General features: G+C 39.4%; 51 protein-coding genes, 1 rRNA gene and 1 other RNA gene (1 of these 53 running past the window's edge). 42 read left to right on the top strand and 11 right to left on the bottom strand.

The genetic code is table 11. From position 1 onward, the window contains the following. The 4 genes from ACYSNO_RS03900 to ACYSNO_RS03885 form a co-directional block, all read left to right on the top strand. A protein-coding gene (locus tag ACYSNO_RS03900; protein ID WP_461729766.1) for a type 2 periplasmic-binding domain-containing protein crosses the window boundary here: on the top strand, positions 1–1,434 show its 3' portion. Its footprint begins 225 nt before the window's first position; only the last 1,434 of its 1,659 coding nucleotides appear in the window; the start codon falls outside the window, past its left edge; its stop codon occupies positions 1,432–1,434. 248 nt (positions 1,435–1,682) lie between these two features. After that, the gene (locus ACYSNO_RS03895) at positions 1,683–3,020 is read left to right on the top strand and encodes an alpha-L-fucosidase (protein WP_461729765.1); all 1,338 of its coding nucleotides are present in this window, start codon (positions 1,683–1,685) and stop codon (positions 3,018–3,020) included. A 310-nt stretch (positions 3,021–3,330) separates the two neighbouring features. Beyond that, positions 3,331–6,360: an alpha-mannosidase gene (locus ACYSNO_RS03890; RefSeq protein WP_461729764.1), complete on the top strand. Its 3,030-nt coding sequence runs from the start codon at positions 3,331–3,333 to the stop codon at positions 6,358–6,360. 17 nt (positions 6,361–6,377) lie between these two features. Then, the gene (locus tag ACYSNO_RS03885) at positions 6,378–8,606 is read left to right on the top strand and encodes a glycoside hydrolase family 3 N-terminal domain-containing protein (protein WP_461729763.1); all 2,229 of its coding nucleotides are present in this window, start codon (positions 6,378–6,380) and stop codon (positions 8,604–8,606) included. A 166-nt stretch (positions 8,607–8,772) separates the two neighbouring features. Here ACYSNO_RS03885 and ACYSNO_RS03880 read toward each other — a convergent pair whose 3' ends face one another. The 3 genes from ACYSNO_RS03880 to ACYSNO_RS03870 form a co-directional block, all read right to left on the bottom strand. Continuing rightward, a complete protein-coding gene (locus tag ACYSNO_RS03880) occupies positions 8,773–11,016 on the bottom strand; it encodes a helix-turn-helix domain-containing protein (RefSeq protein WP_461729762.1) in 2,244 nt (747 codons plus the stop codon). A gap of 495 nt (positions 11,017–11,511) precedes the next feature. Then, positions 11,512–11,637, bottom strand: a complete 126-nt coding sequence (locus tag ACYSNO_RS03875) for an ATP-binding cassette domain-containing protein (RefSeq protein ID WP_461729761.1) — start codon at positions 11,635–11,637, stop codon at positions 11,512–11,514. Between the two features lie 134 nt (positions 11,638–11,771). After that, the gene (locus tag ACYSNO_RS03870; protein WP_461729760.1) at positions 11,772–12,638 is read right to left on the bottom strand and encodes a LysR family transcriptional regulator; all 867 of its coding nucleotides are present in this window, start codon (positions 12,636–12,638) and stop codon (positions 11,772–11,774) included. A 210-nt stretch (positions 12,639–12,848) separates the two neighbouring features. Here ACYSNO_RS03870 and ACYSNO_RS03865 point away from each other — a divergent pair, with 210 nt between their 5' ends. The 11 genes from ACYSNO_RS03865 to cls all read left to right on the top strand — a co-directional run bounded on the left by ACYSNO_RS03865 (position 12,849) and on the right by cls (position 25,153). After that, positions 12,849–14,174 (top strand): YeeE/YedE family protein, encoded by a 1,326-nt coding sequence (locus ACYSNO_RS03865; protein ID WP_461729759.1) that lies wholly within the window; start codon positions 12,849–12,851, stop codon positions 14,172–14,174. 22 nt (positions 14,175–14,196) lie between these two features. Next, the gene (locus tag ACYSNO_RS03860; protein ID WP_461729758.1) at positions 14,197–15,900 is read left to right on the top strand and encodes an FAD-dependent oxidoreductase; all 1,704 of its coding nucleotides are present in this window, start codon (positions 14,197–14,199) and stop codon (positions 15,898–15,900) included. 150 nt (positions 15,901–16,050) lie between these two features. Then, positions 16,051–16,827, top strand: coding sequence for an ABC transporter permease (locus tag ACYSNO_RS03855; RefSeq protein ID WP_461729757.1), 777 nt, complete (start codon positions 16,051–16,053; stop codon positions 16,825–16,827). Position 16,828: 1 nt separating this feature from the next. Beyond that, positions 16,829–17,899 (top strand): taurine ABC transporter substrate-binding protein, encoded by a 1,071-nt coding sequence (locus ACYSNO_RS03850; protein WP_461729756.1) that lies wholly within the window; start codon positions 16,829–16,831, stop codon positions 17,897–17,899. Then, positions 17,892–18,650 (top strand): ABC transporter ATP-binding protein, encoded by a 759-nt coding sequence (locus ACYSNO_RS03845; RefSeq protein WP_461729755.1) that lies wholly within the window; start codon positions 17,892–17,894, stop codon positions 18,648–18,650. Before ACYSNO_RS03850 ends, ACYSNO_RS03845 begins: the two co-directional genes overlap by 8 nt. 71 nt (positions 18,651–18,721) lie before the next feature. Then, positions 18,722–19,228, top strand: a complete 507-nt coding sequence (locus ACYSNO_RS03840) for a P-loop NTPase family protein (protein ID WP_461729754.1) — start codon at positions 18,722–18,724, stop codon at positions 19,226–19,228. Positions 19,229–19,416: 188 nt separating this feature from the next. Next, entirely contained in the window at positions 19,417–20,541 is a 1,125-nt protein-coding gene (locus ACYSNO_RS03835) for a M20/M25/M40 family metallo-hydrolase (RefSeq protein WP_461729753.1), read from the top strand. After that, the gene (locus ACYSNO_RS03830; protein WP_461729752.1) at positions 20,534–21,382 is read left to right on the top strand and encodes a YitT family protein; all 849 of its coding nucleotides are present in this window, start codon (positions 20,534–20,536) and stop codon (positions 21,380–21,382) included. The genes ACYSNO_RS03835 and ACYSNO_RS03830 overlap by 8 nt, the downstream gene beginning before the upstream one ends. A gap of 82 nt (positions 21,383–21,464) precedes the next feature. Then, positions 21,465–22,703, top strand: coding sequence for a hypothetical protein (locus ACYSNO_RS03825; RefSeq protein ID WP_461729751.1), 1,239 nt, complete (start codon positions 21,465–21,467; stop codon positions 22,701–22,703). A 305-nt stretch (positions 22,704–23,008) separates the two neighbouring features. Further along, a complete protein-coding gene (locus ACYSNO_RS03820) occupies positions 23,009–23,530 on the top strand; it encodes an HdeD family acid-resistance protein (protein WP_461729750.1) in 522 nt (173 codons plus the stop codon). Positions 23,531–23,629: 99 nt separating this feature from the next. Continuing rightward, positions 23,630–25,153, top strand: coding sequence for a cardiolipin synthase (gene cls, locus ACYSNO_RS03815; RefSeq protein ID WP_461729749.1), 1,524 nt, complete (start codon positions 23,630–23,632; stop codon positions 25,151–25,153). A 144-nt stretch (positions 25,154–25,297) separates the two neighbouring features. Here the strand turns inward: cls and ACYSNO_RS03810 are convergent, their stop codons facing one another. Continuing rightward, positions 25,298–25,762 carry a GyrI-like domain-containing protein gene (locus ACYSNO_RS03810; protein WP_461729748.1) on the bottom strand — a complete coding sequence of 155 codons (465 nt, stop codon included), beginning with the start codon at positions 25,760–25,762 and terminating at the stop codon, positions 25,298–25,300. Between the two features lie 235 nt (positions 25,763–25,997). Here ACYSNO_RS03810 and ACYSNO_RS03805 point away from each other — a divergent pair, with 235 nt between their 5' ends. The 6 genes from ACYSNO_RS03805 to ACYSNO_RS03780 all read left to right on the top strand — a co-directional run bounded on the left by ACYSNO_RS03805 (position 25,998) and on the right by ACYSNO_RS03780 (position 32,858). Continuing rightward, positions 25,998–26,855 (top strand): YitT family protein, encoded by an 858-nt coding sequence (locus tag ACYSNO_RS03805; RefSeq protein ID WP_461729747.1) that lies wholly within the window; start codon positions 25,998–26,000, stop codon positions 26,853–26,855. Between the two features lie 18 nt (positions 26,856–26,873). Further along, positions 26,874–28,175 (top strand): Sapep family Mn(2+)-dependent dipeptidase, encoded by a 1,302-nt coding sequence (locus tag ACYSNO_RS03800; protein ID WP_461729746.1) that lies wholly within the window; start codon positions 26,874–26,876, stop codon positions 28,173–28,175. Positions 28,176–28,202: 27 nt separating this feature from the next. Further along, positions 28,203–29,159, top strand: a complete 957-nt coding sequence (locus tag ACYSNO_RS03795) for a N(4)-(beta-N-acetylglucosaminyl)-L-asparaginase (RefSeq protein ID WP_461729745.1) — start codon at positions 28,203–28,205, stop codon at positions 29,157–29,159. A gap of 32 nt (positions 29,160–29,191) precedes the next feature. Beyond that, a complete protein-coding gene (locus tag ACYSNO_RS03790) occupies positions 29,192–31,186 on the top strand; it encodes an alpha-amylase family protein (RefSeq protein ID WP_461729744.1) in 1,995 nt (664 codons plus the stop codon). Between the two features lie 12 nt (positions 31,187–31,198). Continuing rightward, complete coding sequence (locus tag ACYSNO_RS03785) at positions 31,199–32,056, top strand: ROK family protein (protein WP_461729743.1); 858 nt, start codon at positions 31,199–31,201, stop codon at positions 32,054–32,056. Between the two features lie 73 nt (positions 32,057–32,129). Then, positions 32,130–32,858 (top strand): GntR family transcriptional regulator, LSA1692 subfamily, encoded by a 729-nt coding sequence (locus ACYSNO_RS03780; protein WP_461729742.1) that lies wholly within the window; start codon positions 32,130–32,132, stop codon positions 32,856–32,858. Positions 32,859–32,958: 100 nt separating this feature from the next. Here the strand turns inward: ACYSNO_RS03780 and ACYSNO_RS03775 are convergent, their stop codons facing one another. Continuing rightward, positions 32,959–33,723, bottom strand: a complete 765-nt coding sequence (locus ACYSNO_RS03775) for a DeoR/GlpR family DNA-binding transcription regulator (RefSeq protein WP_461729741.1) — start codon at positions 33,721–33,723, stop codon at positions 32,959–32,961. A 172-nt stretch (positions 33,724–33,895) separates the two neighbouring features. Here ACYSNO_RS03775 and ACYSNO_RS03770 point away from each other — a divergent pair, with 172 nt between their 5' ends. The 6 genes from ACYSNO_RS03770 to ACYSNO_RS03745 all read left to right on the top strand — a co-directional run bounded on the left by ACYSNO_RS03770 (position 33,896) and on the right by ACYSNO_RS03745 (position 41,149). After that, positions 33,896–34,582: a class II aldolase/adducin family protein gene (locus ACYSNO_RS03770; protein WP_461729740.1), complete on the top strand. Its 687-nt coding sequence runs from the start codon at positions 33,896–33,898 to the stop codon at positions 34,580–34,582. Positions 34,583–34,606: 24 nt separating this feature from the next. Further along, complete coding sequence (locus tag ACYSNO_RS03765; RefSeq protein WP_461729739.1) at positions 34,607–36,079, top strand: rhamnulokinase; 1,473 nt, start codon at positions 34,607–34,609, stop codon at positions 36,077–36,079. Positions 36,080–36,093: 14 nt separating this feature from the next. Further along, entirely contained in the window at positions 36,094–37,878 is a 1,785-nt protein-coding gene (locus ACYSNO_RS03760) for an L-fucose isomerase (RefSeq protein WP_461729738.1), read from the top strand. 75 nt (positions 37,879–37,953) lie between these two features. After that, a complete protein-coding gene (gene fucO / locus ACYSNO_RS03755) occupies positions 37,954–39,108 on the top strand; it encodes a lactaldehyde reductase (protein WP_461729737.1) in 1,155 nt (384 codons plus the stop codon). 77 nt (positions 39,109–39,185) lie between these two features. Beyond that, the gene (rhaD, locus tag ACYSNO_RS03750) at positions 39,186–40,007 is read left to right on the top strand and encodes a rhamnulose-1-phosphate aldolase (protein ID WP_461729736.1); all 822 of its coding nucleotides are present in this window, start codon (positions 39,186–39,188) and stop codon (positions 40,005–40,007) included. 68 nt (positions 40,008–40,075) lie between these two features. Next, positions 40,076–41,149 (top strand): S66 family peptidase, encoded by a 1,074-nt coding sequence (locus ACYSNO_RS03745; RefSeq protein ID WP_461729735.1) that lies wholly within the window; start codon positions 40,076–40,078, stop codon positions 41,147–41,149. Between the two features lie 48 nt (positions 41,150–41,197). Here ACYSNO_RS03745 and ACYSNO_RS03740 read toward each other — a convergent pair whose 3' ends face one another. After that, the gene (locus ACYSNO_RS03740; RefSeq protein ID WP_461729734.1) at positions 41,198–41,779 is read right to left on the bottom strand and encodes a polymer-forming cytoskeletal protein; all 582 of its coding nucleotides are present in this window, start codon (positions 41,777–41,779) and stop codon (positions 41,198–41,200) included. A 279-nt stretch (positions 41,780–42,058) separates the two neighbouring features. Between ACYSNO_RS03740 and ACYSNO_RS03735 the strand changes: the two genes are divergently transcribed. Continuing rightward, a complete protein-coding gene (locus ACYSNO_RS03735; RefSeq protein WP_461729733.1) occupies positions 42,059–43,072 on the top strand; it encodes a Gfo/Idh/MocA family protein in 1,014 nt (337 codons plus the stop codon). 88 nt (positions 43,073–43,160) lie between these two features. On the opposite strand, the gene dapB is transcribed toward ACYSNO_RS03735, so the two are convergent. Continuing rightward, positions 43,161–43,919, bottom strand: coding sequence for a 4-hydroxy-tetrahydrodipicolinate reductase (gene dapB, locus ACYSNO_RS03730; RefSeq protein ID WP_461729732.1), 759 nt, complete (start codon positions 43,917–43,919; stop codon positions 43,161–43,163). Next, positions 43,919–44,812: a 4-hydroxy-tetrahydrodipicolinate synthase gene (dapA, locus tag ACYSNO_RS03725; protein ID WP_461729731.1), complete on the bottom strand. Its 894-nt coding sequence runs from the start codon at positions 44,810–44,812 to the stop codon at positions 43,919–43,921. Before dapA ends, dapB begins: the two co-directional genes overlap by 1 nt. 240 nt (positions 44,813–45,052) lie before the next feature. Here dapA and lysA point away from each other — a divergent pair, with 240 nt between their 5' ends. The 9 genes from lysA (at position 45,053) to ACYSNO_RS03680 (ending at position 51,964) form a co-directional block, all read left to right on the top strand. Next, entirely contained in the window at positions 45,053–46,348 is a 1,296-nt protein-coding gene (lysA, locus tag ACYSNO_RS03720; protein ID WP_461729730.1) for a diaminopimelate decarboxylase, read from the top strand. A 96-nt stretch (positions 46,349–46,444) separates the two neighbouring features. Next, on the top strand, positions 46,445–47,158 hold the full coding sequence (locus ACYSNO_RS03715; RefSeq protein ID WP_461729844.1) for a zinc metallopeptidase: 714 nt from the start codon (positions 46,445–46,447) through the stop codon (positions 47,156–47,158). A 138-nt stretch (positions 47,159–47,296) separates the two neighbouring features. Beyond that, positions 47,297–47,632: a hypothetical protein gene (locus ACYSNO_RS03710; protein ID WP_461729729.1), complete on the top strand. Its 336-nt coding sequence runs from the start codon at positions 47,297–47,299 to the stop codon at positions 47,630–47,632. Between the two features lie 76 nt (positions 47,633–47,708). Further along, a complete protein-coding gene (tadA, locus tag ACYSNO_RS03705) occupies positions 47,709–48,233 on the top strand; it encodes a tRNA adenosine(34) deaminase TadA (RefSeq protein WP_461729728.1) in 525 nt (174 codons plus the stop codon). A gap of 34 nt (positions 48,234–48,267) precedes the next feature. Continuing rightward, positions 48,268–48,366, top strand: an RNA gene (ffs, locus tag ACYSNO_RS03700) — signal recognition particle sRNA small type. 148 nt (positions 48,367–48,514) lie between these two features. Continuing rightward, complete coding sequence (locus tag ACYSNO_RS03695) at positions 48,515–49,900, top strand: bifunctional metallophosphatase/5'-nucleotidase (protein ID WP_461729727.1); 1,386 nt, start codon at positions 48,515–48,517, stop codon at positions 49,898–49,900. A 68-nt stretch (positions 49,901–49,968) separates the two neighbouring features. Beyond that, positions 49,969–50,562, top strand: coding sequence for a YutD family protein (locus ACYSNO_RS03690; RefSeq protein WP_461729726.1), 594 nt, complete (start codon positions 49,969–49,971; stop codon positions 50,560–50,562). Next, positions 50,562–51,326 (top strand): TIGR01457 family HAD-type hydrolase, encoded by a 765-nt coding sequence (locus ACYSNO_RS03685; protein WP_461729725.1) that lies wholly within the window; start codon positions 50,562–50,564, stop codon positions 51,324–51,326. Before ACYSNO_RS03690 ends, ACYSNO_RS03685 begins: the two co-directional genes overlap by 1 nt. Then, the gene (locus ACYSNO_RS03680; protein WP_461729724.1) at positions 51,314–51,964 is read left to right on the top strand and encodes a TIGR01906 family membrane protein; all 651 of its coding nucleotides are present in this window, start codon (positions 51,314–51,316) and stop codon (positions 51,962–51,964) included. Before ACYSNO_RS03685 ends, ACYSNO_RS03680 begins: the two co-directional genes overlap by 13 nt. Positions 51,965–52,051: 87 nt before the next feature. Here ACYSNO_RS03680 and ACYSNO_RS03675 read toward each other — a convergent pair whose 3' ends face one another. Further along, positions 52,052–52,549 (bottom strand): phosphatidylglycerophosphatase A family protein, encoded by a 498-nt coding sequence (locus tag ACYSNO_RS03675; RefSeq protein ID WP_461729723.1) that lies wholly within the window; start codon positions 52,547–52,549, stop codon positions 52,052–52,054. An 88-nt stretch (positions 52,550–52,637) separates the two neighbouring features. Between ACYSNO_RS03675 and ACYSNO_RS03670 the strand changes: the two genes are divergently transcribed. Continuing rightward, positions 52,638–52,880: a DUF1450 domain-containing protein gene (locus ACYSNO_RS03670; protein ID WP_461729722.1), complete on the top strand. Its 243-nt coding sequence runs from the start codon at positions 52,638–52,640 to the stop codon at positions 52,878–52,880. 120 nt (positions 52,881–53,000) lie between these two features. Here ACYSNO_RS03670 and ACYSNO_RS03665 read toward each other — a convergent pair whose 3' ends face one another. After that, entirely contained in the window at positions 53,001–53,978 is a 978-nt protein-coding gene (locus tag ACYSNO_RS03665; protein ID WP_461729721.1) for an NAD(P)/FAD-dependent oxidoreductase, read from the bottom strand. 125 nt (positions 53,979–54,103) lie between these two features. On the opposite strand from ACYSNO_RS03665, the gene ACYSNO_RS03660 reads away from it, so the two are divergent. Continuing rightward, positions 54,104–54,694 carry a peptidylprolyl isomerase gene (locus ACYSNO_RS03660; RefSeq protein WP_461729720.1) on the top strand — a complete coding sequence of 197 codons (591 nt, stop codon included), beginning with the start codon at positions 54,104–54,106 and terminating at the stop codon, positions 54,692–54,694. Positions 54,695–55,022: 328 nt separating this feature from the next. Here ACYSNO_RS03660 and ACYSNO_RS03655 read toward each other — a convergent pair whose 3' ends face one another. Continuing rightward, positions 55,023–56,204 carry a MalY/PatB family protein gene (locus ACYSNO_RS03655; RefSeq protein ID WP_461729719.1) on the bottom strand — a complete coding sequence of 394 codons (1,182 nt, stop codon included), beginning with the start codon at positions 56,202–56,204 and terminating at the stop codon, positions 55,023–55,025. An 88-nt stretch (positions 56,205–56,292) separates the two neighbouring features. Between ACYSNO_RS03655 and ACYSNO_RS03650 the strand changes: the two genes are divergently transcribed. The 3 genes from ACYSNO_RS03650 to ACYSNO_RS03640 form a co-directional block, all read left to right on the top strand. Then, the gene (locus ACYSNO_RS03650) at positions 56,293–56,679 is read left to right on the top strand and encodes a CvfD/Ygs/GSP13 family RNA-binding post-transcriptional regulator (RefSeq protein ID WP_461729718.1); all 387 of its coding nucleotides are present in this window, start codon (positions 56,293–56,295) and stop codon (positions 56,677–56,679) included. Positions 56,680–56,734: 55 nt separating this feature from the next. Continuing rightward, entirely contained in the window at positions 56,735–57,100 is a 366-nt protein-coding gene (locus ACYSNO_RS03645; RefSeq protein ID WP_461729717.1) for a hypothetical protein, read from the top strand. 480 nt (positions 57,101–57,580) lie between these two features. Then, a 16S ribosomal RNA gene (locus ACYSNO_RS03640) occupies positions 57,581–57,671 on the top strand; the annotation flags it as partial.

Below are 57,671 nucleotides of genomic sequence, written 5' to 3'. Positions count from 1 at the left end.
GATATGCAAACCTTGCAAGAGTACATGGAAATGACAGGAATCAAAACGACCTATGTCACCCCACCAAATGCCGACTTCCCAACGAAATTAAACTTAGCTTTTGCTGCAGATGACTTAACGGACATTATTTATGGTGCAGGGTCAAGCACTTTAACTTCAGCGATGGAAATTGATTATGGTGCGCAAGGAATTTTAGTTGCATTAGAAGACTATATTACACCAGAAATTATGCCAAATCTTTCAAAATTAATTGAAGAAGATCCAAATATCTTGAAATCAATTACCACACCAGATGGTCACGTGTATTCGTTACCTTTTGTACCAAGAAATGGAACGGCTATTTGGTACCAACAACCAATGTGGTATAACGGAGAATGGTTAGATAATCTAGGAGTAAAAGAGTTACCAAAAACAACCGACGAATTATACGACTTACTTGTGCGCTTCCGTGACGAAGATCCAAATGGCAACGGTCAAAAAGATGAAATTCCTTTAACGGACGTTGAAATGAATGGGACTCGTTTATGGTTAATGGGTGCTTTTGGGATCAAAGTAAAAGGCATTCAAGAAGACGACGGAGTCATTTCTTATACGCCAATGTCTGAAAACTATAAAGGATTCTTGGAATACATGAATAAACTTTATTCCGAAGGGTTATTAGATAAGGAAGTTTATAGCCAATCGAACGACCAAAAGCAAGCAAAAGGTCAAAAAAATCAACTGGGCTTATTTAACGACTACTATAGTATGTTTACGACTGGCCGAAATGAAAAAGAAGCGGTGAACGATCCATTATTCCAACCATTGACTTCAGAATACTCAAAAGAAGCCGTCATTGCAGGAAGCCCTCGTCTCTCTCGTGGTGCCTTTGCAATCACGCATAAAAACCCTTCAGTAGAAGCCTCATTACGTTGGGTAGACTATTTCTACTCTGAAGAAGGAGCAAAATTCCTAGAACAAGGTCCTGAAGGTGTCTATTGGGAAACAGCAAAAACCAAAGATGGGGAAGAAGTTCGCGTCTTTACAGCAGATGTCAATCCAGATGATACCGAATCGTTCCGTGGAAAAATCACACCAGCTTACGGTTTAGTTACACCAAATATTGTCTTGGACCATGAGCCGATTCGTAAGAGTGCCGATGAAGAACCAGATACTGCCTTTATGGACTGGGTTGTGGCAGAAACAGAAGAGAAGATGACACCAGTTGCCGAAGTGCCATATCCACTGCTTTACTTAACCAAAGAAGAAAATGATAAGGTTGCTACAAATGCAACGGACTTACAAACGTATACTGAAGAGATGGAAGCGAAATTCATTACAGGCGTTACTTCGTTTGATGAATGGGATAAATATGTGAAAACCATCGAATCCATGGGTGTGGAAGAATACATCCAAGTTTACCAAGATGCCTACGATCGCTGGGCAAATAATTAACAACGGGCTTCATTTCCAAGACCCCAAAGAAAATCAATATGGTTTTCTTTGGGGTCTCTTCCCATTTTTTTCTATGATAAAAGTAGGCTGTTTTTAACGCTATGTAAATCTAGAAACAGCTGATAGATAGCGGTAACAAAGGCTTTTTATCAATGTTTATTTGAAAAACATAGTTCAGAAAAATTACACATTGCGTTAAAGTTAGAATGCGCTTACAGTAAAGTTATTAATAGACGGAGGCGATTTGATTGAGTAAGATTCGTGGGGATATTGAAACAGCAAAAGGAACAGAAGTGGAAGATTTAACCGTTTACCCTGAAACAAAAATGTTAAAGGAACGATTAGAGTGGTTTCAAGATTTAAAACTCGGCGTGATTTTTCACTACGGGATTTATGCACAAGCAGGAATTGTCGAGTCTTGGCAATTATCAGAAGAAGATGTTTGGGCGAGAGAAGGCAGAGAGTTTCGAAAAGACTTTAAACAATTACAATTAGATTATTGGAATTTAATTTCTGAATTTAATCCAACAGAATTAGATACAAAAAAATGGGCAGAAACTTGTAAGAAAGCCGGCTTTAAATACTGTATTTTTACGACCAAGCATCACGATGGCTTTAATATGTACAATACGATGGAAACGGAATACAAAGTTGGAGGGAAATTAAGTCCCTTTAAACGTGATATTTTAGGGGAAGTCTTTGATGCTTTTCGAGCAGAGGGATTAGGCATTGGTGCTTACTATTCAAAAGCGGACTGGTACTCCCAATACTATTGGTTAGACGATGAGACAGTTAAAGGGCGTCGAGCAAGTTATGACACAGCAGAGTATCCGGAAATTTGGAATCAATACGTCCAATTCGTCCACAATCAAATCCACGAAATCACGCACAACTATGGCAACATCGACTTGCTGTGGTTAGATGGTGGTTGGGCTGGTCAAGGGAAAGAAGATTTACAAATGGACCGCATGGCGGAAATTGCACGCGAAAAAAATCCAGAGTTGATTATGGTTGACCGGATGATGGGCGGACGTCATGAAAACTATGTGACTCCAGAACGTAAAATTCCTGAATTGTCTGAAATTCCAACAAAAGTGTGGGAAAGTAACATTCCAATTGGTAATGACTGGGGTTACGTGCCAGTAGAAACCTTTAAAACGAGTCAGAATTTATTAGATACCTTTGTTGATGTTGTGAATAAAGGAGGAAACCTCATTCTAGGTGTAGGACCGACACCGCAAGGAACTTTTACTGAAGAAGAAACAAAAATAATTCTAGAAATCGGTGCCTGGTTAGATGTCTACGGTGAAGGTATTTATGAAACGCGTGCACAAGCCAAAGATCGTGTGAATGACTGGAAACTCACATTTAATAAAGATGGTCAAACTCATTATGCGTTTCGTAGTATTGAAGCAAGTCCACTGGGTGAATTTTCATTAACCGAAATTGAAGCCAACATCGGTGATGAAATTGTTGATTTAGCAACAGGGGAGCGTTTAACGGTTTCACCAAATGGTTTCATCGATGGCGCATCAATTCAACGTCCAGCCTTAGGATCAATTGGATTAAAAATCACGAAAAAATAAAATGGAACGGCTGAAAAATAGGCACGCCGATGACAGCGGAAAAGTGGAGGGCTTTGTCAAGAAGCGATTTCTTGGATGAAGGGTTTAACCTTTTCATCCAAGTAGGGTTTCAATCGTTTGAGTGTGTCCAAACCGCATACAATCACTGGACAGCAAATTCATTCTCGTTCTTCATTTCTTGAGATCCAGATTAAAGGTCGCACCGATCCTTAATTTGGGTCTCTTCCCTATTTAAGCGAGCTAGAATGAAAGCCCTCACAGCATGTTTTTGAAAAAGGAACAATTAATTGAGACAAGAGGAGCAGTGAAAATGACCTATCCAAAATTTGAATTTGAACGAATTCGGAAGATACTTTTTAAAGTCAACCGGTACAAAGTAAAAGAGCGAAGAACGATTGATCCTATTTTCTTAGATCAAGGATCAGGGTTCGAGAGATACGAGCAAGGCACGTATTTTGGTACAAAAAATACAAACTATACCATAAAAGGCACCTTTCAAATTCCAAAAGAGTGGGCAGATGTCCCCGTTGCCTTTGAAGGCTATGCCGATCCTTTGCAGTCCGATAATAGTACAAATCCACAAATGAAAGTTTATTTGAATGGAGAGTACCTCCAAGCGCTGGATGCCAACCATCGCGAAGTTGTCTTAGAAGATCGTTGGAAAGCATCTGGAGAAATTTCTTTTCGTATTCCAATTTTTTCTGGAAGAGAAGAAAAGCAGTTCCCATTATCTTTTCATTTGATTGCATACGACCAAGCGACTTATGACTTTTATTATGATTTTCTAGCGGTTTACGATGCGTGGCGTGGTGTGATGAAGTTCGGTGGGGATGCCGACGCCTATCAAAAGGTTCTGGTCGCAGCAGTCAACTGTCTAGATTTTCGTCAGCCCTATTCAGAGAAGTACAATGCGGGCATTCAAGCAGCGAAAGAAATTTTGCATTCACTTTATTTAGAAAATCACCAGCCGCTACAAAAAGTGACGGCTGTCGGACATACACACATTGATTTGGCTTGGCTTTGGACCGTCCAACAAGCAATTGAAAAGGGCGAACGTAGCTTCCAAACGGTTTTTCAATTGATGGATGAGTATCCGGATTATACGTTTATTAATAGCCAACCGCAACAATATCAATTTATGAAAGAGCATTATCCGGAACTTTACGAGAAAATCAAAGAAAAAATTAAGGCCGGACGTTGGGAAGCAGAAGGAGCCATGTGGGTTGAAGCGGACTGTAATTTAACTTCAGGAGAATCACTTGTGCGTCAAGTGTTATATGGTAAACGTTTCTTTAAACAAGAATTTGGCGTCGACAGTCAAATTCTTTGGCTACCAGATGTTTTTGGCTACTCGGCCGCGTTACCGCAAATTTTACAAAAAACCAATACACTTTATTTTATGACTACGAAATTAAACTGGAACCAATTTAATCAAATTCCTTATGATTCTTTTTATTGGCAAGGAATTGACGGCTCGAAAGTACTGACACATTTTATCACTACAATTAGCGAACATTATAATCCAACGCCTTATTATTCGACTTACAACGGCTTGCTTGATTCGTATACGGTAAAAGGAAGTTATGAACGCTATCAACAAAAATCTGTGAATGATGAAATCTTGTTGGCTTACGGCTACGGGGATGGTGGTGGTGGACCGACAAGGGAAATGTTGGAAATTCAAAAACGTTTGAAAACCCCTTTACCGGATATGCCAACACTGACCGGTGATCGGGCAGGGGACTTTTTTGAACGCTTAAGTCAAAAAGAACAACTACCGACTTGGTATGGGGAACTTTATTTTGAATATCATCGGGGAACATTAACCTCAATTGGTAAAAACAAAAAATACAATCGAAAAATGGAGTTTTTATTACAAAATCTCGAAAAACTATATACACAATATGCTTTTGAAACGTACCCACAAGCTGCTTTGGAAAGAATGTGGAAAGTCGTTTTACTGAATCAATTTCATGATATTTTGCCAGGCAGTTCCATCGAAGAAGTTTACGAACAAACCGATCGAGAATATGAGGCAATCTTAACGGAGTGTCATGCGTTGTTGGCTGCCTTGCCTTTTGAAGCCAAACCAGAAACACGAACGATTCATAATCCGCTAGGGTTTGAACGAACAAGTACCGTAAAACTGCCCCATATGGGCGAGGTCACTGATGGAGCGGGGAATTCATTGATTAGTCAAAAGACGTTTGATGGTCAACTTCTCGTTCAACTCCCTCGCATCGAATCCTTGAGTGCTACAACGATTCGCCTGATAGAAAAAGAGCCTGTCATTTCACCTCTTCCAACCGTGGCCAATAAATTTGAAACACAAGATTTCTTCGTTGAGATGAATGAAGACTATGAAATCATTTCGCTCTTTGATAAGCAAGCCAAACGTGAAATTGTTCCAGCAGGTGAGAAATTAAATCAACTCATTGCCTATGAAGACATCCCAATGGACTATGATGCCTGGGATATTGACGTCTATTATGAAGAAACATCTTGGGCCGTTAATCGTCTTTCTGAAGTATCGTGGGTGGAAAAAGGTCAGATTCGTGACACATTAAAAATCGTCCGACCATTTGAAAATTCGACAATCACCCAGTACATTCACTTTAACCATGGGAAAAGACGACTTGATTTTGAAACGGAAATCAATTGGCAATTAGATCAAGTGCTATTAAAAGCACAAATACCGATTGCCGTGAATACGTTGGAAGCAACTTATGACATTCAATTTGGAAACGTCACACGTCCGGTTCATAAAAATACTTCGTGGGACTGGGCTCGCTTTGAGAGCTGCGGTCAAAAATGGGTGGACTTATCAGAAGGTAATTACGGCGTCAGCGTTTTGTCTGATTCAAAGTATGGCTTTAGTGCCGACTTCCAAAAGATTGGCATCACGCTCATCAAATCAGCGATTGACCCTTATCCACAGGCGGATATCGGGAATCACACCTTTACCTATTCCGTCTATGCGCATGAAGGCAATTGGCAAAACGGGAAAACCATGGAAGCAGCACTGGATTTAAACGTTCCTCTACTGGTTTTAGACGGGGAGTTGCCGGCATCCGAGACGGCTTTTTTCAAAGTCAATCAAGAAAATGTGCTACTTGACACGGTGAAAAAAGCAGAAGATGAGGAAGCTGTTGTGCTCCGATTGTATGAATATATGAATCGTCAGAGTGAAGTCCAAATCACGAGCGAAAAAATGATTAAAAAAGCTGTGTTATGTAACATGCTTGAAGAAGAAGAAGCGCAGCTGCCCTTTAATGACCATCAAATACAAGTATCCTTTAAACCTTTTGAAGTACAAACAATCAAAGTTTATTTTAAATAAGAAAGTAGGAAGCGACTTTGTTACAAACACTCATTCGTCAAATGACGTTAAAAGAAAAAGTGGGACAATTGAACCAAAGACTTTACGGTTGGCAAGTCTATGAAAAAACAGCCAAGGGTATTGAGTTAACTGATTATTTTAAAGACGAGGTAAGTCGCTGGGATTCTCTAGGTATCATTTATGGGGTGTTTCGTTCAGATCCTTGGTCTGGAAAAAACTTAGAAACAGGCCTATCAAAAGAAGAAGCCAAACAAGTCAGCGAAATGATTCAAGACTACATTCAAAAGCATACACGCTTAAAAATCCCAGTTCTTTTGACTGAAGAATGTCCACATGGGCATCAAGGGTTGGACTCGCTTACCACACCAACGAATTATGCTAGTGGCGCCAGTTGGAACCCCCAATTATATGAGGCAGCTCAAGCGGTTGTCGCAGAAGAATTGCGTGAAAAAGGCGCGCATGTTGGGTTAATTTCGACCCTTGATTTATGTCGCGATCCGCGTTGGGGCAGAACGGAAGAGTGCTTTAGTGAAGACCCTTATTTATCTGGGAAATTTACGGAAGCCGCTGTGAATGGTTTGCAAGGCGAAAAATCAACTGAACCACTTGCGGCAAATAAAGTGTTAGCCACCTTGAAACATTTTGCTGCTCAAGGTGCGAGCATGGGGGGGCATAATGCCGCACCTGTTGCAATCGGTGAGCGCGAACTAAAAGAAATCCATCTGCCTATGATGCAAGCTGGAATTGATGCAGGTGCCTTGATGTGTATGGCTGCTTACAATGATATTGACGGTGTTCCTTGTCACATTCATGAAGGGCTTCTAACAACAATCTTGCGCGAAGAGATGGGCTTTGAAGGCGCGGTGATGTCCGATGGCTGCGCCTTAGATGGGATTGCTCGTGGCATGGGAAGCGCACAAGCAGCTGCACTGGCTTTAAAGAGTGGCTTAGACATTAGTTTATGGGACAATGTTTATCCGTATCTAGAAGAAGCTGTTTTAGAAGGACTTCTAGATGAAACGCTGCTCGACCAAGCGGTTTTACGTGTGTTGACGTTAAAAGAAAAGATCGGTTTATTTTCTGAGGAGTCTTCTGCTTTTGAACCGTTAACGGAGAGTGAAAAGACGGCAATTAACGTTCAGTTAGCAGAAGAATCAATGGTTTTATTAAAAAATGACGACGTGTTACCAATAAAAAAAGCGCACACCAAACAAATTGCTTTGATTGGTCCACATATTCATAATATTTATCATCAATTAGGCGATTATACTCCTTATAAAGATCTGACCAAGTGTGTTACTTTGGCTCAAGGCGTTGCTGCTGCTGCGAAAGAAAATCAAATGGCTTTTGTTGAAACAGAAGGCTCAATGATTTCATCTGCTTTGCCAGATGGGATTGAGCAAGCAGTGGCATTGGCAAAAGAAAGTGACGTGGTCATTGTGACCTTAGGAGGTTCAAGTGCACGTGATTTTTCAACAGAATTTGATGCCAACGGTGCGGCATTATCCGGTTCAAGTGAAATGACAAGTGGCGAAAATATTGATTTAGCTGATTTGGCACTTCCAGATGCTCAAATGGCGTTGCTCAAAGCCTTACACCGAACGGGGAAACTGATTGTGGCAGTAATAGTTGCCGGTCGCCCTCATTTGCTTCAAACATGTTTGCCTTATGTAGATAGCTTATTACTTGCTGGCTACCCTGGGCAACATGGCGGACAAGCGTTAGCGAATCTACTCTTTGGAAAGAGTAATCCAAGTGGGAAATTAGCCATTTCGATTCCAGATGAAAATGGGCAATTGCCAGTCTATTATAATTATCGCGATACGCCATTTAAAGCCGATTATTTGGACCTGGCTGGTCGTCCAATGTTTTCATTTGGTGCGGGTTTAAGTTACACCGATTTTGCGATGGAAGCGGTGGAAGTTGAACAAAATGAAACAGGCTGGCTTGTACGCGGAAAGCTTTCAAATACGGGTGCCTACGATGGTGCGGAAGTGATTCAAGTCTATGCCAAAAAATATGCCACAGATGTCTTACCACGTGTACAAAAACTTTGTGGCTTTGTAAAAATCTTTGTCGAAAAAGGAACAACTCAAGCGTTTACGATTCCAATCGATGCGCAACAACTAACCGACTTTGATTTACAAATGAATCGCCGTTCGTTTAAGCAATTTCAGTTACAAGTCACCACGAATCAGGATACAGTGGCTTTTACTTGTCAGAACAACGAAAAGAAGCAGGTGTGACAAAGGGCGTCTTGTCCTTAGAAACTGGAGGGAAATTTGAACAATTGACTTCTTCCATTGCGCAAATTTCGTGAAGTATTCGAAAGAGTCGTCTTTTGTTGCCTGTATATCCAGCAAACATTCGTAAAATACCAAAAAGGGGCTGTGACAGATGTCACAGTCCCTTTTAAGTTTCACGATACATTGTTCGGTATTGACCAGGTGTCACCCCAACGGTTGTTCGAAATTTTCGAGTAAAGTTGGAAACATCATAATAACCATTTTGTTGAATGATGTCTTTAATTGGAGAATCAGTCGTAATTAAGTCTTCTTTGATTTTTTCCAAACGTAAGTTGGCGATGTATTTGGCAAAAGTCGTATCCGTTTCTTCCTTCATGATTTTGTTGATTGTCGTCGGTGTCAGTTGGAAGGCATCCGAAACAGATTCTAATGATAACAAATCGGTTTGGTAATTGTCATTAATATATTGTAGGAGTGCCTTTTTTAAATCTGATTCTTCGTGCATGGATTTTTTCTCGACTTTACTACAAATCAGATGCGTCATTTTTTGTAATTGTTGTTTTAGCTGTTGATAGTCTTTGACATCAATGCATCCGTCCAGTTCGTTTAAGAATGAGTCCCCTATAATCGCAAGCCCGGTGTGTGCATAGGTATTAATTAAATAGTAACTATACATGCGAAAGGTTTGTAAAGTCACCCCATATTTGATTCCATATTGAATGAGTGCTTCCAAGGTCTCAAGTGCAACCTCTTCATTTCCTAGGTTTAAACTTTGAATTAATTTTAATTGCTTATCTTCTGGAAATTGGAACGTTCGATCATTGCTATCTTCAAAGGTCGAAATGGCTTCGAAATAAAAAACCTGTCCTTGTGGCTGCTCAAAACGATAGTCTAAAGCCGTTAAAGCCTCAATGAAGGAGTGTTTCATTCCCTGTAGGTCAGAAGTCATCGTTCCAACTCCGATCGGTAATAAGACATCTGATAGATTCATCACTTCCTCTGCAATCATTTCAACAAGCTCTTCTTGTGAGTAACGACCACTAGACATGATTAAAAAAGTAAGGGCTTCTTCTTCTAAACATTTGGTCCCAATCCATTCAAAGGAGGAAAAAGTACTTTGATTCAGCTGTTCTAGCAACTGTTTACTAAAGGAGTCACGGTAATGAACAGGTGATTGGCTGGTCGCTTCTAGAGAAATCACAATTGAGAAAAAATGTGGTTTTGTTTCTTTTGTTAAGAAGGATGAGAAGAGGGCATAGAGACTTTCTTCATCCGTACGTTGTCCGGTTAAGAGTTGATATAGGACACTTTCTTTAATATATGGTTTTTGTTGTTTGATTTCTTCTTTTAAATCAGAGTTCTCTGAAAGAAAAGTTGAGAGCTTCCCATGAACTTCCTCAAAAGAAAGGGAGTGTTTTTTACGATTGTTCTGCTCGTGGTTGAACAGCAAGGATTCAATTTTTTTGTAAGGGCGATAGGTTTGACGACCCAAAAAAACACTTGAGAATAGTCCAATAAAAAAGACACCAATGATGATAAAAATGGAGACCTTGTAAATTTGGGTTAAGCGAGCGACAGCAAGCTTGGTATTCACGATATATAAATAGCTGAGGTCAAGTAATTCATTATCCGATTGTTGCAATAAGTATGTGTCTTTTTGCCACTTAAAAGTGGTCAGTAAGGGTTTATCCGGCTGCACCTGTTCTTCTATCGCATGAATGAGCGCCGGTTGTTCACCAGAAAAACCCATGATTTTCTGGTTTGTATCGATGAAATAAAACTCACCGAATGCTTCGTTGACAGAGGGAGCAAACTTTGCGTTCATGCTTGATTTTCGAATCGTGTAAATCATTGTCACATTGTTCTTACCGAAGTTATCTTGTACCGGGACTAAATACAAGAAGACCTTATCTCCGTTGTCGGCTTGCTCTAAGACGGAAAATTGAGGAATGGTGGTCTCTAACAATTTTTGAATCGTCGATTGATTTAAATTGTGATAACGTAAATCAAGTAATGATTCAATCTTAATGCTTCCATCTGAAGCATAAAAAGTATCTGGATCTTCGGGGTAATAAAGATAGACTTGTTCAATGAGTGAACTATTCAGTCGGTATTTTGTAAGCGCGGCACGGCTTTGAATGTTTTTAAAAGGATCAGATAACTTTTCCAAAGAAATTGCCGTATCGTGGGGAAGTTGCTGTGAAATTAAATCCAATTGATTTAAATCGCTTTCAAAATTTGTTTTTGCTTGTAAAAGCGAATTTTTTGCCCCTAGTTCAAGTTGTTGAGTCACACTGTGTTTGGAGGTAGTATACCAAACCAACGACATCGGAACAAAAATGAGGGTAAAAAATAAAACATAACTAAAAATAGAATATTGCAAGATATTCAATTTTTTAATCCATTTCATCACTCAAAAAACTCCTTATAATAAATAATACGTTTTCAACACCTCACTATTATAACAGAAAAATAAAATAGTTGAAGAAATGAATCAAAAAGAGTGAAGGAAAGCAAGTGCTGCCGCTGCATGCTTTCCTTCACTTAAATTTTTTTTTGTTGATAGGAAAAGAAGGTTCTCAAGATCAAAAGAAAACTTAAAAAAAGAAAAATTGGCATTTTTGCAACTCTTGATTTAAGAGCATGGCAGAAATTCCAAGATGAATGGCGAAAAATACGCTAAAAAAGCAAAGTTTTCGGATAGATTAGCAAAAATACCAAGTTAATAAAAACTAGAAAAATAAGACCAAACGCCATCCCAGTTCTTTGCTGTATGCGTTGTAAAAGTGCAGAGTGAAAGCTTGTAACTGCAGTTAATAGTAAAGGTTGACTTCCGAAGAGACATAAGTGGGAAAGGTTCGAATCGTTTTGGTATCTTTTGAGTATCCTGTCCAAAAGCTTGAAGCTAGACTTTTGCAGGTTTAATAAAGTCAAGCAAGGCCTTAATCATCGTTGATTTTCCTGCACTATTTGAGCCGATAAAGTCAAAAAATTCTCCGTCATTGATTTGCAGTGATAAATCACGAATCACCTCTTTTTTTGGGAGCTTTTAGAAAATCCATGAATTTGAGTGGCTGATAGCTTTACTCTCCCTCCCTTAAAAACATTTGCTCTAGTTAAAACGTTGAGAAGAAATAATCAAAAAAAACTATCAGTCAATCGAAATTAAGACAAAAGTTTTTTTAAGATTCTTTTAATTTTCTCATCATTTTGCTGTTCTTTTCGACTGACTAAATAGAAATAAATCGCCTCGGTTTCCATTAAAGGAATTTCACAAAGTAAGCCTGACTTCAGTTCTGTTTCAATCGATGTTTCAAATAGAAAGCTAATCCCTCGGTTATCTGCTACTAAATTTTTGATGACATTAATATTTGAGATTTCATTGATGTTTCGAAAATAGGAAAGTGGGATATTGGCATGATTAAATTTTTGCATCATGATGTCGTAGACGCCGGAACCATGTTCGCGTAAAAATAAATGTTGATTTTGCAAATCGACGAGTGAAGTGGCTTTTTTTGCAATCCCATTTTCTGGTGCACAAATTGCGACTAATTTTTCTTTCAGATAAGGTGTGACAAAATAGTCATCATGATTGAAAACACCTGCAACGATAGCAATATCAAGTTTGTGATTTTCTAAATTCTTAAGCAAATAATGAGTGGTATCAACTGATAATTCTACTTGGTCATCAGATAATATTTTCTGTAAGGAAAAGTCTTCGCGAAATAAGACAAATTCACCAATGGTTTTCCCGCAGCCGATATGAATTGTTTCTTCCATATGCTGTAAATTTTTATAGATTTCATTTACTTTAGGCACCAGTTTTTCGAGTTCCTTTGCTAGATAGGATCCTGCACTCGTTAAAGATAGCTTTCGTTTTCGATATTGAACCAACTCAATATTCCATTCATTTTGTAAGGATTGAATCTGCTGGGTAACTGCAGGTTGTGAAATATTACACTCTTTAGCGGTTTGAGTATAACTAAGTGTTTTGGTTAAGGATAAAAAAGTTTGTATACGATAATCAAGCATTAAAATCAATCTTCCTTTCATGGATATCCTAACATAATAATTATAAGAAAAACTTATAGAACTATAATTCTTTTCGATTTTACATTTAATCGCTTATCAAGTAACCTTTGTTTGTGAATAAATGTTCTATCTATTTGAGTCGACGAAACAGACAGGATACTTATTTATGAAAAATGAAAAAACGAAACTTTTTGGAATGAGGAGGATACAATGGAGTCGAAACAGACCGCAACAAAATCTTATGAGGCCAATCATAATGTCTTGTTAAATAAAACACAACCAATTATTGGAATTATTTTAATTATAGGGTTGATTATTTTTGGTGCCTATCTAAACAATTTGAAAGTTTCTTTACCCATGCATTTAATGGCTGGCGTTTTGATGGGGTATATTTTATCACGTGGGCGTTTTGGTTTCGCCGGGGGTGTGAAACGCTTGATTGTCCGAGGAGAAGGAAGCTTGACAAAGGCACTATTAGTGATGATGAGTGTGACCTTACTCGTAACATTTGGACTTCAGTGGCTAGCAGCTCAAAACGGAGCCGTTGCTAGTTTTCAAGCAATCGAAGGTCAAGCAGTTATTCCTGGGACACAAAATGTAGTATTTGCCAACATTGGGACGGTACTTGGTGGCATTTTATTTGGAATGGGTATGATGTTTTCTGGGGGATGTGCCTCTGGAACGTTGACAGATATGGGTGAAGGAGAAGGTCGTGCATGGTTAACCTTTGTCTTTTTTGTCTTAGGTTCTTTGCCGGGAGAATGGGCAAGATCGGTAATTGACGGCCAATCCATTGGAAAAATTGGCGTGCAATCCTATTTGCCAGATACCTTCGGTTATTTTGGTGCACTAGCCATTTCACTTTTAGGTATGGGTCTGATTTATTATTTGATACTTGTTTATGAAAAAATGCGTCGTAGTAAAGGAAGCTACGCCGATCCAACAGGTGATTGGGAAGATTTTGAAAAAGCAATTCCAACAGGGGAGAATCAGTTTTCTGGTAGAGAGAAGCTTTACCATAAATTGTTTATTGAACGTTGGACCTTTATGCGTACAGGATTGTTACTTGCTTTTGTTTGGGTCTTTATTCTTGTGAGCCAAGGAAAGGCTTGGGGAGTAACCTCTGCATTTTCTCACTTAGAAGCGTATATGGCGAATGGATTAGGTATTCGTTTTACAAATCCAAAATTGGTTGAGATTGCTGAAGGAGCAGCGACAAATGGCTTACTAGCTGATGGAGGAACGATTCGTAACTTTGGTTTAGTCCTAGGTGCACTGATTGCTTTCTTGCTAGCGGGTCGTTTCAAATGGAATGCGAAATTTTCTGGAAAAGATTCTCTTTATTTTATAATCGGTGGTCTATTGATGGGCTTTGGTGCTCGCTTAGCTAAAGGCTGTAATGCGGGAGCGCTATATTCTGCTATTAGCACCTTTTCAGTTTCAGGATGGGTTTTCTTAGTTGCTATGAGTCTTGGAGGCATGCTTGCTCTAAAAATCTTTGCAGGAAAAGCATGTACTTTACCAAAATTAAAATAAAAAATAATTGGAGGGTTTATCATTGAGTAAAAAAGTTGTTGTAATTGGTGGCGTTGCAGGAGGAGCTTCTGCGGCAGCAAGAGTGCGTCGTTTGGATGAACATGCAGAAATTGTTATGTTTGAAAGAGGTCCATTTGTTTCTTTTTCAAATTGTTGTTTACCATTCCATTTAAGTGAGACGATTAAACACGCGGATGATTTAGTATTAATGACACCAGAACAGTTTAAAAAACAGTATAACATTATTGCAAAGGTCCAACATGAAGTTGTGAAAATAAACAAGGAAGCAAAAGAAGTCATTGTTCGTAATCTTGCGACTTTAGAAGAATATGCAGAACCTTACGATAAACTTGTCTTATCACCAGGTGCAAAGGCAATTATGCCAGAAAGCATCAAGGGGATTGAGCGTCCACACGTCTTTTCTGTACGAAATGTCCCTGATATTGATCAGATTAAGCATTATATCGATCATAAAAATGTGAACGATGTAACAGTTGTAGGTTGTGGATTTATTGGTTTAGAAGTGGCAGAAAATTTACGAATGGCAGGTAAGAATGTTACTTTGGTGGAAGCCGCGAATCAGGTAATGACTCCTTTTGACCACGACATGGCTCAAATTTTACACAAAGAAATTATCGACCACCAAGTCGATTTGATTCTAGAAGATCGTTTAGTTGAAATCCAGGAAAACCAAGTGATTTTGGCATCTGGGAAAATGGTACCCTCGCAAGCTGTAGTAATGGCTATTGGTGTGTTACCAGAAACTGATTTAGCAATTGCAGCGGGACTAAAAATAGGGCAGACTGGTGCCATTAAAGTGAATCATCATTACTTGACGTCTGATCCTCATATTTATGCGGTTGGAGATGCAATTGAAGTGACCCATTTACAAACCGGTAAAGTGACTACCTTGACAATGGCTGGTCCTGCTCAACGTCAAGCAAGAGCTGCTGCAGATCATATGTACGGACGCACTTACCGTAATTATGGAGTGATGGGTTCTTCTGTCGTTCGTGTGTTTAACATGAATGCCGCTTGTACCGGATTAAATGAAAAACAATGCCAGGCTGAAAATATTGACTATGGTACTGCATATGTCATTCCGAAAGACAAAGTGGGCTTAATGCCAGGTGCTCGTCCAATTTTCTTTAAATTAATCTATGCGAATCCTTCGGGGAAAATTTTAGGAGCACAGTGTATCGGAGAAGGAAATGTTGATAAAAGAGTAGACATTATTGCGACGATGATTCATTTCAATGGGAATCTAGAAGACTTAAAAGAATTAGAATTATGTTATTCACCAGATTATGGCACTGCCAAAGACGCAGTGAATATGGCGGCATTAGTTGGCTTAAATGTTCTAAATGGTGAATATAAACAAGTTCCGGTAACCGAAATTCGTGATTTAGTCGAAAGTGGTGCGTTAATTATTGATGGACGTGAGACCCATGAGTATGAGGAGGGTCATATTAAAGGTGCTGTCAATATTCCAATGAGTCAGTTCCGTGAACGTTTAAGTGAGATTCCAAAAAATCAGCCCGTTTATGTACATTGTCTGTCAAGTCAGCGTTCATACAATATGGTACGTGCCTTAGGAATGTTAGGCTATGACCAAGTGTACAACTTAATGGGCTCATTTTTAGGCTTGAGCATGTATGAATATTTTACTGATCAAGTAGAAAAACGCGAACCAATCGTAACGAATTATCGTTTTGACTTATTGTAAAAGAAAAGTCGAAATTTATTGATAATTAACTAGTAAAAATAGGGGTTAAGCTTGTTATCACTTCACTCATGATAAGAAAACAACTTTTGAGCTGACCCCTACTTTACTATAAAATGATTGTAAAAAATATTTGAAACGAAGGAAATGAAAATGAAAGTATTAGACAAAAGAAAATTTCGCTTAATTTCGATAGGAACTTGGGTAGCCCTCTTATTTATCTGGTGGTTCGTTACGAACACTGGAGTCATTCAATCCAAGTTGGTCCCTTCGCCGCAAGATACATGGTGGACATTTCTTGATATCTTAAGTAATGGTTACAATGGTACAACTTTATTAGGTCAACTAGGCATTAGTTTTTATCGAATGTTTATGGCATTATTATTTGCTATTTTAACAGCCATCCCCTTAGGCCTTATGAGTGGTTATTTTTTATCCTTCCAAGCGATTTTTGATCCCATCGTTCAATTTTATCGACCATTACCTCCTTTAGCTTACTACACGCTATTAATTTTATGGCTAGGGATCGACGAAACATCTAAAGTAACTTTGTTATTTTTAGCAGCTTTTGCTCCAATCTATGTTGCTTGTGTTTCTGCAGTCGGTCGCGTGCAGCAAGACTATCTCTTAAGTGGGAAATCATTAGGTGCGAATCGCCGTCAAATCTTTTTTACAATTATTTTCCCCGCATGTTTACCTCAAATTTTTGTTGGATTGAGAACAGCAGTTGGTGTAGCTTATACGACATTGATTGCAGCAGAAATGGTGGCAGCGACGAGTGGTATTGGTTGGATGGTCATTGACGCTAGCCGATATTTAAAAAGTGATGTGATGTTCGTTGGAATAATAATTATGGGAATTACAGGTGTTTTATTAGATATTGGTTTAAAAAAATTGGAACAAGTTTTTGTGTTTTGGGAAGGAAAATAATATGAAAAAATGGTTGAAATTGTTGATATTAGGCAGTATGACCCTCTTATTCACTGCTTGTAATCAAGGGGAGTCAAAAGAAACAAATGATGGTTTACCAAAGGTTGTAAATATAGGAATTATTCGAGTTCCAAATGATAAACAAGTGGCAATCTCTACGAATCAGTTTGATCGTTACTTTAAAGAGCGAGGAATAGAGACAAAATTTTTATTTTTTGATTCTGGTGTCGCTGCCAACCAAGCTTTTGCTTCAGGGAGTATTGATTTTGCTGAAATGGGTTATACAAATGGTGTCGTCGCACTCTCAAAAGAATTGCCTGTAGAACTAATTTGGCTTCATGATGTTTTAGGTGAAAATGAAGCATTAGTTGTTCAAGAAGATACAGAAATAAATAGTGTGAAAGAATTAAAGGGGAAAAAAATTGCGACACCTTTTAGTTCAACCTCTCATTTTAGTTTATTAAAAGCTTTGGAAGAAGCTGGGATTCAAGAGGAGGTAACGCTTCTAGACATGGAAACCGCTGATATCGTGGCAGCCTGGGAAAGAAAAGACATCGATGCCGTCTATACTTGGGAACCAACTTTATCAAAAATTAAGGACACGGGGAAAGTCTTGACGACGAGTGCGGATTTAGCCGAAAAGGGCCATCTAACAACTAATATCGACTTGGTTCATCGCGATTTCTCTGAGAAATATCCAGAACTAGTGGTTGATTATCTCGCCAGTTTATCACAAGGTTACGAAGAATACATGAAGGACCCAACAGGAACTGCTAAAATTCTATCAAAAGATTTAAATTTAACCCCTGAAGAAACGTTGGAACAAATGCAAGCTTCAAAGTGGTTAACTCCTGAGGAAGAGATTTCAAGTGATTATCTAGGTACTCAGGCTGCTCCTGGACAATTCCATCAAGTATTTATCGACACCATTGATTTTTTGATTGAGCAAAAATCGATTCGTGAGCGATCGACGAATGAGGCGGTTCACAATTTTATTAATTCCTCCTATATTGAAGAACTTGTTGCTCGAAAAGATGGAAAAGAATCAGGAGATGAAGCCAGTAATGATTAGATTGAACCAAGCACAAGTCATTTATTCATCCAAGAATGAAGAAGTTGCGGCAATTGAGCCGATTGATTTATCCATTGAAAAAGGAGAATTTATCTGCTTAGTCGGACCTTCCGGATGTGGAAAGAGTACTTTATTAAAGTTAATGGCGGGTTATTTAAAACCAACATCTGGTGAAGTTCGCATGCAGAATGAAATAATTGAAGGCCCCGATTGGAAAAAAGGAGTCGTTTTTCAGTCCCCTACTCTGTATCCCTGGTTAAATGTTCAACAAAACATTGAATACGGGTTAAAGATGCGAAAAATAAATAAAAAAGAACGTCACGCTGAGGTTCGTTATTTTCTAGAACAAACGAGTATGACAGCTGCTGCCAACCGCTATCCTTTTGAGTTGTCAGGAGGAATGAAACAGCGAGTCGCGATGGCACGAACGATGGTCAATCATCCAGAATTATTGTTAATGGATGAACCTTTTGGTGCTTTAGATGCACTTACTCGCATGCAAATGCAAGCTTTGATGCGAAAATTATGGCAAGAAAATCACCAAACTATTTTTTTAATTACACATGATATTGAGGAAGCTTTGTCTTTAGGAACGCGTGTGCTAGTCATGTCCAAAGCTCCAGGACAACTAATGGAATCCATTTCGGTTGATTATAGTCAAAAAGCCTTAGCAACCGAAGGGAATGTGGTCAAAATGGATGAGGATTTTATTCGTTTGAAAGAAGAAATTTTACAAAAAATCATGCAATAAATTGTTCGCTTTTCTTTCAAAAAAATGCTATTCTTTTACGGCATCTTATTTTGGAACAATGGAGGCGTATGATGAAAATTGCACTGTTAGGCTATTCTGGTAGCGGAAAATCGACATTGGCTGCTTTTTTGGGCAAACAAAAGGAACTACCTGTTTTACATTTAGATACCGTTCAGTTTATTGAAAATTGGCAAGAACGCGAGCCAGAAGCTGCTTTAGAGATCGTTGCTTCATTTATGACTCAAGCCTCTTGGGTGATTGATGGCAACTATACAAAGTTTCTGCAAGAAAAACGCTTAGCTGAAGCCGATCAAATTGTTCTTCTCTTGTTTTCGCCACTTGCAACTTTAAGACGCGTCATTCAGCGGCGAATCAAATACCATAAGAAGAGCCGACCAGACATGGCTTTTGGATGTGAGGAAAAAATCGACAGAGAATTTTTTTGGTGGGTGCTTTATGAAGGTCGAAGAAAAGCACGCCGGCAACATTTTGTCGCAATCCAAGAACGATATCCTGAAAAGGTCATTGTGATTAAGAATCAAAAACAACTCGATCAATTTTATTTATGTCATGCTTGAGGAGCATGCGTATGATACGGTCTAAAAAAGACGGCATCGTACGCATGTTTTTTTACGATAAAAGAAACGATTAGGATTGCCATGTAACCGAAAAAAGCATGTTCTTTTTTACCATATCATTACCTTGTTTTTTAGAAATAAGATATAATTAAAATGCAATGAGAAAAGAGAGTGAAAGGGTTGAGAAAATGAGCAAAGAAAGAATGGTCACGCTTTTTACAGAGTTGGTTCAGATATCGTCTGAGTCTAAAAATGAAGGGAGATTTCATGAGTATTTAAAGGAACAACTACAAGGTTTAGGATTACAAGTTTCAGAAGATAAAAGTATGGAAAAGACAGGACTAGGAGGCAATAATTTACTTGCTGTTCATGAAGGAACCCAAAATCAACAAACAATATTCTTCTCATGTCATACAGATACCGTGGCACCAGGAGTCGGGATTGAAGTTGTTGAAGAAGAAGGCGTCCTTTCTTCTAAAGGAGCAACGATTTTAGCAGCAGATGACAAAGCAGGAATTGCTATTTTACTCGAAGCCATTCATCGAATTCGCGAAGAGGAAATTGCAACAGGAAACATCGAATTTGTTTTTTCTCCAGGTGAAGAAATTGGTTTAATCGGTGCTTCCGCATTTGATATGACCCAATTAACTGCTGATTATGGTTATGTTTTAGACAGTGCTTTGGAAGTTGGTAGAGTAACAATCGCCAGTCCAACATTATATATGTATGAAGTCAATTTAACTGGCAAGGCTGCGCATGCCGGATTAGAACCTGAAAAAGGGGTTTCTTGCGTAGCGATTTTGGCAGAGGCTTTAAAAGAAATAAAAATCGGACGTCTCGATGAGGAAACGACTGCCAATATTGGTGTTATTCAAGGTGGCGAAGCAACAAATATTGTGACCGATCAGTTATTAGTAAAAGGCGAGGTACGCGCGATTAATCCTGAAATTGCGCAGCAGTTAATTGATGAAATGAAAACCGCTTTTGAAAGGGCAGCTGAAAAAATAGGCGGGAAAGCAGCGATTGAGGTAAAAAAAATGGCGACAGGATTCAAAATTACGGATGATGAGCCAGTTATGAAATTATTCATTCAATCGGTTGAAAATTTAGGTTATCCTCTCCTACGAGAAGTGAGTGGTGGCGGAAGTGACGCAAACATTTTTAATGCCAATGGCAAATCCTGTGTCAATTTTTCGATTGGATACGATAAAATTCACACGACAGAAGAGATTGTCGTGATTGATGAAATGGAAAAAGCCGTTCATTTAGTGATTGAGTTATTAAAAAACACGCCCGAAAAATCAAATGAATAAGAAAAAGAAGCAAGTCAAAAATGGCTTTTTACTTGTTTTAGCCATTTTAATTTTAGCAATCTCGATTAATATGTTTTTAGGACCGCATCATATTGCTGCTGGGGGCGTCAGCGGGATTGGAATTTTGGCAGAGTCTTTATTGGGTATTAATCGTGCTTGGGTTGTGATGGGACTGAATATTATTATGTTGATTTTGGCGCTTATTTTTTTAGGAAGAGATGTGTTTTATAAAACGTTGGTCGGTAGTATTTTATTTCCGTTAACTTTGCGTTTGGTTCCGCAAGTCATGTTGACAGAAGACCGATTATTATCAGTTATTATGGGAAGTATTATTTTTGCTTCAGGTGTTGCAATCTTATACAGCATCCAAGCTTCTAGTGGAGGAACGACCATTCCACCTTTGATCTTTCAAAAATACTACAATGTAAGCACTTCCATCGGGTTGTTTTTTACGGATATGGTCATCGTTTTTATGAGTTTATACGTCTTTGGTTTTGAGGAATTCTTATTTGCCATTCTATCGATAGGGCTCACTTCGATTGTAATGACTTATATTGAGACTGGCCTAAAACGTAGGAAGGCGATAATGATTTTAAGTCTCAATCACTCAGAGGAAATTCGGATGAAATTACTAAGTGAAGTGAATCGAGGGATGACTTTATTTGAAGTGAAAGGAGGAAAAGACGGCGTGAATCGAGAAATGATTATGACAGTTATTAACAATCAAGAGTATCCTAGAGTTCGCGAAGTCATTGAATCGATTGACCCCCATTGTTTTATGATTACTTATGAAGTATCTGAAGTCCATGGACTAGGTTTTTCTTATCATCCGATTCAATAATGAGTCAGAAAAATCCAAACGTTTCAAAAAGCAAGCAATCCAACGGGAGTAAAAAATAGGCAACAAATAGGAGGCGTTTTGAATGGATACAAATTATGCTGAAGCCATCCAACCGATGGTACCAATCGTCGCTTTTACGTTAGTTATGTTGGTTTGGACAATTGGAGAATTTATCTCGGCAAAGACAAAAGCAATGGTTTCGATGATGCTCGTTGCATCCATGATTTTTTTAGTTGGTTTCGCGGCAGATTTGATTCCTCATGATTTAATTCAACAATCCGGTTTGCTCGGTCTAGGTCAAGCAGTCATCGGTTTAATCATCGTACACCTAGGGACGATGATGAGTTTGGAAGACCTAAAGGCACAATGGCGAACATTTGTGATTGGTTCCGTCACAGTGGTTGTTGTCTCTTTGGTGCTCTACTTCGTTGGAAATCTTTTGTTTGATCGAAACCTGGCGATCGCTGGCTCAAGTGCGATTACAGGCGGAACGTTGTCGATTTTGATGGTGCAAGGTGAAGTGGCTACAATTGAAGCAGCAGGAGGAGATTTAGGTTTGCTCTCACCGCCATTACTCGCTGTCTTTCCTCTGTTAGTCTTGAATTTAAAAAACTTTGTTGGGTTCTTAGTCACTGCAAGCATTCTGAAAAAAGAAGCGATTCGGGTTAGAGGAGAGTATAGGGAGGGGAATTTAACCTTATACGAAGAAGAAGTCAAGGAAAATACAAAGGAAGAGGCGACGGTCATCCTACCAAGTTACCTCCAAACACCTTATGCCGTTTTATTTATTTTAGGCTGTACCGAACTTGTTGCGCGTTGGCTAAGTGGATTAACAAATGGGTATGTCAATACGTTTGTGATTGCTTTATTATTAGGAATTATTTTAAGACACTTTAAAATTGTTCGTCCGAGTGCCCTGTCAACGACCGATTCTTTTGGCCTTTTAATGATTTCCATTATGGTTATTGCCTTTGGACCGTTGGCTGATATCCAATTAAATGATTTAATTGCCCTCATTTGGCCGATTTTATTTTATCTAATTGCTGGCGTATTGACAATTATGGGGATTTCCTTTGCTCTTGGAAAGAAAGTCGGCTATTCAGGAGCTTTATCGGTTGCCATTGGTTTGACGAGTTTATTTGGTTTCCCAGGGACGATGGTCTTAACGAAGGAAGCAGCGGCAGCAGCAGGTGAAACCAAAGAAGAAATTGCAGTGATTGAGCAAAATATTTTACCGATCATGGTAACAGCCGGTTTTTCTACGGTTACCATTACCTCAGTCATTGTTGGCGGAATCATGGTCGGTTTTATTGTTGGTTAGAAAGACTCAACTTAGAAAAGGATTCACTTTATTTTGGCAAGTGAATCCTGGTTGTGCCAATAAAATCTACTTATTTTTGACTAACGCTTTTTTTATCTGTTAGTCGAGAATACTCGTGACTTTAGTCGTAAGAGGTTCGATCCTTCTAACTGAGATTGAAATGCTTCTATCCGCTACTTACTAATTAATATCGGGATTCAACCAGGAAAAAGTCGGTGGCTTGTCTATGATTACGAGAAATCGTCGAAACGTATCTAAGAAAACCCGTTTTTACTTAAAAAACAAAAAGAAAAGGGATGAAAGACATGAAAAACAATCGTTTATTTGATTTACTAATCGGAGGAGCATTTGTCGTGATTGGAATCATGGCATTAAACCGACCCGTAGCGACATTAGGTTTTCTAGTTTTTTTCTTTGGAATCCTAGCCATTGTCAGAGGAGCGACTGCTGTTTTAGGGCTTGGCGCAATGAAAAACAAAGAATCAAAAGGCTTTCGTATTTTTTTAGGTCTCTTTGATATTATTATCGGAATCATGTTCTTAACCAATGTGATTCGAGGCGCTTTATTTTTAGGCATCATGTTTGCTGTTTGGTTTTTGATTGAATCGATTGGACATTTATTCTTAACAACACGGTTTAAACGTTCAAAAGGGATGATGAAGATGCTTGTATTACTCTTTGACATTCTCTGTATGATTTTTGCAGTCATGTTATTATTTAATCCGATTATCGCAACTCTAACGCTGCCAAAACTTGTTGGTTTTTCAGCGATTACATTTGGCTTTGTGCTGATGGTTGAGGGTTTCAATGCAAAAGAAAATGCCTAAAGAATGGATTGATTCGAAATCGTTTCATTTGTTTGGAAGAGCAAACTTCGAACCAATGAAACGATTTTTTTGGTTGGCAACGTTGCAGGAGGTGAAAAAATGAAAAATAAACTACAGCAAATGGCCGTAACCACTCTTTTTTTTATTGTCTTCTTTTTCTTTTTTTACTGGGTTTTTGGTAGCTTGATTATACTAGGAATTTTTATTGAACTTGTAACTATATTTGTTTCGAGCTACCTCATTTTCTTTGATCAACGGAATGCAACAGCGAAATTTGCTTGGCTACTTGCCATGTTAATGTTGCCCTATATAGGATTAGTACTCTTCTTTTTAATTGGTAGGAATCAACAAAAAAGACGGTTTCATCAAGTACAAGTAGAAAATATTCAAGCATTAAATCGCTTTTTTAATGAGAGGTTGGCACAACAAGAAGAATGGTTCGACAGGGAGAATAACGAGACAAACGCCCTTTATCAGTTGTCAAAAAGTAGGATTCTGGAAAAAAATACGTTAGAACCACTTCATGATGGAGAAGCAGCTTATCAACGAATTTTAAATGACATCCGACAAGCAAAACATCATATTCACCTCTTCTATTTTATTTTTAAAGCGGATGAAACGGGGACAAAGCTTACGCAACTTTTAAGGGAAAAAGTGGCAGAAGGAGTGGCAGTCCGATTTATGTATGATAGTGTGGGGTCAATAAAGTTGCCCTTTGCATGGTTAAATCAATTGAAAGTAGCTGGAATTGAAGTTCGACCTTATGATTTGGTGAATTCTCCTTTGCTTAGTACACGATTAAATTGGCGAAACCATCGAAAAATCGTAGTAGTTGATGGGAAAGTTGCGCATCTTGGTGGAATGAATATTGGAAATGAATATCGAAGTATGACTGAAAAATTTAGCTATTGGCGTGATACAAATTTAAGGATTCAAGGACCAGCAGTTTGGGAAGTCCAAAAGATTTTTGTCCATGATTGGATTTTTTTTGAAAAGGAAGAGGCTGTCACTTTCTTTTCGAAGGATGCAGAAAGTTATTTTCCAAGAAAAAGTTTCAAAGAAGAATCCAATGAAGCCTGTCAAATTTTATTTGGTGGTCCCTACGATCGTGAACGCATCATTCATGATTCTTTTATGAGCCTTATTGGCAAAGCGACGAAATCGATTAAAATTGTCAGTCCCTATTTAGTCCCTGATGAGGAATCTTTGGCCAGTTTACGTCGAGCATCTCGTAGCGGCGTGACAGTTCAAATCATTATTCCCGGAAAAGGCGATCGAGCGTTATCCTATTTTGGAAATACCTCTTTCATTGATTCGCTACTTGAAGCAGGAATCGAGGTTTATCTCTATGATAAAGAAGCTTTTTTACATGCGAAGTATTTAATTATTGACGATGTAGTCGCCACAATTGGTTCAACAAATTTTGACATACGGAGCTTTTACTTAAATCATGAAATTTCAGCTTTTCTTTACGGTCCATCAGCTACGATTGATAAAATGGTTGTTCAATTTGAAAAAGATTGTCTGAATTCGATTATAATGACAAAAGAGCAACGAGCCAGACGCCCTGTTACACAAAGAATAAAAGAGCGTTTAAGTGCTTTTTTTGCACCACTCTTATAAGAATCGATTGCAATGGAAAGTAGTCTGGAAAATGCAGGACAAGAAAAAAGGCAGTGACTCACACGAGATGCTCTCCCTATACAAGACGCTAGAACATAAAAGTCTAAATAGGGAAGTGTATCATGGGGGGTCACTGCCTCTTTGTTAGTTTTCATCAGGCAGAGGTAACGGGATTGCAATTTGGGTGCATGCTTGACTTGTTTTTTTGTAATCGATTAAGGAAAAGGCTTCCAGATAGATTTCTCGTGAGGGCGTGCCGATTGGAATGTTTCGAAGCGAAAGATAGTCTTCGATGGCTTGGTAACCCAAGGGAAGCTTTGTATAATCGCCTTGGTGAAGCGTTGTCACAAATTCGCCGCCAGCAATAATCTTATTTTGAAAGGGTGCACTGACGCCAATTTCTTCACTGACTGGTAAACAAACTTCAATATCGGCTTCTTCTTGATAATGACTATCATAGTACAGAGAAAATGGGGCGCCATTTATACGTTCTTTGGCTAATTCAAATAAGAGCTTAAAGTATTCTCCCATCTCTTTGTACTGACCGGTGTATCGAAAAGAAATGACCTGAGTATCGGGCAAGGCTTGAATCTTGATTTGATAATCCACAACTATCGTCTCCAATCAAAAGTTTCTTTTCTTTTATTGTACTACTTATTGAAACAAAGCGGGTGAAAAGAGTGGCGGCAATTGCGTAACTTCTAACGAAAAAAGGGAAGTTCATCAAGTGTTATGGGGAAAAGTAAAAAAATCCCAATAAATCCTTCTTTTTCTCTTGTTATTCTCTTTTAATAGTATATACTACGTGGTATATACTATTTCTGTTTAGAAAGGGAGTCCCATCGTGTCAAAAGAAGAGAAAACACAAAGAAATTCCAAAATCATTGTTGCTTGTATTTATGCACTAACCGTCTCGGTCGCCTTTAATTTTTTTTGGCTCCCCGGCAGTATATACGCAAGTGGCATTACTGGTTTTTCTCAATTGATTGTTTCAGTCTTCGAAAGCTTTTTTGGTTTTTCTTTTTCCATCCCACTCATTGTTTTAATGATGAATATTCCACTATTACTGATTTCTTGGTTCATGATTGACCGGCAGTTTACTCAGTATACGATTTTGGCCGTTCTTTTGACCTATGTCTTTATGAGTCTTGTGCCAGTAAAAACGATTGTGACAGATCCGATTTTGGCTTCGATTGTAGGTGGGATTTTGCATGGCGCTTCCGTGGGGATTACGTTAAATAGTGATTTTTCAACGGGGGGGCTGGATATCATTGGTATTTTGGTTCGAAAGCGGACAGGACGCTCGATCGGGAGTATTTTTATTATTTTTAATTGCTGTATTCAATTTGCTGCAGGATTTTTATATGGTTGGCAATATGCTTTTTATAGTGCTTTAGCTGTTTTTGTTAGTGGGAAGACGGTTGATTTTGTTAATACCAAACAACAAAAAGTACAAATTATGCTTGTGACTGAGCACTCCGAAGAGTTAATTCCCTTGTTGCAAAATACATTAAAAAGAGGGATCACAATCGTGAACAATGTTGAAGGTGGTTTTTTAAAAGAAGAGAAAAAAATTCTTTTTATTGTCGCGAGTCAAAAAGAAGTCAATTGCTTAAACCGTTTAGTGAAGGAAGTTGATCAACAGGCTTTTATGAGTATCTCGCCTGGAGTGGTTACGAATACGAATTTTTATGAATGGTAAGAAAAGGAGCGAAAATGAATGAAACAAAAGAATTTTAAAGCACTGATAGAAGCGCACAAAGAAGAATTTTATCAAGATTTAGCTCAAATTATCGAAATTCCGAGTGTCAAAGGTTCTCCAGAAATCGGTGCACCCTACGGCATTGAAAATAAACGAGTGTTAAAAAAAGTGATGGAAATTGCTGAATCTTATGGATTTAAAGCGCATCTAGTTGATGACGCGGTGGCGTACATTCAACTGGGAGAAGGAGAGGATTACTTAGGCATTGCAGGTCATCTTGATGTGGTCGAGGCAGGTGGCCAGTGGACCTATCCCCCTTTTGAATTAACACGAGCGAATGGGAAACTATATGGTCGAGGCATTCTTGATAATAAAGGACCGATTTTTTCTTGCTTGTATGGGTTAAAATTACTAATGGATCAAGGGTATCAATTGAACAAAACTTTACGGATTCTTTTTGGAAGTGATGAAGAAAGTGGTTCGTCAGATATTGCTCGATATTTAAAACAAGAAAAAGCACCAAGCTTTGCCTTTACTCCAGATTGTAAATACCCGGTGGTTTATGGGGAACGCGGAATTATCAATGTGACTTTTGAAACCGCATTATCAAGTGACGCCTTAGCCTTGGTATCTTCCATTGAAGGGGAGCAAGATCGCAGTTTTGTGCCAGACGAGTTAAGCTGTACACTTGAAGGGAAAACCTTAGCTGTAAAAGGAAAACGAGCGCCATCGAATGCACCGGATTTAGGAAGCAATGCCATTACTTTATTAGCTGGAGAAATTCAAAGCAGTACGACGAATTCTGAATTGAAAGAATATTTCTCTTGGCTTTATGAGTGTCTGCACGAGAAACATTTGGGACAAGGTTTAGAGATGGCTTGGTCGGATGAAATGAGCGGGGCTTTAAATGTCACTCCCTACCTATTAGAAAAAACGAGTAGCGGATTTAAATTGGGCTTGTCTTTACGGTACCCCGTTTCCTTTACCGAAGAACAAATCATGACTGGTCTTAAAAAGGTAGCGAACGAAGCAACGAAGGTGACTTTAATTCGTAGCATGCCAAGTTTACTAACGGATAAAAATCGGCCAGAAGTTGCACAATTAACAAAAGCTTATGACTACGTGACAGGGTTAGATAGTACGCCCGTCACAACAACAGGAGCGACGTATGCGCGCTTCTTACCAAATACGGTGGCTTTTGGCCCATCTTTTCCGGGACAAAAGGGCATCGCTCATAACGTAGATGAATACATGGATGAAAGTGATTTACTCTTAAATATGGAAATTTATATGCATGCAATTTTAAATCTTTGCGAATAAAACAAACAATTACTAGGAGGAAAAAGAATGAGTTACGGAATGATAGCAACATGGAGAATGGCTTGCGATGGTATTGCAGCAGGTACAAAGGATTTAGCAGCGGGAGGAACTTCTCAAAAAGCCATTGTCGATGCGATTAAAATGGTAGAAGATTACCCTTTTTATAAATCTGTTGGTTATGGCGGGTTACCAAATGAAGTCGGCATGGTGGAATTAGATGCGGCTTTTATGAATGGAGATAATTTTGATATTGGTGCGGTTGCGGGAAGCCGTGGGGTGAAAAACCCAATTGCTGTGGCAGAAAAACTCAGTCATGAACGTTTTAATTCGTTTCTTGTTGGCGATGGCGTAGCAAAGTATGCAATTAAAGAAGGATTCGAAATGCAAAACATGCTAACGGAACGTGCAAAAAAAATGTGGGAAAACCGGTTAGATGAAATGCGTAACTCAAATTTAAGTCCTTATGATGGGCACGATACAGTTGGCATGGTGGCTTTAGACCAAACAGGTAGTATGTCTTGTGGGACTTCAAGTAGTGGTTTATTTATGAAAAAAGAAGGCCGTGTAGGTGATTCGCCCTTATCTGGTTCAGGTTTTTATGTCGATAGTGAGATTGGGGGAGCAACCGCAACTGGTCTAGGAGAAGACTTAATGAAAGGTTGCTTAAGCTATGAAACCGTTCGACTAATGGGGACGGGCTTAAGTCCTCAAGAAGCAGTCAATCAAGCAACAATGGACTTTGCGAAAAAATTGGAGCGTCGAAAAGGCAAATGTGGGGCCTTCTCATTAGTCGCGATGAATAACCGAGGCGAGTGGGGCGTAGCAACCAACGTGGAGTTCACTTTTGCCGTAGCAACCGATCAATTAGAGCCAACGATTTATCTGGCGAACCCAGCAGAAGACGGGGGCAATCCGGTGATTGAAGTAGCTAGTCAAGAGTGGCTGGATGCGTATCAAGCAAGAATTACAGCACCAATCAAATAAAAAATGAATGAACAACAAAGGAGAATGAAAAAATGCGTTCAAGACAGGTCCATTTAGATTTCCATACGAGTGAATTAATTCCAAAAATTGGGGAAAAATTTAACAAAGAGAATTTTGTAGCAACCTTGAAAGAAGCTCACGTGAATTCAATTACTTGCTTTGGGAGATGTCACCACGGTATGTTGTACTACCCAAGTAAGACACATCCAGAATTGATTCACCCAGGATTAGAAAATCACAACTTATTAATTGATCAAATTGATGCTTGTCACGAAGCGGATATCGCTGTTCCAATCTATACAACGGTTCAGTGGGATCACTATGTTATGAAACATCATCCGGAATGGTTATCCGTTGATGATAAAGGAGAATTTATCGATACTCAGGGAGTACCCGAGCCTCATTTTTATCATACGATTTGTGTGAACAGTCCTTACCGTGACTTCTTTAAAGCACATATCTTAGATTTAATCGATGTCGTTGGGAAAGAAAAAGTCGATGGGATCTTTATGGACATCTTATTTGCGGTCGATTGTGATTGTCAGTACTGTCAACTTGAAATGAAAAAACGAAACATCGATCATACAATCAAAAATGAACGCTTGAAATATTCAAAAATCATGCTTCATGATTTTAAAGAAGAAATTTCAACCCTTATTTGGTCCATTTCACCTGAAATCAAAACGTTTTATAACGGTTCACATATTGGACCAAATGACAAAGCAAGCTTACCGTTTTATTCGCACTTGGAGTTAGAAAGTCTACCAAGTGGTGGCTGGGGTTATGATCATTACCCAATCACTTCCCGTTATGCACGGAATTTAGGGAAGGAATTCATCGGAATGAATGGGAAATTCCATACTTATTGGGGGGATTTCCATTCACTAAAAAATAAAGCAGCGATGGAGTTCGAAGTGTTTAATATGTTTGCTCAAGGGGCGCAAGGTTGTTCGATTGGAGACCAATTACACCCTGATGGCGAATTATCAAAAGGTGCTTATGAACTCATTGGTCATGTTTTTGAAACGGTAGAAAAAATGGAAGAAGATTGCAAATATGCTTTTGTCCCACTAACAGAAATTGCCGTCTTAACGCCTGAAGAATTCTGGATTCCAGGATCAGACACACCGAGAACGAGCCCAGCGATTATCGGTGTCACAAGAATGCTGCAAGAGCTAAATTATCAATTTGATATCATTGATTCAGCAATGGATTTTGAAAAATACAAAGTACTTATTTTACCTGATATTATTCCATTTAAAGCGGCAATTGCGGAAAAATTAACAGCCTATCTTGCCCAAGGTGGAAAAGTGATCGGGACTTACGAGTCTTTGATTGATAAAGAGAAAAAAGAACAAGCCTTTTACGGCATTGATTACTTAGGTGAAGGCGTGTACGAGCGAGAGTTTATTTTACCAAATGAAGCTTATGGTCGCGAGTTACCAAAAGAAGAATTTGTTTCTTATCTCCGAGGAACTGAAATTGCCTTGAACGGTGCCACAGGGTTGGTCGATCGAGTAAAACCCTACTTTAACCGCGAAGGTGAAACATTCATCTCTCATCAACATGCCCCTTCGACTCGTGAGATTGGTGCACCGGAATTAACAAAACAAGGCAATGTTTATTACTTTGCGCATCCGATATTTACCCTATACCGTAAAAATGCGCCGCAATTTATTAAAGCGATTTTCAGCGATGTTCTGGCAGAATGTATCACTGAAAAACAAGTGGTTCATAATGGCCCATCTTCTTTACAAATCACCGCGAATACATCAAAAGCGCAAGATGTGATTGTTTTACACGGGTTACATTATTTAACAGAGAAAAAATCAGAAGACATTTATACGATTGAAAACCACTACCCATTACTAGACATCACGTTAACATGTTTTGTAGGGGACAAACCGGTTAAACAAGTGCTTGATGTGTTAACCAAAGAACCACTGGCTTATGAAATCGTTGATGGCTACGTTGTGATTCAAAAAGAGGTCCTAGTGCCGCATTTTGTTTATAAAATTGTCTTTTAAGGTGGGAATTTAATGACGATATTAGCAATTGACATCGGTGGTTCAAGTGTAAAAAGTGCCATTTATACACATGAATTAGCCGATCGCCAGCAATTTTATTCGCCGGCAAGTTTAAGTGAAATGCAAGAAAAACTCGATCAGATGATTACTTACTATCTAGAAAAGTATCCGATTGAAGCGATTGCTTTTAGTGTACCAGGCATACCGAATCAGGAAACAGGTCGGGTGGATGGGGTGAGTTCTTTACGCTACATTCATGACTTTGATTTCCTACCCTACTTTAAAGAGAAGTACCAACGTCCGGTTTACTTTGAAAATGATGCCAATAGTGCCTGCAAGGCAGAGGTGCATTTAGGTATTGCCGGCGATGTCCAAAACGCGTTGTTTATGGTCATTGGAACCGGTGTGGGTGGAACGATTATTTCGAATGGAAAAATTCAACCAGGGGAACATTCCTACGGTGGCGAATTTGGGATGATGTTGGTTGACGGCCGTCGGGAATTAAGTGAACTAGGCTCTGCCGTTCATATGGCGCGAAAGTATTCGAAATTAAAAGGCAAAGATTATACAGGTGAAGAAGTTTTTGCCTTAGCGGAACAAGGAGAGGTCGATGCCCTCGCAGCAACTGAAGAATTGTATCATTATTTGGCTCTAGGCATTTATAATATGCAATACACGATTGATCCAGAGTATATTGTTTTAGGGGGTGGCATTACCAAAAAAGCTGATTTGCTCGATCAAATTTATCGAAAGTTGGCGGTGATTATGAATTACGGGCAGCGTTGTCCGATTTTACCCAAACTTCGTATTGCAAAATTTGGCAATGACGCCAACTTAATTGGTGCTGCCCTAACAGCTGAAGGAAAATAAAAAAGACAGACTGGACAAAAGACCGTTCCAGTCTGTTTTGTTAATGGTATAATGAAAAGCGAGGTGAAGGATAGTGACGAGTGAAAGACATTCGACCAAGGTGAAGTTTGAAGCGGTGGCCAAAGCCATTGAAGATCGGGTTAAAGAAGGTGTTTATGTGAGTTCGCAAAAACTACCTTCAGAATATGATTTAGCCAAAGAGTTTGCCGTCAGTCGGTTAACCATCCGTAAGGCGATTGATGAATTGATTCAAAAAAATATTTTGTATAAGCTAAAAGGCAAAGGCAGCTATGTCATGTCTCCGCAAAAAATACAGAGCGGTCGTTCTGGATTGCAAGGGTTTACCGAAGCTGCAAAAGAATATGGAAAGACCAGTCACACCGAAGTGATTTCGTTTAAAACCTTGAAAAAGGTCCCCCAAAACATTTTAGATGCTTTGCATTTAACAAAGGACGATCAAGTCAAAGAGTTAATTCGTCGGCGCCTATATGATCAGACGCCGATGACGGTGGAAAAATTGTACTTGCCTGCCGTTCACGTCGCAGGTTTCACGCAAAGTGATTTTGAGCAGTCACTGTTTCAACTTTTGGAAGAAAAAGTAGCGATTGCTTATTCGCATCAAGAAATCGAGGCAATCTTAGTGACGAAAGAATTAGCCAAACTCCTAGAAGTGCCAATTGGGAGCCCTTTGTTACAGGTAAACTCCTTAACTTATACGAAAGACGCCGCTCCGATATTATACGATTGCTCTTACTACCGAGCAGATAAATACACGTTTAAAAACACCTTGATTCGAAATTAAGGTGCTGCAAATAAGGTGCAATTGGCGCATGAAAAAACATTCGAATCTGTCCACGAAAGCGGTCGTTTTTTACGCTGGACGAATTTGAATGTTTTTTTAGTCAGTTATTTGGATACAAAATTTCAAGGTTCTTTTCTTCAAACAAAGTCAAATAATGCTCTGCGGGTGCTTGATTGGTAATAATCGCATCGTAGTCAATAAAGTTACTAATTTTAAAGAAATGGGTCGAATCAAATTTTGAATCATCAACGAGTAAAACTTTTTGTTTGGCTCGTTGCATCATTTCTTTTTTTAAGTTAGCTTGGCTAAAACTCGCTTCATAAACCCCTTCTTCATCGATTCCACGACAAGAAAAGAAGGCAAGATCAAAGCGAAACGACTCGAAAACAGGATCTTGTCTTGAAGGAAAAACCGATTTTGAATTCATTTTAATTTCGCCACCGGTAATAAAAATTTTTAAGGATTCATTATTTGTTTCACTGAGTAAGGTCGCCGTTTTCAAGCTATTTGTAATGACCACAAGATTGGGAATCGTCATAATAACATCAATCATTTGTTGGACCGTACTGCTGGAATCAAGAAAAATACACATTCCGGGACCAATAAAGTCTGCTGCTAGGTCCACGATTCTTTTTTTATTAGTAAGGTTTGTCCCTTCGCGATAGGAATGAGAAAACTCCACATTTGAGGCCTGAGTCAACATCGCTCCACCTCGTACACGCAAGATTAAATTTTGGTTTTCTAAAGAAACCAGTGCCCGACGAATAGAAGAAGTACTACAATGTAATTGCTGGCTAAGTTCCGCATTACGTACAAATTTTTTCTTGCCTAAAAGCTCTAAAATCTCTTTTTCACGTATATCCATAAAGCCATCCCTCCAGCGATATTGTATCATAGGCTGAACGAAAATGAACGTCTTTGAACAAAAAAAGGATGAAAAAAAGAGCGTTTTCTAAATGACTGTTCAAGTCTTCATCTGCGTCAAATACTAGGTATAATATAGACAGTTAGACAAAAGCAAAATGGAGGAATCAGCGATGAATGAACAATTAATTCGAGAACAAATTTGCGATGTTTGTAATAAGATGTGGCAACTCGGTTGGGTAGCAGCCAACGATGGGAACGTTTCAGTGAAATTAGATGAGAATACTTTTTTATGTACGCCAACTGGGGTAAGTAAAAGTTTTATTACACCTGAGAAATTAATCAAAATTGACAAAGACGCAAACATCATTGAAGCGGAAGGGGATTATCGTCCATCTAGCGAGATTAAAATGCACTTACGTGTTTACAAAGAGCGACCAGATGTTGGATCCGTTGTCCATGCCCATCCACCGGTTGCGACAGGTTTTGCTTTGGCACATATTCCGTTGGATAGCTACTCTTTAATTGAAAATGCGATTGTTGTCGGTTCTGTGCCAATCACACCATACGGGACGCCTTCAACCAACGAAGTGCCTGAAGCAATCGCGCCATATTTAGACGAACACGATGTTTTGCTCTTGGAAAATCACGGAGCGTTAGCAGTAGGCTCAGATATTATTACGGCTTACTATCGAATGGAAACATTGGAATTAGTTGCTAAAACAACGTTCTATGCACGAATGCTGCTAGGTGGAAAACAAGAAGAGGAAATTCCACGTGATAAATTAGAAACCTTGTTTGAGATGCGTAAAAACTATGGCGTCACTGGGAAACATCCAGGGTATAAAAAATATAGTTAAACAAGAGAGAAAGGGAATCAGGCGATGCAAAAAAATGTTTTAGCCTTTGATTTTGGTGCTTCTTCTGGTCGAGCGATTGTTGGAAAATACCTTGACGGTCAACTTGAGTTAGAAGAAGTCCATCGCTTCCCTAATTATCCAGTGGAAGAAGATGGCGGCTTGTATTGGGACATTGATTATTTGTTTCAACAAGTCATTCAAGGCATCCAAAAGGCAACAAAAAAATATTCAATTGATAGTTTAGGCGTCGACACTTGGGGCGTTGACATCGGATTTTTAGATCAAGCGGGTCAACTTCTAAAAAGACCAAGGAATTATCGCGACCCACAAACGAAAGGGATGATTGAACAAGCGAATACGCGATTGCCAATTGCTGAAATTTACAAAAAGACAGGGAATCAACTAATTGAAATCAATACCTTATTTCAACTATTGGCAACACAAATGAATGATCCGGGCTTATTCAATCAAATCGATCAGTTTTTATTTATGCCCGATTTAATCAATTATCTTTTAACCGGGAAAAAGGTGGCGGAAAGAAGTATCGCTTCGACGAGTCAATTGGTCAACCCTCGTACCAATCAGTGGGATGCGGACTTATTAGCAGCCTTTGATCTAGCCAAAAATATTTTCCCGCCACTTGTTGATGAAGGGCATTCATTAGGGAAAACCAAATCGTCCTTTGACTTTTCGCCCATTGAAGTGATTAATATTTGTGAACACGACACGGCGAGTGCCGTTGTGAGTGTACCGAGCAATCAACGGTTTCTGTTTGTTTCTTGTGGGACTTGGTCGCTTGTGGGCACCGAGTTACCAGATCCAATGATTCACGACAAAGCGTTTCATTACAACCTAACGAATGAAAGCGGAATCAATCGAACAACGCGTTTTCTGAAAAACTGCACAGGTTTGTGGATCATTCAAGAAGTGAAAAGGAACTTTGAAGCACTTGGAAGAAGCTATACTTTTGGTGAGCTTGCCGATTTAGCGAATGAAGCGGCTGCTTTTCGTTGCTTGCTTGATACGGATGATGAAGTCTTTATCGCACCAGGTGATATGATCGGCCGGATTCAAGCATATGCCGAGGCTACGCAACAAACCGTACCGAAAACGGATGGTGAAATTGCTCGTTGTGTTTATGAGAGCTTAGCAATGAAGTACAAATACACGTTTCTAGAAATTATTGATGCAGTCGGCGCCGAGTTTGACACAGTGAACATTGTCGGTGGGGGTTCTCAAGCGGCCATATTATGTCAAATGGTTGCAGATGCTGCGAATCTTCGTGTTTGTGCAGGGCCAGTTGAAGCGACTGCAATCGGTAACATTGCGGTCCAATTAATGGCTCATCAAGCATTTAAAGATGTAAAGGAAGTCCGTGAGTGGGTGAAGGAAATTGCAGAAGTGACGTATTACTACCCAACAGCGAATAATGGGGAGTGGGAACGGCAATTTTCTCGTTATCAAAAAATAGTGAATCGAAAAAAATCAAAAGAATGAAGGAGTAATGAATCGTGAAAAATTATCCGAAAATTGGAATTCGACCAACAATCGATGGACGTCAAGGTGGCGTACGTGAATCTTTAGAAGAAAAAACAATGGCGATGGCACATGCAGCCAAAGAATTAATTGAAAGTACCTTACACTATGCCGATGGGACACCTGTTCAGTGTGTCGTCGGTGAGCGCACCATTGGGGGGCGTGGCGATGCAGGGATTGTTGCGGAACAATTCAGCCGTGAAAATGTCATCGCGACACTTTCAGTAACGCCAAGTTGGTGTTATGGAACAGAGACCATGGACTTAGAACCCAATACAATAAAAGCCATTTGGGGATTTAATGGAACTGAGCGTCCTGGCGCGGTTTATTTAGCGGCAGCGATGGCAGGTTACGCTCAAAAGGGGATGCCAGCCTTTAAAATTTATGGTCAAGATGTCCAAGATTTAGATGACAATACCATTCCAACAGATGTCGCAGAAAAAATCCTATCTTTTGCTCGAGGTGCTTTTGCAGTTGGCCAAATGAAAGGGAAGTCTTACGTTAATATTGGGGCTTCTTGTATGGGGATTGCCGGCTCGCAAGTTGACGATCATTTCTTTGGCAAGTACTTAGGAATGCCTGTCGAGTTTGTTGACATGACTGAGATTTTGCGCCGAATGACGTTAGGTATTTACGATGAAGCAGAATATAAAAAAGCTTATGCTTGGATTCAAGAAAAATGCCAAGAAGGTATCGACATCAACATTGGCAAAGAATATCCGGAAGTCATTACGAAATCGAAAGTCGTACCAGCAGATGAAGATTGGGATTTTATTGCGAAACAAGCAGTAATTATCCGTGATATCTTATTTGGAAATGAAAAGTTAGCAGAAATTGGTTGGAAAGAAGAAGCGCGTGGGCGCAACGCCATTGCAGGTGGTTTCCAAGGTCAACGTCAATGGACTGACTGGCTACCAAACGGAGATTTTACCGAAGCAGTGATGGCCTCGACTTTTGACTGGAATGGGCCACGTCCTGTGACGGCTTTTGCAACGGAAAATGATACCTTGAATGCGGTTTCCATGTTATTTGGTACCCTTGTAACAAACAAGGCACCGATTTTTTCAGATGTTCGTACGTATTGGAGCCCAGAAGCGGTTGAACGTGTGACAGGGAAAAAATTAACGGGGAAAGCAGAAAATGGGATTTTACACTTAATTAACTCTGGTGCATCTGCACTGGATGGCAGTGCCGCAGCCAAAGACGAAAAGGGCAATGGTACAATGAAAGAGTTTTGGAACATGACTGAAGAAGACGTGGAAGCGTGCTTGGAAGCGACGGATTGGTGCCGTGCAAACTATGAGTATTTCCGTGGTGGCGGTTACTCCTCACACTTTAAGACAGCAGCAGAAATGCCTGTGACGGTGATTCGTTTAAACATGGTAGAAGGTGTGGGACCAACTTTACAAATCGCGGAAGGTCATACCGTTGTCTTGGATGACGAGATGCATGCAATACTAGATGAAAGAACCGACAAAACGTGGCCGACAACTTGGTTTGCACCAAACCTAGGGGAAGAAGGATTTGAAACGGTTTATGATGTCATGAATTATTGGGGATCCAATCACTGTGCAACGGTTCATGGACACGTGGGAGCGGATATTATTACATTAGCAAGTATGTTACGTATTCCGGTTGCCCTGCACAATATCCCACGCGAACGCATCTTCCGTCCACATGCATTTAGTGGTTTTGGTACGAAAGATTTAGAAGGGGCCGATTTCAAAGCTTGTGAACATTTCGGACCATTATACAAATAAATCAATGAACCAAGTAGGAGTGTTAACGCTCCTACTTGGTTTAAAATAAAAAAATGAAAGAAGGAAAGTAAGAACATGACAGTAAACCGGATGATTTTAAATGAAACTTCTTATTTTGGAAAAGGCGCAATTAATCATATCCCAACTGAATTCCAAGCAAGAGGCTACAAAAAAGCGATTGTTGTCACGGACAAAGATTTAATGGACTTCAAAGTTGCAACCAAAGTAACAGATTTACTCGATCAAGCAGGGATTGCTTATGAAATTTATGATGGGATTGTTCCAAATCCAACGATTAAAAATGTGACGGATGGTGTGGAAGCGGTGAAAGCATCCGGAGCAGATTGTATGATTGCAATCGGTGGGGGATCACCAATTGACACAGCTAAAGCAATTGGAATTATTATGACGAATCCTGAATTTAGCGATGTCATTAGTTTAGAAGGGGTGGCGGACACGAAGAATCCTTGTTTACCTATCTTAGCTGTCCCAACAACTTCAGGAACGGCAGCAGAAGTAACCATCAATTATGTTATTACGGATGAAGTCAATCAGCGTAAGTTCGTTTGTGTAGATCCTCACGATATTCCGTTAGTGGCATTTATTGACAGTGAAATGATGATGGGGATGCCAAAAGGCTTAGCAGCTTCTACAGGAATGGATGCGATGACGCATGCGATTGAAGGATTCATTACAAAAGGTGCTTGGGAAATGAGTGATATGTTGCATATCAAAGCGATTGAAATTATTGGGCGTTCATTGGAAGCATCTGTCAATGGGGATCAAACAGCCAGAGAAGAGATGGCACTGGGACAATATATCGCAGGCATGGGTTTTTCAAACGTTGGTTTAGGATTGGTTCACGGCATGGCGCACCCACTAAGTGCTTGGTATAACATTCCGCATGGTGTTGCTTGCGCTTCATTATTACCAACGATTATGAAATACAATAAAGCTTTCACTGGTGAAAAATATAGGGACATCGCTCGTGTTTTAAACATTACAGGTGTCGATGAAATGACTATCGAAGAAGCAAGGGATGCCGCGTGTCAAGCAATTGATGATCTAAGTGCAGCCGTTGGCATTCCAAAGACGATTTCAGAGTTAGGTGTGAAAGTAGAAGACTTACCAAAAATTGCGCAAGATGCCTTCAATGATGTCTGTACTCCAGGAAATCCTCGTGAGACAACGATTGAAGCAATCATTGAGTTATACCAAAGTTTAATGTAAAGCACACCAATAAAACTTGTGAAGAGTGTTACTAATCAAATTAGTAGCACTCTTTTAGATGAAAGAAGGCATTTAAAATGGAAATGTTACAAGCACCATTTATCCAAGAAATGATTGAAACAACCACCAACTTATATCGTTTAGGGTGGGATGAAAGAAATGGGGGGAATATTTCCTACCTACTTACAGAAGAAGAAGTGCGGCCTTATCTAGACCTCACAAAAATTATCCGAACCTTCCCTTTAGCCATCGACGGTTCGGCTTTGGCAGGACGTCTCTTTTTAGTGACGGGTTCAGGTAAGTATTTTAAAAACGTTCAAGGACATCCAACAGAGTGTTTAGGGATTATTCGGATTGGTCGGTCAGGAAAGGCAGTCGAATTGCTTTGGGGATTTGAAAAAGATTCCGTACCAACAAGTGAGTTACCAAGTCATTTATTGAGTCATATCGCTCGTTTAGGCGTTGACCAAGAACATCGGATTATTATGCATAACCATGCAACCCATTTGCTGGCGATGACTTTTACTCATTCTCTAGAAGAACGGGCACTCACTCGCACCTTGTGGCAGATGTGTACGGAATGCTTAGTTGTTTTTCCAGAAGGCGTCTCGCTGATTCCCTGGATGGTGCCAGGGACAACGGAAATTGGAGAAGCAACGGCACAGAAGATGAAAGAAACACGCTTGGTACTTTGGCCACACCACGGCGTTTATGGTGCAGGACAAACGATGGATGAGGTGTTTGGTTTGATTGAGACGGCAGAAAAAGCCGCAGAAGTTTATACGTGTGTCAGGGCTCAAGGACCGATTTTACAAACGATTACAGATGAGCAACTATGGCAGTTAGCAGAAGCCTTCAAAGTGACACCAAGACAAGGGTACTTAATGGGGAAAAGATAAAAATACTTGTCTCCTTGAAAAAAATCGGTATAATCAATGCTAATTCTATGTTAAGAGGGAGTGAGATTATGCGAAAAGCACCCGTATTACAAAGAGGGGATAAAGTTGCAATTGTGAGTTTATCTAGTGGGACGCTAGGAGAAGATTTTTGCCAACATAATGTCGAGATAGGGAGTCGGCGTTTAGAAGAAATGGGGTTAAAACCTGTTTTCATGCCCCACGCTTTAAAAGGAATGGCATACGTGAAAAACCATCCGGAAAAACGAGCAGCTGATTTAAAATCCGCCTTTTTAAATCCTGAAATCAAAGGAATTATTTGTGGCATTGGTGGGGATGATACCTTTCGTACGTTGCCATACTTACTGGATGATCCTGAATTTGTAGCTGCAGTAAAGGAAAATCCCAAGTTATTTACGGGATATTCGGATACAACTATCAATCATTTGATGTTTTATCGTTTAGGCATGACGAGTTTTTACGGCCCCGCCTTTTTGACAGATTTTGCTGATATTGGTCCAACAATGCTTCCTTATACAAAAGAACAAGTATTTCGTTATTTAGGTGCGAACACGCAAGCACCGGTAATTGCTAGTCCCGTTTGGTATAAAGAACGTCAGGACTTCTCAGCAGCAGCCATTGGGCAACCAAGGGTCGCGCATGAAGAATTGACGGGACATGTTTGGTTACAAGGAGCAAAGGAAGTCACAGGCCCTTTTCTAGGCGGTTGTTTAGAAAGCCTCTATGATGTGTTGGCTGGAGAACGCTACCCGGAAGAAGTGGCACTTTGTGAAAAGTACCAACTGTTTCCGAACCCTACCGAATGGGAAGGAAAAATTGTCTTTTTAGAAACATCAGAAGAAAAGCCTAAACCAGAGTTGTTTCGTAAGATGTTATTGAAACTCAAAGAACACCAAGTGTTTGACAAGGCTGCCGGATTACTGGTAGGAAAACCTCAAGATGAAGTCTATACGAAAGCCTACCAAGAAATTCTAGTCGAAGTCATCGATGATCCAAAATTCCCTATCTTATACAATTTAAACTTTGGTCATGCCTACCCACGAATGATACTGCCATATGGAGTGGAAGCAATGATTGCTAAAGATGGCAAGACCTTGCATTTCAATGAGCCTTGGTTCAAGTAAGCAAAAAAGGCGATTCCAACTGAAATGGAGTCGCCTTTTAATCATGGGTTATTCTGCAACGGTGACTTCGCCCGTCACGCTTGCACCTTTCCCATCTTTGTCTAAGTCTGCAGATTCTTTGTATTCTTCTTTTGTGAAAGTGATGTTTCCTTCAACTTTTGTACCAATTAAGGCAAAACCATTTGCGTTCACTTCGATATCGCCTTTAATTGTTCCGTAGAAAACAGTAAAGTTTTCAGAATTAACCACAACTTTAGGAGCAGTTAAAGTGAAGTTTTCTAAGATATTGAATTTATCGTCTTGTGTGTGTAAAGCTAATTTACGGTAAATCGCTGCAGAAGCATCGTCTTTATCATGGAATTCGCCATCAACAACTAAATCTTTATCAAAAGTAATATCGCCAGTTGCTGCTGCAATCCAAGTGCCATCTGCTGATAAAGCATTTGCGATTACTTCCGGTTTGTCGCTAATTGAAGCAGAAGTGACAACATCTTCTTCTGTTGAGCTTGCTACTGAAGACTCTGGTGTTGAAGTGCTACTTTCAGGTGCTTTGTCTGGGCTGCATGCCGCTAAAATCCCACCTGTTAATAATACAGTTGTTGCAAGTGTTGCAATTTTGATCTTTTTCATGTGAATCCCCCACATTTCTTTTTTTCTTGTCTTTTGTTTCGCTCACAAAGTAGAATGGAACGAGAGACTTGCTAAAGAAAAACTTTCTTTATAGACTGTATTCTACACAGAAAAAAGAAAAATGTCTAATATTTTGTGAAAAAAAAGATAAAATCAGCAAATGAAGGGAACGTCGGGAAAAGAAGTTCGTGAAAGAATTGATTCTTGTGTCAATGATCGGCTAAAATAAAAGAAAAAACAGCTTTAAATAACTGTTGTAATAGAAGGAGATGTAGAGAAATGCGATTTGCTCTAGTTACCGCTTGGCACGTACATACAGAAAAATATATGGAAAAAGCTCGAGCTAAAGGAGCCGAGTGTTACTACGTTTGGGACTTTGAGAGAAAACGTGGGGAACTTGCTGCAAAAAAATATGGTGGGAAATTTGAAGCCGACTATCAAAAAATTCTAAGCGATCCTCTCGTTGAAGCAGTGGTAATCGAAGCACCAACGATGATGCATAAAGAGCTACTCTTGTTAGCTGCGCGTCATAAAAAACACATTTTTTGTGAAAAGCCTTTGGCATTAAGCTTAGAAGATTGTTTAGAAATCGAAGCTGCAGTCTATGAGAACCAAGTCAAATTTGTCCTGTCGCTAGAATCATTGTCTCACCCGATTTATCAAAATATCGAGAAGCGAATCAAAGATGGGGCAATAGGAGAAGTGACTTCTGCCTATTTTCGTCGCTCGCACGGTGCAGTGACCCATCAACACCTGCCAGCTTACTGGTTTGATAAGGCACAAGCAGGAGGTGGTGCAACACTTGATTTAGGTTGTCATGGCTTTACCTTATTGCCCTTTTTTTGCGGAAAACCTAAGCAAATTACCTGTTTAATGAATGAGAAATTTGCTAGTGGCGTCGATGAGCAGTCCAGTACGGTCATTGAATTCGAATCAGGGGTGATAGCGACGGCGCAAACGTCGATGATTGGTACCTCTTTAGACAACTATTTGGAATTGGTTGGTACACAAGGTTTGATACAAGTCATTGGCAACGAACATGAAGAGCCGATTGTTTTACTGCAGAGTAACGTGATACCGGGATACGAGAAGAAACGCTCGGTTCCTTTAGCAGAAATAAAAAGGCCGTGTCCTTATCCGATTGAACGCTTTATCGATTTAGTGACGGCTTCATCGGACATGCAAATACCCAATCTTGATTTTGCCATGGCCAAACAAGTTACTCGAATCATAGAGTGTGCGTATGCTTCGGCTCAAACAGGTAAGGCAATATCTTATAAGCCATCTGTTTAATCAGGAGAGGAACGATTGAAAAATCTAGTCAGTGAACAACTTTAAACGAAAAGGACTGCGACATCTTAAGTCACAGTCCTTTTGTTATTTAAGTATTTTGTAGTAAATCATTCATACTATAAAAGCCTTTGGGTTGTTCGACTAAAAATAACCCTGCTTTTAAGGCACCGTTCGCAAAAATACCGCGAGATAAAGCCGTGTGTTTAAATTCAAGTAATTCGTCCTCACCAGCAAAGATGACGGTATGCTCTCCCGGGATCGATCCACCACGTACCGCGTGGATGCCAATCTCATTGATGTTATTTTCGTTTTCATTGCCAGTACGTCCGTGAATGTACTCTTTTTTTGTATGTAAGACGTCATTGATTGAATCTGCTAATAACAAAGCTGTCCCACTAGGCGCATCTTTTTTATAGCGGTGGTGTTTTTCAATCATTTCGATTTGAAAATCTTCTTCTAGAATTGGTGCCACACTTTGCAATGCACGGATGAGTGCGTTGACGCCTAAAGACATATTTGCCGAATAGAAGACAGGGATTTGTTCCGCTGCTTTTTGAATTGTTGCAGTGAGTTCTTCTGAAAGTCCTGTCGTCGCAATAACTACGGGTAGTTGTTTACTTAAGCAGAAATCTAACACATTTTTCGTCATGGAGTGATGGGAAAAATCAATCACGAGGTCGATTTCTTCTTTTACTTCATGTAATGTTTTGTAAATTGGAAAAGAAGTCTGTTCTCCAGGATTACGATCGATTCCTGCGATGAGTTCGACTTTTGGGTGTTGCAAAATGGCTTGTTGAACGACAAGTCCCATTTGTCCATTGCAACCAATCAATAAAACTTTTTTCATCACGCTTCCTCCGATAATAAACCGTAAGCGGCCATTTCTTTTCTTAATAAGGCAATTGTTTCTTCCTCGGGTTGACCAAGAGGTAAACGATAATTGGTTTCAAGGTTTTTTAGTAAGCCAACTGCTGTTTTTACCGGCACGGGATTCACTTCGGAAAAAATCGCATGAATGAGCGGTAATTGTGCTAATTGTGCTTCTTTGGCTTTTTCAAATTTTCCATCAAAATAATCATGGATCATTTGCGAGGTTTGTTTGGGTGCGATATTTCCAATAGTTGAAATCACGCCGCTTCCACCCACAGAAAGCATAGGTAAGACTTGATCGTCATTGCCAGAATACAAAGCGAAGTCTTCATCCACGAGACCAGCAATCGCGACAATTTGCGAAATGTCGCCACTGGCTTCTTTGATTCCTTTAATATTGGGGATTTTCTTTAATTCAGCCACCATGTCGGGGGTTAAGTTAAGGGCCGTTCGTGAAGCAACAGAATATAAAATAACTGGTAACGAAACTTTGGAACAAATCGCTTCATAGTGCGCAACTAAGCTTTTCTTCGTCGCTTTATTATAATAAGGAGTGACAACCAGTAGGCCATCAACACCTCGTTTTTCTGCTTCAACAGAAAGATGCACCCCATGTTGGGTATCATTGGAACCCGTTCCTGCAATGACAGGAATACGGCCGTTCACTTGCTTCACGACGGTCTCAATGACAGCTAGATGCTCCTCATCTATTAGCGTTGAAGCTTCTCCTGTGGTGCCGCATGCAATGATTGCATCGCTACCTTCTTGTACATGCCATTCGGCTAACGCTTTTAATTGCTCGAAATCAACTGAACCATCTTGTTTCATTGGAGTAATTAAAGCGACTCCAGAACCTTTAAAAATTGTCACAGTGAACACGTCCCTTCAAATAGTCAAAAAATGCTTCTTTTAGAAAATATTGTAAAATACTTGATAAATATAGAAATATAGCATAGATTATTAAAATGATAACGATAATATTAGAATAATTCAAGAGGATTCTGACAAATAAATGAAAAAATAATGAACTTCGATGTTAAGAAGAGGCGAACCGGTTTTATCGAATTCGTTTTACAAAGGATTGTTCAAAAAGAATAGGAGTAAAAAAGAATGAAAACTATTAAAAATAACCATCTATACTGGGACGGTTGTGATACTGTTGCCTTGGCAAAAAATTACGGGACACCTTTATATGTTGTTTCAGAAACAGCGATCGTTGCAGAGTGTCAAGCGCTGCAAACCGATTTTATACAAAAGTACGAAAATGTTCGAGTGGCCTATGCATCCAAAGCTTTTAATACGCTAGCGATGTTAAAAATCGTTGAAAGAGAGGGTCTATGTTTGGATGTTGTCAGTGGAGGTGAATTGTATACGGCAATAGCAGCGGATTATCCTGCTGAAAAAATTGAGTTCAATGGAAATAACAAATCACTGGATGAGCTGCGCATGGCTCTTGAATATGGTGTTGGCCGAATCATTGTGGATAGTTTGCAAGAATTACAATGGTTAATCGCTTTGTGTCAGGAGAAACAGACAAAAGCAAACATTCTTTTTCGAATCACGCCAGAAGTGGAAGTTGCAACGCATGATTTTATATCGACCGGACAAAAAGATTCCAAATTTGGGATTCCTTTGGAGGAAGAAATACTCTTTTCGTTAATCAATCAAGCGATTGAAGCACCGGAAATTGAGTTTTACGGGTTGCATTTTCATATTGGTAGCCAGTTAGCTACGAATGACACGCACTTGTTAGCCGCTGAAACAGCCTTACATTTGGTTTTAAAAATCAAAGAAGTTTTTGACTATGAATTGAAAGAATTAAACTACGGTGGAGGCTTTGGTGTGCGCTATTTGCCAGAAGATACGCGCCAACCGTATCAGTATTTTTTAGACCCTTTAATGGCATTAACCGACAGTTTTTGTGAAAAGCATCAGCTAACGCGTCCAACGATTGTGATTGAACCTGGGCGGAGTATTGTTGCAGAAGCAGGGATTACTTTACATCAAATTGGGAGTATTAAAGAAGTGCCGGGAGTTCGTAAATATGTGGCGATTGACGGTGGGATGACGGATAATATTCGTCCAGGATTGTATGAAGCGAAATATACAGGAATGCTCGCTAACAAGGCGGCAGAACCTGAAGAAGAAGTCGTGACGATTGCCGGTAAGGCTTGCGAAAGTACGGATATTTTAATCAAAGATTTAGCCTTACCAAAAGTAGAAACAGGTGATCTTTTTGCGACTTTTTCAACGGGTGCTTATGGTTATTCAATGGCCAGCAATTATAATAAATTGTGCATTCCAGCAGTTGTGTTAGTGAACGACGGCAAAGCGGAAGTGATTGTTCAGAGACAAACCTATCAACAATTAATCCAAAATGAACGAGTCCCGACATCGTTTCAATAGGCGTTTCGTCTTCTTTTATTGAAAACTTCATTCTTTTTTCATAAAATTCCATTATAATGATTGTGATAGAAGAAAGAGAAGGGAGATCTGACAATGATGTACGGTTATGGTTTGTTTTTTGATTCGACGTTTATTTTAGTCATTATCGGTATGGTTCTTTCGATGGCTGCTTCTGCTTACGTGAAAAGTACCTTTCATAAGTTCGATCAAGTACGAAGTCGCAATCAAGTGTCTGGCACGCAAGCCGCGCAGTATATTTTAGAAAAAGAAGGAATTCATAATGTAGGGGTTCAAGGGATTGCTGGAAATCTCACGGATAATTATAATGCGCGTACGAAAATTTTGAGTTTATCACAAGCAACGGCTCAAGCGACCTCGGTAGCGGCGATTGGTGTGGCTGCGCATGAATGTGGACATGCTGTTCAAGATGCGGTTGGTTACGGGCCCTTAAAATTGCGAGCAGCGATCGTTCCAGTAGCGAATCTAGGCTCAACCTTATCGATGCCACTGATTTTGATCGGTCTTTTGATTAGTGGGAATAGTGGGAATTTTATCATTAATTTAGGCCTGCTCGCTTTTTCGATGGCCTTTTTGTTCCAATTAGTGACCTTACCAGTTGAGTTTGATGCTTCAAGAAGAGCGTTAAAAATATTGAGCGAAGGGGGCTTGCTGACGGAAGAAGAAGTTCCGATGGCCCGTCGCGTTTTATTTGCAGCTGCTTTAACTTATGTGGCAGCAGCGATTGCGACCTTGCTTCAGTTACTACGTTTAGTCCTTTTATTTGGAAACCGCGGTAACAATCGCAATTAATCAAAACAAAATAAAAGGAAGTAAAATTTGTTTGCAGTTAAAGAGGCGTTCTGTCGTTATTTCCGTCATGGATTTTAATTCTTATATTTTGAAAATCGTGGTATGATAGAAACAAATGAGCGAAGGAGCTGAGACGAAATGAAAACATCAACAAAAGTAACCGTTGGATTAGGCATTGCAGCTGTTGCGAGTATCGCAACAACCGTGATTGTCTCTGAGAAAATTGTTAAGAAAGTCGTACAACTTTCCAATCGTAAGAAAGTAAAAAACTTTGTTAAAGTAAAGTTCAAAGGGAATGAGAAGCTACTAAATGTCATTGATAACTTAAATGATGAAGAAATTGCAAGTCTCATTCGAACAGGTGAAAAAATTGGAAAAGGGTGTGAGCGCGTTGCACATTACGGTGAAAATGTAAAGGCAGCAACCGGTCATACGAAAGACAAATTATCTGAAATTGTCGATTCAATCTTTTAATTCGTGTAAAATAAGGTGAAGAGTCCTGTAGACGACTTGCCTTATTTTTTTTGATTAATTTTTTTGAGGTGAAAGAGTGGAGAAAAAAAGTACGTTAACACAAGAAGAGAAAGAATTTTTTATGCGAGCGGCGATTCGTGAGGCAGAAAAAGCGAAAGGACAAGCTGAAGTGCCAATCGGTGCAGTCGTTGTCCGAAACAAGGAGATTATTGGTCGTGGACATAATTTAAGAGAAACGACACAAAACGCAACCGCCCATGCGGAAATGATGGCTATTCAAGAAGCGTGTGCTCATTTAACGAATTTTCGCTTAGAAGAGGCCCAATTATTTGTCACACTGGAGCCTTGTCCAATGTGTAGCGGAGCCATTTTACTCTCTCGAATCGAAGAAGTTTATTTTGGTGCTTATGATCCAAAAGGGGGGACGGCCGGAAGTTTATTGAACCTTTTAGAAGATCAACGCTTTAATCATTGGTGTTATTTAGAATCACAAATCTTGCAACAAGAATGCAGCCAACTCCTCTCAGATTTTTTTCGAGCATTACGTCAACGAAAGAAAGCAGAAAAAGAAAAAAAGAGAGAAAATAACAAAAAAGACTAGCCTTTCGAGCGAGAATGGGTTATACTATATTTTGCCGCAAGGCTAGGACAATGAGAACGTTGTGAAGCGTGTCAGATCTGGAAGGAAGCAGCACTAAGCAGCGGTTCTCATGTGTCTGATTGTTTTGATTCATCGCGACTGGATGACAAAATGAAAAATGGGGAAACCCTTTTATAAATAACGATATCCAAAACCTAAGTTGAGAAAGCTTAGGTTTTTTTTATGTTCTCAAACGATTTTTCACAGTATAATGGATGGAAGAAAAGAAAGTGGTGAAGGAAATGGAACAAATTCGCATCATTCACACGAATGATTTGCATTCCCACTTGGAAAAATGGCCAAAGATTCGGCGGTTTATTCAAGAACGGCAGCGACCAACAGCGGATGAAGCAGTGATGACCGTCGATCTAGGTGATTTTTCAGATCGCTGGCATCCGCTCACTGAAGCAACTCAAGGAAAGGCCAATGTTGGCTTAATGAATCAGGTGCAGTATGATTACGCAACAATTGGTAATAATGAAGGAACAGGAAATAGTAAAGCGGAGTTGGATTGTTTGTATGAGGAGGCGAATTTTCAAGTGCTCTTAGCCAATTTGTTTGACAACCGTACTTTGGCTCTTCCTCATTGGGCTAAACCTTATCATATTCAAACGACTGCAAAAGGAACCAAGGTAGGCTTCATTGGTTTGACCGCTTATTTTCCTTTAACCTATCAACCAAACGGCTGGGATATTCGTGCTTGGCAAGAAGTGCTACCGCAGTTAGCTGTCCGTTTGAAAAAAGAGGTTGATGTCCTCGTTCTCTTGAGTCATCTAGGTGTCGAAGAAGATATTCAAATTGCAAAAGAAATCCCAGCGATTGACGTCATTTTAGGTTCTCATACACATCATCTATTTGAAAAAGGGGAGCTTGTGAACGAGACCTTGTTAGCTGCAGCCGGTCGCTTTGGACTATATGTAGGGGAAGTTGAGTTGGAAATCAATCAAGCCAAACAAATCGTTCGCAAACAAGCTCGGACCTTTCCAACAGATGAAATGCTTGCTTTACCAGAAGATGTGCAAGAAATTGAAGGGTATTTACAGGCGGGTCAAAAACAACTACAACAGTTCATTGTCGGCCAGCTCCCGCGTTCACTTCCCATCCATCAACCGGGACAAAATGATTTGGTGAGTGAAACATTAACGGCGCTTAAAAATCGTGGGCAGACAGCCGTTGCGATGCTAAATACCGGTCTCTTTTTAGGCCCTTTATCGAAAGGGCCTGTGAATCAAGAAGATTTACATCAGATTTTACCGCATCCGATGCACTTGATTCGGGTTACTTTACAAGGCCGTGATTTTATCCGTCTAGTAAAAGAAATCGAAAAAAATCGCGCGTTTTTACACCGTTTTCCGATTGTTGGGATGGGCTTTCGTGGGAAACGTTTTGGCGAGATTGTTTACACAGGTTTTCATTATGACCAAACGAATGATTGTGTGACTTGGCAAGGAAGCGAGGTCCTTCCGACAGCTTTGTATACATTTACGACGGTTGATCATTGGTCCTTTATTCCTTTTTTTCCAACAATTGAAATTGCAGGGGAAATTGAATTTTTATTTCCTGATTTTATCCGGACGGTTTTGGGTGCGCATTTGACGCAACAGTATCCCGTCGTCTTTGATGAGTAGACTTTCCATCGGTTATCGGCTATTCAAGGAACAAAAAACAGGGTATAATAAAACAAGGTGGTGAAAAAATGAGCGGAAAACAAAAAAACTTAACCGAGGAATTGACGGCCGTTTTAGAAGAAATTGTCGAAGAACCGGTCGTAAAAGAATCCAAAAAAGGTGAGGCTGTTGTCGTTTTAAGCGAGACAGACTTTATGATAGGAAACCGTCAGTACAAACTTGTAGCGAACTATCGTGAAGGTTTTGTACTTGAAAAAATAGGCGAGCGCTACAGCGAAGTTTTAGCTCGTTATGATTACATTGTGGGCGATTGGGGATATGAGCAACTTCGATTGCGTGGTTTCTTTGAAGCGAGTAATCGAAAGGCAATGCCAGAACAACGAATTGACGCATTAGAAGACTATTTATATGAATATTGTAATTTTGGCTGCGCTTATTTTGTGATTCAACGTGTGGGTGGCAAGCGAGAAAAAAACCAACAACGTCGTCGAAAACCGAAACAGCCGACCAATCAAGCACACATTAGTGAAAAGAAAGAATTTGTAAAGTCACAAAAAGTCAAACCAAAAGCAAAAATAAAAAATCGACAACCGAAAGTAAAAACGGACGAAGAGAAAAAAGAAAAAAATAAAGGATTTACAATCAGGAAAAGAGAAGATTAATGAAATATAATGGTTATTTAATTGATTTAGATGGGACGATTTATTTAGGAAAAGAAATCATTCCAGCTGGTAAGCGTTTTGTTGAAACCTTACAAAAAAAAGACATCCCTTTTTTATTCGTCACGAATAATACGACAAAGACACCTGAAACGGTGGCGAAGCGTCTAAAAGAAGAATTTTCTTTACAAGTGAATCAAAAGGACATCTACACGGCGGCCCTTGCGACTGTTGATTTTATGAAAGATGCAAAAAAAGGATCCAAAGTATATGTGATTGGTGAAGCAGGCCTGATTCAACTCATCTTACAAGCTGGTTTTGAGTGGGAAGAGAAAAATCCGGATTATGTGGTTGTTGGCTTAGATTCGGAAGTGACCTATGAAAAACTGATGCTTGCGACTTTAGCGATCAGGGGAGGGGCACTCTTTATCGGAACCAATCCGGATAAAAATATCCCCACAGAAAAAGGGTTAATTCCTGGGGCGGGTTCCCTCATCGCGTTAATTGAGACCGCGACCCAACAAGCACCCGTTTATATTGGAAAACCGGAAGCGATTATTATGGAAAAAGCCCTCGGACAGATGCAAATGAGTAAAGAAGAAGTCTTAATGGTGGGAGACAACTATGAAACGGACATCCAATCCGGACTGAAAAATGGGATTGATTCGTTACTTGTTTTGTCTGGCTTTACACCGAAAGCTGCCGTTCCTCATTTGCCAAAATCACCTACCTACATTGTGGATAGTCTCGATGAATGGTTGTTTTAATGATGAAAAATAATCAAAGAAAATGGCTCGAACGTGGGGGACTTTTGAGCTTGTTTTTATCAATCATTAGTTTTTCAATTACCTTTACCATTCAATTTCGACCACTTTATCATTGGATGATTGCTAAAGAACATTTGACTGAAGTCTCAGGTTTGACAGAGGAAACTTTACGTTACAATTATCGTTTGTTGCTACAATTTTTGAACCGTCCGTGGGTGAAAGAATTAAAGTTACCCGATTTTCCGATGTCAGAAGCGGGCTTGGGACATTTTTATGATGTAAAGGCTTTGTTTCTACTAAATTACGGTGTTTTGCTCGTCACAATCGTTCCAAGTGTGATTTTTCTATACATGCTTGTGAAAGAACATAGACAATGGCGTTTGGTGCGCCCCATGCAGTGGGGGATGCTTCTTCCTGTCGGTTTGCTCGGCGTGATGGCCGTTGGTTTTAACCAGTTTTTTGTCATGTTCCATGAACTTTTCTTTCGCAATGACGACTGGCTCTTTGATCCATTAACAGATCCAATTATTACTGTTTTACCGGAATCTTTTTTTATGTGGTGTTTTATTTTGTTTTTTATCGTACTGGAATTCTTATTGTTCCTCTTACTTCGACTGGGGAAACGCCCAATCAAATAAAAAAACGGACAGAAGTCTATCAATTGTTGCGCCTGAATCATTGCATTCAGAGGCAAAGAAAGAGGGCTTTCCAGTCCGTTTTTTGCTTTATTCTGTTGTTTCAGGATGACTATGGGCTAAGCGGCTGGCAGCAGCCGCAGCGATGGCACCGACAATATCGTCTAAGAAAGTATGGACCCGGTCACCGTCTTTGTCATTTAATTTTGCTAAAATACCTGGTTTGACTTTATCGATGTAACCGTAATTTGTAAAGCCAATCGAACCATAGACATTGACGATGGATAAAGCCAAGATTTCATCAATGCCGTAAAGACCTTCGTCTTCTTCGACAATACTTTGAAGCGGTTGGAGTAATTTATCTTCTTCCGCTAAGATATCCAGTTGAATGCCCGTTAAAATCGTGTTGTGCACTTCTCGTTTCGTTAAGACGGCATTCACGCTATCAATACAAGTTTCTAAGGTCAGGTGGGGGATATATTCAACTTGTAAAAACATCACTAATTCTGCGATATCGACAATCGACACGCCGCGATCTCCAAGTAATTGCCGTGCTTTTTCTTCTAAAGTGCTTGTTTCAAAATGCATGTTTAAAACCCTCCAATCAAATTGATGTTCGCAGTATTTATTTCATGTTATACTATTTTTAGTTTTCAAGCAAAGGAAAGTGGTAAAAATGTTCCCTCTTGTAGAATTTTGCCAAACAAATTTGGCTCATGGGACACAGCTCGTTTTAGATGCAGTGGAAGCGATGGATGAAGTCGATGTGATGGTGAGTAGTTGCTTAAGCGAATGTAGTTATTGTGCACAGTTTCCTTTTTGTCTTTTTGAAGGGGAGCGGATTGGCGCTGAAACACCCGAAGCATTGTTAATTCTTGTGCAACAAAAATTGCGTGAGTGGCACGAGGAATATAGTTAAATAAAAAAACAAGGGCCTGTGACGAAAGTTGCCAGCCCTTGTTTTTATAGAAGTATCTGTTTTAAAATAAGTAGACAAATCCTTTCATCGTCTACTCGTTTTTCGTTTTTTTTCACCTGCTTATTGACCAAAAATACTTGTACTGTGGGCAGGTTGTGTCCGGTTTTTCGGATTAATGTAGTGGAGGGCATTATTGATTGCGGTCGGAGCCTCACCAAAACCAGTAGCAATCAATTTGACTTTACCTTCGTATTGCACGATATCGCCACAAGCATAGACGCCTTCCATTGAGGTGCGCATGTCAGGGTGAACAATGATTCCTTGTCGCGTGCTGTTTAACCCCCACTCTTTTAAGTTGAGTGTCGATGAAAAGCCATAGTTAACGATTAAATAATCAACGGACAAATCAATGGTTTCTTCACCTTTGACTTTTTCCAGATGAACGGTCTCTAGGGAACGGTCTCCTGAAATCTCTTTGATTAAATAAGGGGTTAACACATTGACAGAAGATTTTTTCAATAATTCAACACTGTGTTCGTGGGCACGAAACTCCGGTCGGCGATGAATAAGGGTCACCTCTTTTGCAATGGGTTCGAGCATTAAAGCCCAATCGATGGCCGAGTCTCCACCACCAGCAATTGCAACTTTTTTTCCAGCGTATTTCATTAAATCTGTCACGTAATAATCAATTCCGCGTCCTTCAAAAGACTCGGCGTTTTCTAAAGCGAGTTTTCGTGGTTGGAAAGAACCATTTCCTAAAGCTAAAATAACTGCACGAGAATAATGCACTCGTTTTGTTGTAGTGATTTCAAGGACGTCTTCTTGTCGTTCGATTTTTAAGACTTCTTCTTCTAAACAGTAGCGTTGATTAAAAGTGGTAATTTGTTTTTCTAAATTTTGGACGAGTTCACCAGCTTTAATTTTCGGGTAACCAGGAATATCGTAAATGTATTTCTCGGGATAAAGTGTCGCTAACTGCCCACCGAGTTGTGGTAACGTATCAATAATTTTAGTTTTTGCTTGGCGCATTCCCGCGTAAAAGGCTGCAAACATTCCTGCTGGACCAGCCCCAATAATCGTAATATCATAAATGTCCATTGTGTTCCTCCTTCAAGATTCATTGCTTGACTTCTTTTAATAGTATAGCAAAGAAATTAAAGTGTAGCATTTTTAATGGATTTTCGCTATGATATGAATATAAAAAGATGAAGGAGGAGATTTTTTTGTCTCAATTTCCACAATTAGATTTAGGAAATCAAAAAGGCCCTAAAGCCATTATTAAAACAAATCGCGGGGACATCACCATTCAATTATTCCCAGAACATGCACCAAGAACGGTAGAAAACTTTATTGGGCTGTCGAAGAAAGGCTATTATGATGGGGTGATTTTTCACCGCGTTATTCCTGATTTTATGATTCAAGGCGGCGACCCAACAGGAACAGGTATGGGTGGCGAGAGTATTTTTGGTGAAAAATTTGAAGACGAGTTTTCAAAAGAGCTATTTAACCTTCGTGGTGCGTTATCAATGGCAAACGCAGGTCCAAATACAAACGGAAGCCAATTCTTTATTGTTAACAACGAAAATGTTCCAGCAAACATGGTTAGCCAAATGACAGGCGCAGGCTACCCAGAAGAAGTAGTGGAAATTTACAAACAAGGTGGAACACCATGGTTAGATTTCCGTCATAGTGTTTTTGGTCAAGTGGCAGAAGGCATGGACGTCGTTGATGAAATTGGTGGCGTACAAAGAGGCCCTCAAGACCGTCCGGTTCACGATGTTGTGATTGAGACTGTTGAGATCATCGAAGATTAATCTTCTTAAAAAATGCAAAGAAAGAACTCGAAGACTAGAAAAAAAGTCTCTGAGTTCTTTTTTATTTGAAGTTATTCCCTGCTTTTTTTGGTTTTGTTTAAAAATAAAAATTAAGATAAAAGGGGAAAGCGTTCGATGCCAGCAATTTCTGATTGTACGAAAGGTATCTGCTAAAACGCTCCAATCTGCAAGTTGCGAAACTAAAAACAGAAGAAAGAAAAAGTTGTGTTTTGATGGATTCCCCTAAATGAAGATACCTAAAGTAGAAAGAAACGAAGCGAAGATTCCCAGCATCAAACTTAGAAAGTGGAGAGAGCCGAGGGGCATATTATATTTCACCTAGAGGAGCGAAAATTTCCGCTATTTGCTTCAATCCTTTTTCCAAAAGTTTTCTAGAACAAGCGACGTTGAGACGGACATGCTGAGTACCTGCCGGACCAAAGAAGTCTCCTTGGTTTAATACGACCCGAGCTTCATAGATTAACTTCTGTGTTAATTCGTCATCTGTCAAATTAAAGGCAGAAAAATCAAGCCACATGAGGTAGGTACCTTCAGGCTCCATCACTTTTACTTTCGGCAAGTGGTTTTTAAAAAAGTCGGTCGTCATTTTGATATTTTCTTTTATGTAGTCAAGCAAGTTTTCTAACCATTCTTCTCCCTCGTTGTAGGCAGCTTCTGTTGCGATTAAACCAAAGGAGTTGATTTCACTTTGTCTTGTCGCTTCTTGCAAAGCAATCATTTTTTCTCTTAATTTTTGATTCTTAATAAAAAGCATGGAGTTTTTGACACCAGCTAAATTAAAAGTTTTCGTTGCCGAAGTCAAAACAACCGAGAAGGCTTCGAAACTTGGATCGATTGTTTGAAAAGAGGTAAAGGTGTAGGGGGCTAAAATCAAATCTTGATGGATTTCATCACTGATGACCATGACTTGATGTTTTTGGCAAAGTTGCCCTAACTGTTTTAGTTCCTCTTTGGACCAAACGCGACCACCAGGATTTTGGGGATTACATAAAATGAATAATTTAATATCGTTTTGAATGATGAGGGATTCCATTTCATAAAAATCCATTTGGAATTTGCCATCCACCGTTAAAAGAGTGGAACGAACAAGTTTTCGTTGGTTCTTTTCAATGACCTCACTAAAAGGACGATAGACCGGGTCGTGAATGAGCACGGCGTCTCCGGGGTGCGTATAAGCTTGAACACACATCACAAGGCTAGGGACAACACCTGAATTAAAAAGAATCTCTTCTTTTTTTAGTAAGTAGTGGTGCCTTCTTGCTTGCCAAGAAATAATCGCTTGATAGAGTGAATCTGGCAAGGTATGGTAACCATAAATACCAGCTGCGACATAATTGCTTAAGGCTTTTTGAATTGCAGGAGCGGCACGAAAATCCATATCGGCAACCCAAAAGGCTTCTAAATCAGTGACACCGAAGTTTTTTTCGATACTGTCCCATTTTTCGCTGTTTGTCTGGCGTCGGTTCAATATTTGGTCAAATTGTGACATTTTCTTCCTCCTTCAAAAAAATCTTTCCTTCATTTTCACTTCACTTACTAGTATAATCAAAAAGACAACAATGAAAAGAGGGAGAACGATGGATTGTAAAATAGGAGATGTATTAGAAGGTTTGGTTACAGGAATCCAGCCCTACGGTGCATTTATTTCATTAGATGAAGAAACGCAAGGATTGATTCATGTGTCAGAAGTTCAATCTGGTTATACAAAAAATATCCAAGAAGTTTTACAAATAGGTGAGAAGCTTCAGGTACAAGTCATTGATATTGATGAATACAGTCAAAAAATTAGCTTATCTAGGCGTACGTTAGAAGAACAGTTTATTCAACAAGGAAATCGCAAGAAAAGATATTTCACCAATAAATATAAGAAGATTGGCTTTATGACAATCAAGGAAGCGTTACCGATTTGGATCACTGAAGCGATGGAGGCTCTGCTCAACCAGAAATCAAAGAAAATACAGTAGCATGATTAGAAAAATATGATATGATGGAGCAGTTAGATTAAACGACGAGGTGATAATGTTGAATAAAAAAAAGGTTGCTGGGACGGTTATTTTGCATTTGAAAGACGGAACAAAACGGTTTTTACTTCACAACGCAGGGACGGAAATTAAGTTTCTAACAGTTGAACTCTCAAACGAACGGACAGGGTTAGCCTGTGCCTTGCAATTGTTAAAAGAAGAAGCTTGCCTTGATGTTACGACAATCCAGTTAGTTGAACTAACAAATGGTTTCGAAGACAATGAAAAAATTCCTTTGTTTGTTTTTGAGATGACAGAAAAAGAAGAAGTACCGGTATTACCAACCAATATTTGTTGGGAGGATGCTGAACAGTTTCGGGAACTGATACAAGCGTTTAAAATTGAAGGCATGCCATTCTTTTAATCAAAGTAACCTTTCGAGTGGAAGTAACCAAAGTGTTCTTTAAAAAAGTAGATTGAATAAAAGAAATAATTATGTTATGATTCTGGAAGCATTTAAAAAGAAGAGATGATAACACGTTTGAATAAAACGACTCTGTTGGGTTTCTTCTTAAAAATATGCTTAAAAAAAACAAAAAAAGTGTTGACAATCAATTCGCTTGTTTGTTATTATATAAAAATTGTTGCGAATGACTCGAAAAAATGAATGTTTTTTAAAATAAAAAAACTTCAAAAAAAGTATTGACAATCAATTGTCACGCTGATATGATATAAGAGTTGCTAAAACAACAAGCGAGAAACAACGTAGACCTTTGAAAACTGAACAAAGCAAGCAAACGAACCAATGTGTAGGATGTTTCTATTAATAGAAACAAACACAACAAGCAAGCAATTAAGCTAGCAAAAATTTTGAGCTTAACAATCGAAAGATTGTTTCAACTTTTTTAATGAGAGTTTGATCCTGGCTCAGGACGAACGCTGGCGGCGTGCCTAATACATGCAAGTCGAACGCTTCTTTTTCATCGAACTTCGGT

The organism is Enterococcus sp. LJL98, assembly GCF_054871745.1.
This window is presented reverse-complemented; position numbering and strand designations above follow the sequence as displayed.

Bases quoted from the DNA above. Each gene is read 5' to 3' on its own strand.
- ACYSNO_RS03890 (WP_461729764.1), top strand. From the start codon at position 3,331: ATGACCTATCCAAAATTTGAATTTGAACGAATTCGGAAGATACTTTTT.
- ACYSNO_RS03880 (WP_461729762.1), bottom strand. From the start codon at position 11,016: ATGAAATGGATTAAAAAATTGAATATCTTGCAATATTCTATTTTTAGT.
- ACYSNO_RS03870 (WP_461729760.1), bottom strand. From the start codon at position 12,638: ATGCTTGATTATCGTATACAAACTTTTTTATCCTTAACCAAAACACTT.
- ACYSNO_RS03865 (WP_461729759.1), top strand. From the start codon at position 12,849: ATGGAGTCGAAACAGACCGCAACAAAATCTTATGAGGCCAATCATAAT.
- ACYSNO_RS03855 (WP_461729757.1), top strand. From the start codon at position 16,051: ATGAAAGTATTAGACAAAAGAAAATTTCGCTTAATTTCGATAGGAACT.
- ACYSNO_RS03850 (WP_461729756.1), top strand. From the start codon at position 16,829: ATGAAAAAATGGTTGAAATTGTTGATATTAGGCAGTATGACCCTCTTA.
- ACYSNO_RS03845 (WP_461729755.1), top strand. From the start codon at position 17,892: ATGATTAGATTGAACCAAGCACAAGTCATTTATTCATCCAAGAATGAA.
- ACYSNO_RS03840 (WP_461729754.1), top strand. From the start codon at position 18,722: ATGAAAATTGCACTGTTAGGCTATTCTGGTAGCGGAAAATCGACATTG.
- ACYSNO_RS03835 (WP_461729753.1), top strand. From the start codon at position 19,417: ATGAGCAAAGAAAGAATGGTCACGCTTTTTACAGAGTTGGTTCAGATA.
- ACYSNO_RS03830 (WP_461729752.1), top strand. From the start codon at position 20,534: ATGAATAAGAAAAAGAAGCAAGTCAAAAATGGCTTTTTACTTGTTTTA.
- ACYSNO_RS03825 (WP_461729751.1), top strand. From the start codon at position 21,465: ATGGATACAAATTATGCTGAAGCCATCCAACCGATGGTACCAATCGTC.
- ACYSNO_RS03820 (WP_461729750.1), top strand. From the start codon at position 23,009: ATGAAAAACAATCGTTTATTTGATTTACTAATCGGAGGAGCATTTGTC.
- cls (WP_461729749.1), top strand. From the start codon at position 23,630: ATGAAAAATAAACTACAGCAAATGGCCGTAACCACTCTTTTTTTTATT.
- ACYSNO_RS03800 (WP_461729746.1), top strand. From the start codon at position 26,874: ATGAAACAAAAGAATTTTAAAGCACTGATAGAAGCGCACAAAGAAGAA.
- ACYSNO_RS03795 (WP_461729745.1), top strand. From the start codon at position 28,203: ATGAGTTACGGAATGATAGCAACATGGAGAATGGCTTGCGATGGTATT.
- ACYSNO_RS03790 (WP_461729744.1), top strand. From the start codon at position 29,192: ATGCGTTCAAGACAGGTCCATTTAGATTTCCATACGAGTGAATTAATT.
- ACYSNO_RS03785 (WP_461729743.1), top strand. From the start codon at position 31,199: ATGACGATATTAGCAATTGACATCGGTGGTTCAAGTGTAAAAAGTGCC.
- ACYSNO_RS03775 (WP_461729741.1), bottom strand. From the start codon at position 33,723: ATGGATATACGTGAAAAAGAGATTTTAGAGCTTTTAGGCAAGAAAAAA.
- ACYSNO_RS03770 (WP_461729740.1), top strand. From the start codon at position 33,896: ATGAATGAACAATTAATTCGAGAACAAATTTGCGATGTTTGTAATAAG.
- ACYSNO_RS03765 (WP_461729739.1), top strand. From the start codon at position 34,607: ATGCAAAAAAATGTTTTAGCCTTTGATTTTGGTGCTTCTTCTGGTCGA.
- fucO (WP_461729737.1), top strand. From the start codon at position 37,954: ATGACAGTAAACCGGATGATTTTAAATGAAACTTCTTATTTTGGAAAA.
- rhaD (WP_461729736.1), top strand. From the start codon at position 39,186: ATGGAAATGTTACAAGCACCATTTATCCAAGAAATGATTGAAACAACC.
- ACYSNO_RS03745 (WP_461729735.1), top strand. From the start codon at position 40,076: ATGCGAAAAGCACCCGTATTACAAAGAGGGGATAAAGTTGCAATTGTG.
- ACYSNO_RS03740 (WP_461729734.1), bottom strand. From the start codon at position 41,779: ATGAAAAAGATCAAAATTGCAACACTTGCAACAACTGTATTATTAACA.
- ACYSNO_RS03735 (WP_461729733.1), top strand. From the start codon at position 42,059: ATGCGATTTGCTCTAGTTACCGCTTGGCACGTACATACAGAAAAATAT.
- dapB (WP_461729732.1), bottom strand. From the start codon at position 43,919: ATGAAAAAAGTTTTATTGATTGGTTGCAATGGACAAATGGGACTTGTC.
- lysA (WP_461729730.1), top strand. From the start codon at position 45,053: ATGAAAACTATTAAAAATAACCATCTATACTGGGACGGTTGTGATACT.
- ACYSNO_RS03715 (WP_461729844.1), top strand. From the start codon at position 46,445: ATGTACGGTTATGGTTTGTTTTTTGATTCGACGTTTATTTTAGTCATT.
- ACYSNO_RS03710 (WP_461729729.1), top strand. From the start codon at position 47,297: ATGAAAACATCAACAAAAGTAACCGTTGGATTAGGCATTGCAGCTGTT.
- ACYSNO_RS03695 (WP_461729727.1), top strand. From the start codon at position 48,515: ATGGAACAAATTCGCATCATTCACACGAATGATTTGCATTCCCACTTG.
- ACYSNO_RS03690 (WP_461729726.1), top strand. From the start codon at position 49,969: ATGAGCGGAAAACAAAAAAACTTAACCGAGGAATTGACGGCCGTTTTA.
- ACYSNO_RS03685 (WP_461729725.1), top strand. From the start codon at position 50,562: ATGAAATATAATGGTTATTTAATTGATTTAGATGGGACGATTTATTTA.
- ACYSNO_RS03680 (WP_461729724.1), top strand. From the start codon at position 51,314: ATGGTTGTTTTAATGATGAAAAATAATCAAAGAAAATGGCTCGAACGT.
- ACYSNO_RS03675 (WP_461729723.1), bottom strand. From the start codon at position 52,549: ATGCATTTTGAAACAAGCACTTTAGAAGAAAAAGCACGGCAATTACTT.
- ACYSNO_RS03670 (WP_461729722.1), top strand. From the start codon at position 52,638: ATGTTCCCTCTTGTAGAATTTTGCCAAACAAATTTGGCTCATGGGACA.
- ACYSNO_RS03665 (WP_461729721.1), bottom strand. From the start codon at position 53,978: ATGGACATTTATGATATTACGATTATTGGGGCTGGTCCAGCAGGAATG.
- ACYSNO_RS03655 (WP_461729719.1), bottom strand. From the start codon at position 56,204: ATGTCACAATTTGACCAAATATTGAACCGACGCCAGACAAACAGCGAA.
- ACYSNO_RS03650 (WP_461729718.1), top strand. From the start codon at position 56,293: ATGGATTGTAAAATAGGAGATGTATTAGAAGGTTTGGTTACAGGAATC.
- ACYSNO_RS03645 (WP_461729717.1), top strand. From the start codon at position 56,735: ATGTTGAATAAAAAAAAGGTTGCTGGGACGGTTATTTTGCATTTGAAA.